46 protein-coding genes, 1 tRNA gene, 1 pseudogene and 1 other annotated feature (2 of these 49 running past the window's edge) are annotated in these 57671 nt (G+C 39.6%); of the genes and pseudogenes, 39 read left to right on the forward strand and 9 right to left on the reverse strand.

All coding sequences use genetic code 11. From position 1 onward, the window contains the following. The 11 genes and pseudogenes from PX700_RS10545 to tldD all read left to right on the forward strand — a co-directional run. On the forward strand, positions 1–207 hold the 3' end of the coding sequence (locus PX700_RS10545) for an agglutinin biogenesis protein MshP (RefSeq protein ID WP_415637834.1). 285 nt of this gene lie to the left of the window's left edge; the window shows 207 of its 492 coding nt (coding positions 286–492); the start codon falls outside the window, past its left edge; its stop codon occupies positions 205–207. Then, on the forward strand, positions 204–3944 hold the full coding sequence (locus PX700_RS10550; RefSeq protein ID WP_415637835.1) for a DUF6701 domain-containing protein: 3741 nt from the start codon (positions 204–206) through the stop codon (positions 3942–3944). Before PX700_RS10545 ends, PX700_RS10550 begins: the two co-directional genes overlap by 4 nt. Before the next feature lie 120 nt (positions 3945–4064). Further along, positions 4065–5216, forward strand: a pseudogene (locus tag PX700_RS10555) (sulfatase modifying factor 1); the annotation flags it as partial. A 190-nt stretch (positions 5217–5406) separates the two neighbouring features. Continuing rightward, positions 5407–6450 (forward strand): rod shape-determining protein, encoded by a 1044-nt coding sequence (locus PX700_RS10560; RefSeq protein ID WP_002958401.1) that lies wholly within the window; start codon positions 5407–5409, stop codon positions 6448–6450. After that, the gene (gene mreC / locus PX700_RS10565; RefSeq protein WP_415637836.1) at positions 6450–7292 is read left to right on the forward strand and encodes a rod shape-determining protein MreC; all 843 of its coding nucleotides are present in this window, start codon (positions 6450–6452) and stop codon (positions 7290–7292) included. The genes PX700_RS10560 and mreC overlap by 1 nt, the downstream gene beginning before the upstream one ends. Beyond that, on the forward strand, positions 7285–7764 hold the full coding sequence (gene mreD / locus PX700_RS10570; protein WP_007586341.1) for a rod shape-determining protein MreD: 480 nt from the start codon (positions 7285–7287) through the stop codon (positions 7762–7764). The genes mreC and mreD overlap by 8 nt, the downstream gene beginning before the upstream one ends. After that, positions 7764–8333: a Maf family protein gene (locus PX700_RS10575; protein WP_165728131.1), complete on the forward strand. Its 570-nt coding sequence runs from the start codon at positions 7764–7766 to the stop codon at positions 8331–8333. Before mreD ends, PX700_RS10575 begins: the two co-directional genes overlap by 1 nt. Before the next feature lies 1 nt (position 8334). Next, entirely contained in the window at positions 8335–9807 is a 1473-nt protein-coding gene (gene rng, locus PX700_RS10580; RefSeq protein WP_197181172.1) for a ribonuclease G, read from the forward strand. Then, a complete protein-coding gene (locus PX700_RS10585) occupies positions 9807–13664 on the forward strand; it encodes a YhdP family protein (protein WP_479520680.1) in 3858 nt (1285 codons plus the stop codon). The genes rng and PX700_RS10585 overlap by 1 nt, the downstream gene beginning before the upstream one ends. After that, positions 13661–14500: a carbon-nitrogen hydrolase family protein gene (locus tag PX700_RS10590; RefSeq protein WP_415637838.1), complete on the forward strand. Its 840-nt coding sequence runs from the start codon at positions 13661–13663 to the stop codon at positions 14498–14500. Before PX700_RS10585 ends, PX700_RS10590 begins: the two co-directional genes overlap by 4 nt. Continuing rightward, positions 14497–15936: a metalloprotease TldD gene (tldD, locus tag PX700_RS10595; protein ID WP_165739311.1), complete on the forward strand. Its 1440-nt coding sequence runs from the start codon at positions 14497–14499 to the stop codon at positions 15934–15936. Before PX700_RS10590 ends, tldD begins: the two co-directional genes overlap by 4 nt. Positions 15937–15989: 53 nt before the next feature. Here the strand turns inward: tldD and PX700_RS10600 are convergent, their stop codons facing one another. From PX700_RS10600 to gorA, 3 genes are all read right to left on the reverse strand, one after another. After that, the gene (locus PX700_RS10600; protein ID WP_415637839.1) at positions 15990–16826 is read right to left on the reverse strand and encodes a mechanosensitive ion channel family protein; all 837 of its coding nucleotides are present in this window, start codon (positions 16824–16826) and stop codon (positions 15990–15992) included. Further along, entirely contained in the window at positions 16819–17565 is a 747-nt protein-coding gene (locus PX700_RS10605; protein ID WP_479520681.1) for a hypothetical protein, read from the reverse strand. The genes PX700_RS10600 and PX700_RS10605 overlap by 8 nt, the downstream gene beginning before the upstream one ends. Positions 17566–17827: 262 nt before the next feature. Next, complete coding sequence (gene gorA / locus PX700_RS10610) at positions 17828–19189, reverse strand: glutathione-disulfide reductase (RefSeq protein WP_415637841.1); 1362 nt, start codon at positions 19187–19189, stop codon at positions 17828–17830. Positions 19190–19267: 78 nt separating this feature from the next. Here gorA and PX700_RS10615 point away from each other — a divergent pair, with 78 nt between their 5' ends. The 4 genes from PX700_RS10615 (at position 19268) to PX700_RS10630 (ending at position 24200) form a co-directional block, all read left to right on the forward strand. Beyond that, on the forward strand, positions 19268–19942 hold the full coding sequence (locus PX700_RS10615) for a DUF2461 domain-containing protein (RefSeq protein WP_415637842.1): 675 nt from the start codon (positions 19268–19270) through the stop codon (positions 19940–19942). An 86-nt stretch (positions 19943–20028) separates the two neighbouring features. Continuing rightward, complete coding sequence (gene prlC / locus PX700_RS10620) at positions 20029–22068, forward strand: oligopeptidase A (protein ID WP_415637843.1); 2040 nt, start codon at positions 20029–20031, stop codon at positions 22066–22068. 140 nt (positions 22069–22208) lie between these two features. Continuing rightward, on the forward strand, positions 22209–23387 hold the full coding sequence (locus PX700_RS10625; protein WP_479520682.1) for a response regulator: 1179 nt from the start codon (positions 22209–22211) through the stop codon (positions 23385–23387). 57 nt (positions 23388–23444) lie between these two features. Continuing rightward, a complete protein-coding gene (locus PX700_RS10630) occupies positions 23445–24200 on the forward strand; it encodes a class I SAM-dependent methyltransferase (RefSeq protein ID WP_415637845.1) in 756 nt (251 codons plus the stop codon). A 178-nt stretch (positions 24201–24378) separates the two neighbouring features. Here the strand turns inward: PX700_RS10630 and gshA are convergent, their stop codons facing one another. The 4 genes from gshA to PX700_RS10650 all read right to left on the reverse strand — a co-directional run bounded on the left by gshA (position 24379) and on the right by PX700_RS10650 (position 29001). After that, positions 24379–25974, reverse strand: coding sequence for a glutamate--cysteine ligase (gene gshA, locus PX700_RS10635; protein WP_415637846.1), 1596 nt, complete (start codon positions 25972–25974; stop codon positions 24379–24381). A gap of 60 nt (positions 25975–26034) precedes the next feature. Beyond that, the gene (fghA, locus tag PX700_RS10640; protein ID WP_415637847.1) at positions 26035–26874 is read right to left on the reverse strand and encodes an S-formylglutathione hydrolase; all 840 of its coding nucleotides are present in this window, start codon (positions 26872–26874) and stop codon (positions 26035–26037) included. Between the two features lie 458 nt (positions 26875–27332). Beyond that, positions 27333–28463 (reverse strand): S-(hydroxymethyl)glutathione dehydrogenase/class III alcohol dehydrogenase, encoded by a 1131-nt coding sequence (locus PX700_RS10645; RefSeq protein ID WP_415637848.1) that lies wholly within the window; start codon positions 28461–28463, stop codon positions 27333–27335. 211 nt (positions 28464–28674) lie between these two features. Further along, the gene (locus PX700_RS10650; RefSeq protein WP_415637895.1) at positions 28675–29001 is read right to left on the reverse strand and encodes a DMT family transporter; all 327 of its coding nucleotides are present in this window, start codon (positions 28999–29001) and stop codon (positions 28675–28677) included. Between the two features lie 853 nt (positions 29002–29854). Here PX700_RS10650 and PX700_RS10655 point away from each other — a divergent pair. Together PX700_RS10655 and PX700_RS10660 are read left to right on the forward strand one after the other, a co-directional pair. Next, on the forward strand, positions 29855–30721 hold the full coding sequence (locus PX700_RS10655; RefSeq protein ID WP_415637849.1) for a LysR substrate-binding domain-containing protein: 867 nt from the start codon (positions 29855–29857) through the stop codon (positions 30719–30721). Positions 30722–31125: 404 nt separating this feature from the next. After that, positions 31126–31509 carry a VOC family protein gene (locus PX700_RS10660; RefSeq protein WP_415637850.1) on the forward strand — a complete coding sequence of 128 codons (384 nt, stop codon included), beginning with the start codon at positions 31126–31128 and terminating at the stop codon, positions 31507–31509. Between the two features lie 218 nt (positions 31510–31727). Further along, positions 31728–31852: a sequence feature (AL1L pseudoknot), on the reverse strand. Between the two features lie 26 nt (positions 31853–31878). Here PX700_RS10660 and PX700_RS10665 read toward each other — a convergent pair. Further along, positions 31879–32013, reverse strand: a complete 135-nt coding sequence (locus tag PX700_RS10665) for a hypothetical protein (RefSeq protein WP_415637896.1) — start codon at positions 32011–32013, stop codon at positions 31879–31881. Between the two features lie 1072 nt (positions 32014–33085). Between PX700_RS10665 and trmJ the strand changes: the two genes are divergently transcribed. From trmJ to PX700_RS10715, 10 genes are all read left to right on the forward strand, one after another. Continuing rightward, entirely contained in the window at positions 33086–33811 is a 726-nt protein-coding gene (gene trmJ, locus PX700_RS10670) for a tRNA (cytosine(32)/uridine(32)-2'-O)-methyltransferase TrmJ (protein ID WP_415637851.1), read from the forward strand. A gap of 236 nt (positions 33812–34047) precedes the next feature. After that, complete coding sequence (iscR, locus tag PX700_RS10675; protein WP_002958424.1) at positions 34048–34539, forward strand: Fe-S cluster assembly transcriptional regulator IscR; 492 nt, start codon at positions 34048–34050, stop codon at positions 34537–34539. Between the two features lie 24 nt (positions 34540–34563). Then, positions 34564–35781, forward strand: coding sequence for an IscS subfamily cysteine desulfurase (locus PX700_RS10680; protein WP_002958425.1), 1218 nt, complete (start codon positions 34564–34566; stop codon positions 35779–35781). Between the two features lie 41 nt (positions 35782–35822). Beyond that, entirely contained in the window at positions 35823–36206 is a 384-nt protein-coding gene (gene iscU, locus PX700_RS10685) for a Fe-S cluster assembly scaffold IscU (protein ID WP_002958426.1), read from the forward strand. A gap of 12 nt (positions 36207–36218) precedes the next feature. Beyond that, the gene (iscA, locus tag PX700_RS10690; protein WP_007377674.1) at positions 36219–36542 is read left to right on the forward strand and encodes an iron-sulfur cluster assembly protein IscA; all 324 of its coding nucleotides are present in this window, start codon (positions 36219–36221) and stop codon (positions 36540–36542) included. Positions 36543–36637: 95 nt separating this feature from the next. Next, entirely contained in the window at positions 36638–37165 is a 528-nt protein-coding gene (gene hscB / locus PX700_RS10695; protein ID WP_415637852.1) for a co-chaperone HscB, read from the forward strand. Between the two features lie 41 nt (positions 37166–37206). Continuing rightward, entirely contained in the window at positions 37207–39069 is a 1863-nt protein-coding gene (hscA, locus tag PX700_RS10700; protein WP_415637853.1) for a Fe-S protein assembly chaperone HscA, read from the forward strand. Between the two features lie 11 nt (positions 39070–39080). Next, complete coding sequence (gene fdx / locus PX700_RS10705) at positions 39081–39419, forward strand: ISC system 2Fe-2S type ferredoxin (protein WP_007586379.1); 339 nt, start codon at positions 39081–39083, stop codon at positions 39417–39419. 248 nt (positions 39420–39667) lie between these two features. Further along, a complete protein-coding gene (locus PX700_RS10710; RefSeq protein WP_415637854.1) occupies positions 39668–41095 on the forward strand; it encodes an NAD-dependent succinate-semialdehyde dehydrogenase in 1428 nt (475 codons plus the stop codon). 578 nt (positions 41096–41673) lie between these two features. Next, entirely contained in the window at positions 41674–42126 is a 453-nt protein-coding gene (locus tag PX700_RS10715) for an REP-associated tyrosine transposase (RefSeq protein WP_415637855.1), read from the forward strand. A gap of 912 nt (positions 42127–43038) precedes the next feature. Here the strand turns inward: PX700_RS10715 and PX700_RS10720 are convergent. After that, positions 43039–43114: transfer RNA gene (locus tag PX700_RS10720), tRNA-His, on the reverse strand. Positions 43115–43399: 285 nt separating this feature from the next. Between PX700_RS10720 and PX700_RS10725 the strand changes: the two genes are divergently transcribed. The 12 genes from PX700_RS10725 to wecB (PX700_RS10780) all read left to right on the forward strand — a co-directional run. Further along, positions 43400–44218 (forward strand): mechanosensitive ion channel family protein, encoded by an 819-nt coding sequence (locus PX700_RS10725; protein WP_479520683.1) that lies wholly within the window; start codon positions 43400–43402, stop codon positions 44216–44218. A gap of 27 nt (positions 44219–44245) precedes the next feature. Next, positions 44246–45031: a DUF481 domain-containing protein gene (locus tag PX700_RS10730; protein WP_479520684.1), complete on the forward strand. Its 786-nt coding sequence runs from the start codon at positions 44246–44248 to the stop codon at positions 45029–45031. A gap of 124 nt (positions 45032–45155) precedes the next feature. Next, positions 45156–47810, forward strand: coding sequence for an SLBB domain-containing protein (locus PX700_RS10735; RefSeq protein ID WP_479520685.1), 2655 nt, complete (start codon positions 45156–45158; stop codon positions 47808–47810). A 255-nt stretch (positions 47811–48065) separates the two neighbouring features. Continuing rightward, positions 48066–48998, forward strand: a complete 933-nt coding sequence (locus tag PX700_RS10740; protein WP_479520686.1) for a Wzz/FepE/Etk N-terminal domain-containing protein — start codon at positions 48066–48068, stop codon at positions 48996–48998. Positions 48999–49042: 44 nt separating this feature from the next. Further along, on the forward strand, positions 49043–50170 hold the full coding sequence (gene wecB / locus PX700_RS10745; protein WP_479520687.1) for a non-hydrolyzing UDP-N-acetylglucosamine 2-epimerase: 1128 nt from the start codon (positions 49043–49045) through the stop codon (positions 50168–50170). 154 nt (positions 50171–50324) lie between these two features. After that, complete coding sequence (wecC, locus tag PX700_RS10750; RefSeq protein ID WP_479520688.1) at positions 50325–51596, forward strand: UDP-N-acetyl-D-mannosamine dehydrogenase; 1272 nt, start codon at positions 50325–50327, stop codon at positions 51594–51596. Next, positions 51593–52867, forward strand: a complete 1275-nt coding sequence (tviB, locus tag PX700_RS10755; RefSeq protein ID WP_479520689.1) for a Vi polysaccharide biosynthesis UDP-N-acetylglucosamine C-6 dehydrogenase TviB — start codon at positions 51593–51595, stop codon at positions 52865–52867. Before wecC ends, tviB begins: the two co-directional genes overlap by 4 nt. 99 nt (positions 52868–52966) lie before the next feature. Beyond that, positions 52967–54010 carry an NAD-dependent epimerase/dehydratase family protein gene (locus PX700_RS10760; protein WP_479520690.1) on the forward strand — a complete coding sequence of 348 codons (1044 nt, stop codon included), beginning with the start codon at positions 52967–52969 and terminating at the stop codon, positions 54008–54010. A gap of 2 nt (positions 54011–54012) precedes the next feature. Further along, positions 54013–55209 carry a glycosyltransferase gene (locus PX700_RS10765; protein ID WP_479520691.1) on the forward strand — a complete coding sequence of 399 codons (1197 nt, stop codon included), beginning with the start codon at positions 54013–54015 and terminating at the stop codon, positions 55207–55209. Positions 55210–55242: 33 nt separating this feature from the next. Further along, complete coding sequence (locus PX700_RS10770) at positions 55243–56280, forward strand: polysaccharide biosynthesis protein (RefSeq protein ID WP_479520692.1); 1038 nt, start codon at positions 55243–55245, stop codon at positions 56278–56280. A gap of 2 nt (positions 56281–56282) precedes the next feature. Continuing rightward, positions 56283–57155: a dTDP-4-dehydrorhamnose reductase family protein gene (locus PX700_RS10775; RefSeq protein ID WP_479520693.1), complete on the forward strand. Its 873-nt coding sequence runs from the start codon at positions 56283–56285 to the stop codon at positions 57153–57155. Then, positions 57152–57671, forward strand: partial view of a non-hydrolyzing UDP-N-acetylglucosamine 2-epimerase gene (wecB, locus tag PX700_RS10780; protein ID WP_479520694.1) — the beginning only. Its footprint extends 611 nt past the window's final position; the window shows 520 of its 1131 coding nt (coding positions 1–520); the start codon lies at positions 57152–57154; its stop codon lies beyond the right edge, outside the window. Before PX700_RS10775 ends, wecB (PX700_RS10780) begins: the two co-directional genes overlap by 4 nt.

Raw genomic sequence — 57671 nt, forward strand, 5'->3', positions numbered from 1 at the left:
TATTTAGCTAACTGTAAGGTCGAAGTGAATTGTAGCGAATATATAGGCTTACCCGACAGCAGTACAGCAAATGGACTTGTGAATATATATTATCTACAAAGCAGTGCAACGTGCGCTGCAATTGATTGCCCTGCAGGGAGTAGCTGCAGAAAAGACTATTGGCAAACACAAAGAACACTAAGCGTAGAGGCTAAAACGTTACCATGATGAAAAATGCATTAGTCACACTATTTTTTAGCTGCGTGTTGCTTTGTAATTACGTAAACGCGGTACCGCCTAAAATTGAAGGGCGCTATATTGAGCTGCAAGACACATACACATCACCTATTTGGACAAAAATAAATTTTCAACAGCAGTACATAACACCTCCTGCTGTTTTTATGCTCTCAACAAACCAAGGCGGAAACCCCGCAATAATAAGAATACGTAATATAACCACAACCAGCTTTGAGGCACTACCTCTTGAGCCTTCGGGTGAGGATGGTGAGCACGTTACGATGGGAGCTCATTATTTGGCTGTTGAGTATGGCGTACATGAGTTTCCTGATGGAACAATCATGGAAGTAGGAAGTACCGATTTACTATTAGAGCTACAATATGGTCCTAAGTCAGGTTTCTCTCCATTTACGCCAAAAGGTTATAAACAGTTAATGTTTGCTGAGCCATTTTCACAAAGGCCGAACTTTTTCCATTCATTACAAACGCTCAACAGCATAGATAGTAACCCACCTACTCAAGCATTAGTGCCTTTTTTGACCGTTGCAGTAGAAAGTAATTCTTTATCTGCTAGCGGCGTTAATATTGCCTTAGAAGCTTCAGAAACAGCGCTCGGCGTTATAAAAAGTGAGACGGTTGCTTATATGGCTGTTGAGCCTGGAAGTAACCGCGTATTTACAGACGATAATGGGCTTGAAGTGTCCTGGGAAACATTTTTTACCGGTTTTGAAGTTGACGGTTGGAGCAATGGCTGTAATTACTTTAGTTTTACTAATAATTTTAGTGTGGCTCCATTAGTTGTAGCAAGTAAAAACTCACGCCAAGAAGATGATGGAGGGTGGCTACGCAGCTGTAACTTAAGAACAAATAGGTTGGGCTTGGTTGTTGATGAAGACCGTGATGGCGATAACGAGCGAAATCACGTAAAAGAAGAAGCTTCAATACTCGCTATGACCAGTACCTTCGTATTTAATGGTGATATTTTAGATTGTGATACGTTATTCCCGGGCGCTATTTCTACTTATAATAACGGTGAGGTACAGTTGGTTCAGGGGGTAGAAATAACAGACGGTAATGCACAGTTCGTCACAACCACGAATTTAATCTCTACAGCGCTGACGAGTCCTCCTTTATGTAATGGTCAAGCATGTGTTGCTGGTGGCTATAACTCTTTAGAGCCTAATCAAGCGGCGCAAGTACCAACGGTTACAAACGATGGTAGCTCAACAGGGCCAGTACCTACTTCCTTAGCTGGCGATTATTACTATGATGAGTTGCAGTTAAGTATGCTGGAAACAGAGTACCGAGTAACAGCGCCTACACGTATTTTTTTAAAAGACACCACATCACTTTTATCGACTTCATTTTTGAATATAGGTAAAACAAATATAGTGGTAGAAACTGGTGCATATTTAGCTATTTATGTTGATGGTGCAATTGCCATTGCAGCAGATGCCAATATTGCGGCCTATATTGTTGCCACTGGTGAGGTAAGAATCGCACAAAATGTAACGTATCAGGGGTCAATTACATCGGCTACTCAAATTATTACCGAAGGGAGCTCAACGTTTGACGCTCTACCAGTACCAGAGAGTATCCCTGGTTTTTGTGGTATTTATACACCAGAAACCCTAGATCATTATCGTTTAACAATCAGCGATAACAAAGGTCTAACGTGTGAAGCTAAAGAGATGACACTCACAGCGTGCGCAAATGACGCCTGCGACTTATTATTTGCTGAGCCGTCTAGTTTAAACCTTTCTCCAGATAATAGTGGGCAACAAAGCTGGGTTACGGGAGAGAATATTAATTTTACAGGCTCAACAACTGTTGAGTTTGCCAAACGTACAACTGGTAGCGTTACATTTGGGTATAACACTGCAGATCCTTCGGCGCCTCTTCGTTGTTACATCGGTGGTAATAATGTTGGTTTGAGCGGCTGTAAAGTCACATTTTCTGATGCAGGGTTTATTTTTAATAACGAAACCGATGGTAATACTACAATTCCTACTCAGTTATCAGCTAAGCCTTCAAATACTGGATTTAATGCAAAAGCGCTATCTATTCAGGCGGTAAAAACAAATACCACAACAGGAGTATGTGAAGCCGCATTTCCCGCCGGTGGTGATGTAAACTTAGACTTATCGTATACATGCAGTGCTGGTGCAAGTTGCTCTGATACAGTATCACTTAGTAATAACAATAATACCTTTGCGGTTGAGCAAGCCGCTAAATCATTCACGCTAAACTTTGATAACGACTCTAAAGCACCCATTGTAATTAGCTACCCCGATGCAGGAAAGTTGAGTTTAAATGTAAAAACCAACTTAATTTTAGACCCGATTACTAACCTGTCAGTAAATCTAACCGGTAGCTCAAATGAATACGTTGTAAAGCCATTCGGATTAGCGATGGAAGTTGCAAGTGATGGTTATGCAGCAAACGCTAATGGGAGCTTATTTAGATTAACTGGCGAAGCATTTGATTTAAAAATGAATGCGGTGCAGTGGCAAACAGGGCAAGACACTAATAACGATGGCTTCCCAGACAACTACAGCAATATTACAAATAACATCATTGCCAAGCATTTTATTACAGAGCAACCATTGGTTGAGGCGTCGCTTAACGCGCCTACACCAGGTGTGCAAGGCACGCTTGAAGCGATGAGCACATCGCCCTTTAGCGATACAGGTAGTTTGAGTGAATCTATATCGCAATATAATTACGATCAAGTTGGCATTATTGATTTAATAGCAGGCCTTCAAGGTGCCGATTACTTTGGTGCGGGAGACGTAAAAGGTGAACTATACAACGTTGGCCGCTTTGCACCTTCACAGTTTCAAATATTAGGTGTGCAAGCCGCAGCGCAATGTACACGTTATGGCAGTAATTTAACTTACCACGATCAACCTTTTGAACTTGGCTTTACAGTACAGGCACAAAATCAAAATGGTGAGCTAATGGCCAATTATAAAGAGGGCTTTGATAAGTCCAGTGTAGCTATCAATGCCGAAAATAATGAAATAGCTAACTATGTACCCGCAACTAATTTTGCTAGCCGCTTAGTAAACCTAGGAAATAATAACTGGGGAGATATAAGTGACGGCCAATGGCAAATGAGCCAAATAAATACCACACTTAAAAGATTAGGTGTAGGGCAACCAGATGGGCCATTTGCCATGGTCAGTTTGATGGCAACGCTTTCTAACATAGAAGGGGCAACACTAATTGATGCAAACGATAAACCAAACACACAAGCAGCATGCTCGGGTGGTTGTAATAGCGTACGGCTAAATGCATTACCAATAGAGTTTAGGTTTGGACGTTTAGTGCTTGGCAATAACGCAGGCTCCGATCTCGACCCTTTACTTATTCCTATGCAGGCTCAGTATTACAACGGTAGTGGATTTGTGAATAACGCTGAAGATAACTGTAGTGTGTTTGATCATACCCAAATTACTCAAATATCACCTAGGAGCCCGCTATTGGGCTATGAATATGGAGGTGGAGCATCAGGTCAGTTAGAAGCTGGAGTGTACCCTGCAAGCAATGGTATTTATGCAAAACCAAATGGTTTGGGCGAGTTTACCTTAGAATATAATACTTATGATTGGTTAAAGTGGGATTGGCAAGGCGATGGAACACAGCTTGATCCTCGTACTATATTACGATTTGGCCGCTTTCGAGGAAATGATCGGGTTATTTACTGGCGTGAAACACGCGAATAGTTGTAAACTAATATAATAATTGAACAAAGCTTGTGTTTTGTGCTGCAAGTACATAGCATAAGGCTTTAATTATAAAAAATAATAACAACCAAATAATTGCCGCTTTTGGGACTGGAATATATGCGAATTACTCCTTTATCTCTGTTAATTTCAGCTAGTTTGTTAGCTAGTAGTGCATTTGCTCAAAACACAGTGACAGTAACTGGCATTGACTCAGAGATTAGTGTTAAACAGATAGAGTACGATAACTCGACAAAGATATTTGAAAAACACCTTAAAGAAGAAAGTCAGTTACAAAATCAACTAGAGCTACTTCGTTCTCGTTCTATCGAGCTGGATAAAGAAAAAAACCAAGCGCTCGATGCGATGAACGAAATGTACCGTCGTTTAATTGATGATCCCACTATTGTTATTAATACTGCACAATCGCGCTATCAAAAAGCGGTGATTGATCACAAGCAAAATAAAGATGATATTTCTATGCAGTTGGCGGCAATTGCATCCCACCGTAAAGATATAGAACAAATTCGTGTTGCTAAGCATACGCTTTTAAATACATTAGAAAGTTTAAAAGAGCAGTTAACAACAGCCCGCGTAGAGCGTTTACGTAACGAGTTTACACGTGAAGGCACGCTTGAGGTTAACCATACTATTAACTGTAAGCGTACAGAAACGCTAGCAGCGTGTGAGCAACGCGGTCAACAAATGGGTCTACAAAAAGCGACTAAACGCTTTGTTGATCAAATATTTGCAAACTTAACAGAAGAACGCATTGTTGAGCCAAAACGTAATTTGGCGGGCGCTCAAGTACAAATATTAAGTAGCCATGTAGTTAACAGTGCATTTAGCGGCCAAGGTAATTACAACGTTAACTTAAGTGTAACTATGCGCGGTGAAGTCAATAACAGTCGTTTATGTAGCTTATTAAGTATAGATAATCGTTATTGTTCTGAGTATGGCACGCCTCTTACTGCTACCTATCAATTTAGGTACAATAATGCATTTACTGCTACCTATCAATCTAGGTACAATAATATACTTACGGATAGTCAGTTAATATTCAGTAATACCAAGGATAATACTAGCGCTGTATCGGCTTCGCGTTTAAACAGGCAATCAGCTAGGTATTCGATTAATACAGCACCGATAAAAAAAGATTATTCAAATACTGACACCACAAAAAATCAAACGATAGAGTTAGCATTACGCTCTAATATTTACGATGATGAGGTATTTATTGATGATGTTAGCTTTGTTACTACATGTTTAGTTTTAGCATCTGATTTTAGATCTAACTACATTGATTTTCGCTTAGCTCGCGAACGATATAATTCAATTAAGGAAGCTTAGCTTCCTTTTTCATAAATTCACAAAGGCGCTGCGCTTTATATTGCTCATATAGATAAGCATGTTAAAGTGAGGCAGCTAATATAAGAACGTATTTCAAAGGTCAACCAGCCCCATGTTTAAAAAACTCCGTGGTATTTTTTCTAACGATCTATCGATCGACTTGGGTACAGCCAATACCCTAATTTATGTAAAAGAAGAAGGTATTGTATTAAACGAACCTTCAGTTGTTGCTATTCGCCAAGAACGCGCTGGTGGACCTAAAAGTGTTGCATCTGTAGGTACAGAAGCAAAACAAATGCTAGGTCGTACACCAGGTAATATAAAAGCAATTCGTCCAATGAAAGACGGTGTAATTGCTGATTTTTATGTAACCGAAAAAATGTTACAACACTTCATTAAGCAAGTGCACAACAATAACTTTATGCGCCCAAGTCCGCGCGTACTAATTTGTGTACCGTGTGGTGCAACTCAAGTAGAAAAACGTGCAATACGTGAATCTGCAATGGGTGCGGGTGCTCGTGAAGTTTACTTAATTGAAGAACCAATGGCAGCCGCTATTGGTGCAGGCTTACCCGTATCAGAAGCAACCGGTTCTATGGTTGTTGATATTGGTGGTGGTACAACTGAAGTTGCTATTATTTCACTTAACGGCGTTGTTTACTCATCATCAGTTCGTATTGGTGGTGATAAGTTTGACGAAGCTATCATTAATTATGTACGCCGTAACTTTGGTAGCTTAATTGGTGAAGCAACAGCCGAAAACATCAAGCATCAAATTGGCTCGGCGTTTAAAACTGATGAGCCAATCGAAATTGAAGTACGCGGTCGTAACCTTGCAGAAGGTGTTCCGCGTTCATTCACACTTAACTCACATGAAATCCTAGAAGCTCTACAAGAGCCGTTAATGGGTATTGTGAGTGCAGTAATGGTTGCACTTGAGCAATCACCACCAGAGCTGGCATCAGATATTTCTGCGCACGGTATGGTACTTACTGGCGGTGGCGCGTTACTAAAAGATTTAGACCGTTTATTAATGGAAGAAACGGGTATTCCGGTTGTTGTTGCTGATGATCCACTTACGTGTGTTGCACGTGGCGGCGGTAAAGCACTGGAAATGATCGATGTTCATGGTGGTGACGTTTTTAGTTACGATTAATGAAATTAATGTTTGGACGCACAGTCTCTTTGCAACTGCGACTTTTTGTCGCAGTGCTTTTGAGTATCGTACTCATAGCTGCAGATAGGTATACACAAGGCGGCACGGTTGCTCGTACCAGCCTTAATACTTTAGTTAGCCCACTAATTTATGTTGCTAATTTACCCTACGAATTATTTAGCTTAAGTGCTAAAAGCCTGCATACGCGAGAACAGCTTCTTACTGAAAATGAGGCTCTGAAAAAAAAGCAAATGCTACAAAGCGAGCAATTGCAGCAGTATCAATTTTTAGCTAGAGAAAACCAAAAACTACGCGCCTTATTAGGTTCATCTGCAAAGCAATCAAATCGTAAAATTATTGCTCAGGTACTTTCTGTGCACTCAAACCCGTATAGCCATCAAGTTGTTATAAACCGAGGGACCACTGACGGGCTTAGTGAAAGCCAAGCCGTAATAGATGAAATGGGTGTAGTAGGGCAGCTTACAAAGGTTGGCTCAACAACGTCACGCGTATTACTAATGACCGACACCACGCATGCTACACCTGTGCGTATACTGCGTAACGATGTACGAACGGTTGTTGAAGGCATAGGTAAAATTAACGTAGTTAAGCTCTCGCATGTACCTCACAGCTTAGATGTTCGAATTGGTGATGTACTTGTTACATCAGGTTTAGGTGGCACATTCCCCGAGGGGTATCCGGTAGCTGTAGTAACCGAAATAAACCGTGATGAAGGCCGTCCGTTTGCACAAGTTTTTGCCGAGCCCATTGCACAGTTAGACCGCATTCGTTTACTTGTTATTTTATGGCGTAATCAACAGGAGCAAATCAGCGATGATTAACCGCTATTCATTGTTAATTGCGCTAAGCATCTTTTTTGCGTTAATAATGGCATTAATGCCACTGCCATTTTCGTTTGAACCATTTAGACCTGACTGGGTTTTACTTGTACTTATGTATTGGTCACTTGCAGTACCTCATCGATTAAATATTGGTACAGCTTGGGTTGTTGGCTTATTAATAGATTTAGCATCTGGCTCACCGCTAGGTGTGAATTCGCTTACATTTTCAATATGTATATTTGTAACTGCGAGTAATTTTCAAAAAATTCGTAACTTTTCGCTTTGGCAGCAAAGCTTATTAATTGGTTTATTTTTAACGCTTTATCATTTAATGCAGTTTTGGCTAAATCACTTTTTGCTAGGTGTTTACTTTAATCCACAGTACTTATGGCCAGTAGCAACCGGAATGGTTAGCTGGTTTTGGGTGTTTTTACTACTTCGTAAATATCGCAGACATTTTAGGATCAGGTAATGACTACCGCAGTATATTTGGCATCAGCCTCTCCCCGTCGTAAAGAGTTATTAAGTCAATTAGGTGTCGAATTTACACAATTTAGTGTTGATGCAGATGAAAGTGTACTTCCAAACGAACAACCTAGAGCACTTGTTGAGCGTTTAGCGCGCTTAAAAGCTCAAAGTGGTGTAGAGCTTGGGTATACAGATCGCCCCGTACTTGGTAGTGATACAGTGGTTGTTATCGATAACGAATCACTGGGTAAACCACGCGATAAAAACGATTTTACAAATACATTAAAACGCCTGTCAGGTAACACACATCAAGTACTTACCGCTGTAGCATTTGCGACGCAAAATGATGTAATTAGCTGCGTTGTAAGCACTGATGTTACTTTTAAAACCTTAACAGATGAAGAAATTAATGCCTACTGGGAGACGGGTGAGCCACAAGATAAAGCCGGCGGATATGGTATCCAAGGTTTAGGTGGTCGCTTTGTAACTCATATTGCGGGTAGCTATTTCTCCGTTGTAGGCTTACCTTTATATGAAACCGAACAATTATTAAAAACATTCTTAAGAAGGTAACATGAGTACAGAATTACTGATCAATGTCACACCGAGCGAAAGCCGTGTTGCCCTAATAGAAAACGGTGTACTGCAAGAAATACAGCTAGAGCGAATTGGTAATCTAGGTATTGTAGGCAATATTTACCTAGGAAAAATAAGCCGTGTACTTCCGGGTATGCAGGCTGCGTTTGTAGATATCGGCCTTGAAAAGGCCGCATTTTTGCATGCATCCGATATTGTAAATAGTGCCTCTATTGTTGAAGGTGTAGACGACGTACCAATAAAAAAAGTACAAGACATTAGAGAGTTAGTTCGTCAAGGCCAATATATTATGGTGCAAGTGGTAAAAGATCCGCTAGGCACTAAAGGCGCAAGACTCACCACTGATATAACCATACCTTCTCGCTATTTAGTATTTATGCCAGATGCGACCCATGTCGGGGTTAGTCAGCGTATTGAAACTGAAGAAGAGCGCTCACGCCTTAAAAAAATAGTTGCAGAATATGGCGATGAAAATGGTAGCTTTATTGTACGTACTGCTGCAGAAGGCGCTAGCGAAGCTGAATTACGACACGATGCCGGTTTTTTAAGAAAACTATGGGAAAAAATAACATCACGTCGCAGAAAAACCAGTAAAGCCAGTATCCTACACGAAGATTTAACGCTTGCCTTTAGAACCCTACGTGACTACGTAGGTGAAGACATGGAGCGCATTCGCGTTGACTCTAAACTTACTCATGAAGAACTAAAGTTATTTACAGAAGAGTTTGTCCCACAGCTTTCTCAAGTACTTGAGTATTATCCTGGTGAGCGACCTATATTTGATTTGTTTGACGTTGAAAACGAAATTCAAAAAGCACTACATCGCAAAGTTACCTTAAAATCGGGCGGTTATATAATTATTGACCAAACTGAAGCAATGACGACTGTTGATGTTAATACCGGGGCATTTGTAGGGCATCGTAACTTAGAAGAAACCATTTTTAATACCAACGTAGAAGCAACCTCCGCAATTGCTCGCCAGCTTAGGCTGCGCAACTTAGGCGGTATTATCATTATCGACTTTATCGATATGGTAAGTGAGGATCATAAGCGCCGCGTATTGCATTCTCTTGAATCAGCACTCGCTAAAGATCGTACTAAAACGAATATTAACGGGCTTTCAGCACTTGGACTTGTTGAAATGACGCGTAAACGTACCCGCGAAAGTTTAGAGCATATTTTATGTGATGTATGCCCGGCGTGTTCTGGTCGTGGATCGCAAAAAACAGTTGAAACAGTATGCTACGAAATACTGCGTGAAATAGTACGCGTTAATCGAGCATATGCTGCCGATAAGTTTATGGTATATGCAGCGCCAGCTGTAAGTGAAGCCTTACTAAATGACGAGTATCATAACCTTGCAGAGCTTGAGCTATTTATTGGTAAGCAAGTCAATATTCAAACAGAGAGCTTATACAGCCAAGAACAGTTTGATGTGGTAATGATGTAATGAAAGCAAAAGCGGTCTGTTTTTTTTGTTTTAGAAAATTATGGCAAACCTGCGCCATAATTTTGGTATTACTGGCCGTTATTGTTTCAATTTTAAAATATACCCTTCCTTATGCAAACGAATACAAAGGGGATATAGAAAGCTATTTACACGAAAAGTTTGAAATAAGCTTATCTATCGGTGAAATATCAGCAAGCTGGCAAGGAAGTGGCCCTGCATTAGTACTAGAGAATTTATCGTTTAAAGATAACGAAACCGCGCCAATATCACTCACCATTGCCAAAACCAGCTTAGAGCTAAACTTATGGGAAAGCTTAAAAGCATTACAATTTAAATCCAATTATTTTGTTATTAATGGTTTTCATACCAGTGTAAAGACTTCCAACTTATTTAAAACCGGTGATAACGACGAAGTCTCTTTTGAACAAAAAGAGTTAATAGAAGAGTTGTTTTTAGGTAAAACAGGTCACTTTGCAATAGAAAACTCTAGTATTAACTTTATTTTAGAAGACGGCAAAGAACGTAAGTTACTCCTTAAAAATATTGTCTGGCAAAATGAAAATGAGCAGCATCTTGGCAGTGGTAGCTTAGCATTGCCGGGTATTTCGGTCGGTGATTTTGACGCGCGCATAGCACTTACTGGCGATACCTTAGAGCAAGTCGCGGGCGATATTTATGTGCAAGCAAATAAGGTCGATGTATCTAACTGGTTTGCACAATATATTAATACCGAAAAACAACAACTGCACAGTGATATTAATTTACAAGCGTGGCTAAAATTAGAAAAAGGTTTTATCAGTGATATAAAAATGCAGTGGTTACCAAGCTTTGTGCGTTGGCAGCGCGAAGAACAAAGCCAACAAGTAAGCTTAAGCGAAGGAGGGTTTCATTTATATCCCGAGCAAAATAGCTGGCACTTAAAAAGCACGGGCTTGACGTTTAATCGCAATAATAAAGCGTGGCCAAGCTTAGAATTTGAAGCCCAGTTAGGCACACAAAATAAAGTGTGGCTGCACCAAGTTGATTTGGAACTACTGAGTAGTTTAACCGGACTGAGTAACTTTAATGCACTAGACCCTTTTTTAGAGCGCCAACCTAGTGGGCAAATAGATCACGCTTATTTAAATTTCTCTAATGCACAGCAATGGCAATTATGGTTTGAGGCTGACAATATTGGCTGGCAAGAATTAAGTTCGATACCCGCAGCACAAGCACTTAGAGTAGGTGGTTTACTTACTCAAAGTAATGGGCGAATAAATTTATTTGGTGAAAATGGTACATTGATCACAGGCGAAAGCTTTAGTACCGACATAAATTATAATCAGTTAAATGTAGAGCTAGATTTAGCTAAGCGAGACGACGGCTGGCATATAAGTAGTGATAATATTTGGTTTGATAATAACGAAATTACTGTTGCTGCAGAATTACAAATTAGCCTCACTGACGATCCCCGTTTAGATCTTTATGCTGAAGCATTCGCTGCAGATGCCAGCATTGCAGGCCATTACTTTCCACTAAAAGCAATGAGTCCAGATTTAGTGAATTACCTAAATGGTGCTATTAAAGGGGGCGAAGTATCTAAAGCACAAGTGCTATTTGCAGGGCCGCTTTCAGGCTTTCCATTCACCGATGGCAGTGGACAGTTTGATGTGCTGGCACAAGTCGATAACGCAACGTATCAGTTTGATCCTGAGTGGCCAGTGGTAACTAATGCTAATGTCCAACTACATTTTGCTAATGAGCGTATGGATATTTATAGCCAACAAGGTAAGTTGGTTAATTTAGATTTAGGTAGTAGCGTACAGGTAAGTATTGCAGATTTAATGCATGCTGATGAACTGGTTGTACAAATTGATAAAAAAGCGCCAATGGAAAAGTTGCATGAGTTTTTTGTAGCGACACCTATTGCCAGCCCTTTGGCAGATATTTTTGAAATAATACAAGGTAAAGGCGAAGCCGATGCGAGTATTGAATTACTCGTAGGTGACAAGTTTAAAGGTGGGGCGAGTGTAAGCGGCAATGTTAAGTTAACTGATTTGCCATTATTTATTGCTACACCTGGCATTGAGCTTAAAAACTTAACTGGTGAGCTTAATTTTAAAAACGATAATATCACGCTTAAAAATGCGACTGCGAAGTGGTTAGGTATGCCGCTAACTATTAATTACAGCAGTAAAAGTGATGCAAAAAATTACCAAGCAAACATAGATATAAACGCCAAAATTGACGCCGATACACTAATAGATAGTGGGCAAGGTATATTAAAAAATTATTTAAGTGGCCAGAGTGATGTTGATATTGGCTTGGTACTTAATTTTGAAGAACAAGGTTTTAATTACCGCGCCCAAGTTACCTCTGAGTTACTTGGCTTAACGAGTAACTTACCCGCACCTTATAATAAAAATAGCGAACAAGTGTGGGCACTTGATGCAGTAGTACAAGGTGATAAAATATCTAATTTAATTACCGCAAACGCCAACCAGCAATTTTATTTTAATGCTATTTTAGAAAATGGAAAATCACAGTTTAGTAATGTTCACTTTGTACTCGGAAAGCAAGATTTAGGATTGAATCAAAAAGACTTAAGCGTAAATATAAATCTTGAACAAAGTGAATTAGTGCCTTGGTTTGATCTGATTGATCAAATAATTAAAGCTGGTAAAGCAAATCCAGATAAAGAATCAAAAGGGATTATGCCACCGCTTAATGAGGTGGTTGCAAGTATAGGTATGCTTGATGCGAGTAACATCATTTTTAATGATTTTGAAATGCGTTTAGCGCCATCAAAAGACGATCTATATCTAAAGTTAAATGCTAAAGAGCTTAGAGCTGGCGTTTTTATTCCTACATCACAGCCGAGCCAGCCCATCCGAATAAATGCCGATTACTTAAGACTCAACTTTGCAAAAAAAGTCGAGCAAGCACTTGAAATAACAGACGAACTTCCTGAAGAAGACTTGAGCTGGCTTACTAAATTACCTGCTATTGAGTTTGAATGTAGTGATTGCAAAATAGATCGCTACCAACTTGATAAAGTGAGTGCGTCGCTATTGGGTGATGGCGAGCGCTTATCAATATCAGAACTTGTGGTCGATAAAGGTAATCATGTACTGCGCACTAAAGGGCAGTGGAAAAATGGCTTAACAACGCTAAGTGGCGAGCTTAAAAGTGATGATATAGGCGCACTATTTGGCGAGTTTGATATAACCTCTGCGATTAAAGATTCAAAAGCCGATCTAAATTATGATCTTACTTGGCAAGCAGCCCCTTATAATTTTGATGTGAAAACTTTAAGCGGTGAGGTTGATTGGGATTTAGGTGAAGGTCACTTAACTGAAGTTAGCGATGGCGGTGCACGCGTATTTTCGTTACTGAGCCTTGATTCATTAGTACGCAAACTGAAACTTGATTTTAGAGACGTATTTTCAAAAGGCTTTTTTTATAACAGCATGCAAGGCTCTATGCAGTTAGAAAATGGTATTGCTTACACTAAAGATACCAAAATGGACGGCGTACCTGCCGACTTAACCATTAAAGGTTATGCAAATTTAAACACGCTTGATATAGATTATGACCTTGCTGTTGCGCCACAAGTAACCTCGAGCATTCCGGTTATAGTTGCATGGATGGTAAACCCAGTAACAGGGCTTGCTGCCTTAGCAATTGATAAAGTTATTCATTCTGCGCGCGTCATCTCAGAGATCAATTTTAAAGTGACGGGTAAAATGAACGATCCTATTGTTCAAGAACTCGATAGAAAAAGTCGTGAAGTTACGCTACCTCAAGCTGCGCAAAATCAGCCACAAGCATCAGTCGATTTAAAACTTAAAGACGCACAAGTAACAGTAACGCAATGAACAAAACTGAAATACTAAGCACACCCACAATAGTTGCCCTGCAAATGTGTTCAGGAGTAAACCCTGATGACAACATAGCAAGCTTAAAGCGCGCACTTAAAACACTTCCAGCAACTAGGCCATTACTTGTTTGTTTGCCTGAGGCTTTTTTAGTTTTCAGTAAAAGTGGTAACGATACGTTACGTGTTGCTAAGCAAGTTGAGCAATACAAATTACAACTTAGTGAATTGTGCCAACACCATAATATTTGGCTAAATGCAGGCACAATGCCTGAACCATTTAACGAACATAAATACTACGCAGCGTCGCACTTATATAATAATCAAGGCGAGCTGGTTGCAACGTATAACAAAATACATTTATTTGATGTAAACGTAGATGACAAAACCGGTAGCTACCGAGAGTCAGATTTTACCCAGGCAGGTAGTGATGTGGTTGTTGTTGATTCTCCCTTTGGTAAAATAGGCTTAACAGTATGTTATGATCTGCGCTTTAGTGGCTTATTTAACGAACTAGTACGCCAAGGCGCCGATATTATTTTAGTACCAAGTGCATTTACAGTCGTCACAGGGCAAGCGCATTGGCAGCCATTATTAGCAGCTCGCGCAATAGAAACACAATGTTATGTGGTTGCAGCAGCTCAGTACGGTACACATGAAAATGGCCGACAAACATATGGCCACAGTATTATTATTTCACCTTGGGGAGATACCCTGAGTGAATTGCCAACAGGCACCGGTTTTATAAGCTGCAACGCAGATTTAGACCAGTTACAAAAAATTAGACGAGATATGCCCGTGCAGTCTCATCAACGATTTAGAGAGCATTTATTATGAATTCGGTTGAACAGCATTTACTACACGACAGCCAGCTAAATAGAGAAGAGCTCGAAAAAACGCTCGCTTACATACATCAGCATAAAGTGGATTACGCCGATTTATATTTTCAATCAAGCCACCACGAATCGTGGGTGCTTGAAGACGGCTTAGTTAAAGAAGGTTCTTATAACGTTGAACGTGGCGTTGGTGTACGTGCTGTAAGCGGCGAAAAAACAGGTTTCTCTTACTCTGATGCAATAAACCTCGAAGCACTTAATAAAGCGGCTACAGCGGCTCGTAGCATTGCAGATGCTGGCGAAGATAGAGCAATTAAAGTATTTAGTGATGTTAAAGCTAAAGAGCAGTTTGCACCGCATCAGCCAATTTCGAGTATGAGCGATACCGACAAGGTTAGCTTATTACGCGAACTCGAAAACTATATTCGTGAATTAGCACCCGATGCAGAGCAAGTAATTAGCTCAATGTCGGCGGTATACGAAGAAGTATTAATAGCGGCAAGTGATGGCACATTTGCCACCGATATTCGTCCGCTTATTCGTTTAAACTGCTCAGTGCTACTTGAAAAGAATGGTCGCCGTGAACGCGGTGGCGCAGGTGGTGGTGCACGTTTAGATTATGGTTACTTTAAAGAACTTGTTGACGGTAAACCACGTTGGATGGAATTTGCTGAAGAAGCGGTACGCCAAGCTAAAGTAAATCTTGAGGCTATTGATGCACCAGCGGGTACTATGGAAGTTGTACTTGGTAATGGTTGGCCTGGTGTGCTTTTACACGAAGCCGTAGGGCATGGGCTTGAAGGCGACTTTAATCGTAAAGGCGCATCTGCGTTTAGTGGTAAAGTGGGCCAAAAAGTAGCATCTGAGCTGTGTACAGTTGTTGATGATGGCACAATGGCCGATCGCCGTGGTTCACTAAATGTAGATGACGAAGGCACGCCAGCCGCTTACAACGTACTTATCGAAAACGGTATTTTAAAAGGTTATATGCAAGACAAGCTAAACGCGCGTTTAATGGGAGTAAGTCCTACCGGTAACGCACGTCGTGAGTCGTATGCACATTTACCAATGCCTCGCATGACTAATACTTACATGTTAGGTGGTGAGCACAGCCAAGCCGATATTATAAGTTCAGTTAAAAAAGGGGTATTCGCACCTAACTTTGGCGGCGGACAAGTTGATATTACCTCAGGTAAGTTTGTATTTAGCGCATCAGAAGCGTACTTAATTGAAAATGGTAAAATTACACAACCAATTAAAGGCGCAACGCTTATTGGTAACGGCCCAGAAGTAATGCAGCAAATATCTATGGTTGGTAACGACCTTGCCCTTGATAAAGGTGTGGGTGTTTGTGGTAAAGATGGTCAAAGTGTACCGGTAGGCGTAGGCCAACCAAGCCTTAAAATTGATAAATTAACCGTTGGCGGTACAGCTTAAATATTGCCAAGCGCGAAGTAAGTTCGCGCTCTTTGTTTTAATGAAGGTGGGGTTTATGCCTCGCCTTCATCCTCTTTATTTTTTTCAGCCTCTTTGTACCATAACGCAAAAAAGCATTCTGTTAATTTGTGTTCTATTTCAAGCGCCTTTTCTGTCGGACAAAACAAGGTAAAGCTTGCTTTAAACTCACCTAAATCAGTTGTACCAAAGTGAATTACCGGCTCTGGACCTGATATTTTTGCATCAAGTTTACGTTCAATCATCGAATTATAACGGCTTGCTACTTCTTGAAACTCTTCGCAGTACAGTTTAGCTTGCTCAGTTAATGTGTCGTGAATAGGATACGGGTTAAAGCTCTCTCGACGGACAATAATAAAATGATGCGTAACAAAGCGTTTTACAAAGTTTAAGTTTTTAATAGAGCTGGTAATCAGTTTATTATTAGGTATATATATGGTTTTTCTCGAAAATTGATAAGTATGTATATCAATTTCATGCATGGTTGTTTTTATCCAATCGGTTTCAGCTACTTCACCAAAGTAATCACCAACTTGTATCCAGTCACCTACTCTAAAGGGGCGAGTTGTTACTAGGTAAAAAAAGCCTATAACACACTGAATAAACTCGCGCGTTGCAAGCACAATAGCTACTGCAAAAGCAGCAATTGAAAGTGCAAAGTTTTGAATTTCGGTAGACCACACAAACAGCAGCGATATTATCATTACAAAATTAATAAAATGCTTAATATTGTGTGCGATGTAACGAATATCTTTTTCTTTTTTTTCTGCGCGATTTTTAGCGAGCTTATCAACAAGCACTTTTAGTACAAATGCAATTGTGATCATTACAATTGAAAGAAGAAACGGATGCAGTAATATATCTTTAGTCATAATATCCAATTAAACGCGAGTTGATAAAAGCAGACTCAGTATATTGATTTATTAAACCAATTAGCAAACTTAGCGCAAAAAAAGTAACCAATAAAAGTAGAGCTATGTTATTGAGTTGCTTCATCAGTACAATGTTTGTGATTTTTAGCCATTTTTTTGGGCATATGAGTACAAGCTCAATGGCTGAAATAAAAATTAGAGTATAGCCAAGTGTTTCTACTCCTTCTTCAACAATGTTTTTCACTACGCGTACATAGTCATCGCCCATTACTGAATGCCAAAATGCACCTTTGCCCATAATTCGTGAAAACGCGAGTAAAGTAACCATGCCTGATAAGTAAACCCCATAACTAGGGGTGAGGCTATAGGCTTTTAAAGAGTTAAAAATACTCCCTCTCTTTGCTATTAAATAAACAAGTACGCCAGCCAAAATTGAATAGACAATACTTTGCCAAGCTCCATCAAATAAATATAAGTCGAGGTAGGTATCAAACTCTCTTACAAACATCATTGCCGACAACGCAGCAAGTAATATCGCAGATATTCTAAGTTGAAAGTTAATTCGCGAAGCATAGAAAAACAAAATACAGCTTAAAAAAGTTAAAACATCTTGCATATGTTCAGTGAGCGTTTCTTCACTGTAAAGTGCGTTTTGTTGTAACTCAAATCCTTCAAGTTGAATCAAAGAGGCAACAGCCGCTAGACACAGTAAGTAAATAAATGACCGTAGTAAAAACATAAAAAACCAGAGAACACTATAAATGCGCGAGATTCTAATTGTAAAAATGCCTTAAAGCCAAAACAAAATTTAAACTTTTAGTGTTTTTATTAGTCTAAGAATTTTTATGTTAAAATAATGGCTTAGATATTTATTTAATGTTTAATGGATGTTTTTAATGTGGTGGTTAGAGTGGTTTATTGCGATAAATATAATAAGCATTAAAAAGCCCTTACTAAAAATAGCAAAGGCTTTATATAAGTCAGGTTTTAGAGTTTAAAGTCTAGCGCATCGTTACAAATTCTTCCGAGCCAGTCGGGTGAATAGCAACAACGGCATCAAAATCAGCTTTAGTTGCGCCCATTTTCATGGCAACTGCAAAACCTTGAATCATTTCATCAACTGCAAAACCAATACCGTGTAGGCCAACTACTTTTTCGTCTGGGCCAGCACATACAAGTTTCATTTTACAAGGCTGGCGATGTTTAGTTACCGCTGTGTACATAGCGGTAAAACCAGATTGGTAAATCTTAACGTTTTCTTCGCCATACTGAGAAATAGCTTCTTGCTCAGTAAGGCCAATAGTCCCAATTGGTGGGTGACTAAATACAACAGTAGGAACTAGGCTGTAATCCATTTTTAAATCATCTGGTAGTTCTTTATTAAATAAACGCTCTGATAAAGTACGGCCTGCTTTAACTGCTACAGGCGTAAGCTCAATACCGTTTTCGATAATATCACCAACCGCATAAACGTTTTTAGCTGTGGTATTTTGAAACTCATCAACTTTAACAAAACCATCGCTGTTAACTTCTACGCCGGCAGCAGCGACATTAATTGCATCTGTTGTTGGCTGGCGGCCAATGGCCCAAATTACTTGGTCAACGTTATGAGTTTTACCATTATCTAAATGTAGCGTTACAGAGCCGTCATCTTCTTTAACTAATTTATGAGGTACAGATTCTGTATGAAGAGTTGGGCCTTCAGCAGCCATTACTTCAACAAGCGTTTCAACTATGTACGGGTCGAAGTTACGAAGCGGAGAATGCTTACGAACAAATAAATGTGTTTCAGTACCTAAACCATGTAATACACCAGCAAGCTCAACAGCTATGTAGCCTGCGCCGATTACTGCAACGCGCTTAGGTTGCTCTTTTAGCTCAAAAAAGTCATTAGAATCAATACCGTGTTCAGCCCCTTCAATATGCGGAATGCTTGGGCGCCCACCTACTGCAATTAATATATGGTCGGCTGTGTAATGCTCGCCGTTTACTTCAACTGTTTTATTATCTACAAATTTAGCAAAGCCTTTAATTACAGTAACGCCATTGCTAGCAAGGCCATTATCGTAACCTTTATGAATTCGGCCTATGTAGGCTTCACGGCTTTCTACTAATTTGCTCCAGTCAAAGCCTTTAAATTCAATATTAAAGCCGTAATCAGGGGCGTATAAATTAATAGCTTCAGCAACCTGAGCACCGTGCCACATTACTTTTTTAGGTACGCAGCCTACGTTTACACACGTGCCACCCATGTGTTTTGCTTCTATAATTGCTACTTTAGCGCCACGCATTGCCGCTCTATTTGCAGAGGCAATACCACCACTGCCACCACCGATTGCAATATAATCAAAGTGTTGTGTCATTTCATGTCCTTAGGCGTTGAGTTTTATGCGTATTAGCATAACATTAAGTTTTAAAAATAAAGAGTGTTTAGGTGACCTATGTTTAGTAAAAAAACATTCGAATTTCTTGCTCAGCTTGATAAAAACAATAATAGAGACTGGTTTAACGACCATAAATCACAGTATGAGGAATACGTAAGAGAGCCCGCTTTAGATTTCATTAGGCAAATGCAAGCACCACTTGCTGAGGTTTCTAGCCATTTTGTCGCATCAGATAAAAAAGTGGGCGGTAGTTTAATGAGAGTCCATAAAGACGCGCGTTTTAGCAAAGATAAAACCCCATATAAAATTAATGTAGGGATTCAATTTCGCCATTTTATGGGAAAAGACGTACACGCCCCGGGTTTTTACTTTCATTTAGCAAATGACGAGTGCTTTGTAGGCGCGGGTATTTGGCGACCAGAATCAAAGGCACTTAACGCAATTAGAACCTGCATAGATGAAAACCCAAATAGCTATAAAAAAGCAATTTATGATCAGCAATTTAAATCTATATTCGAAATGTCAGGAGAGTCGCTAAAACGCCCACCAAGAGGTTTTGAAAAAGAGCACCCTTTAATAAATGAGCTCAAGCGAAAAGACTTTATAGCCATTAGCCCGCTTACTCAAAAACAAGTATGCAGCAATAACTTAGTTGATATAGTGCTAGAGCGTTATAAAGTAGCTGATTCATTAATGGGTTATTTGTGTTTTGCTCTGGAGCAACCCTATTAAAATCACATAACTTAAAAGCAGTTGAGTTGTTTTTTTACTTTTAGACCCAATTTAAAACGTAATGCATTAACGCAAAGAGAGTATTTATGAGCAACCCACTAATTGGCCTTGAAGGCTTACCACCATTTTCAAAAATAAAGCCTGAGTACGTAGTACCAGCACTAAAAGACGGTATTGAGCTTTGTCGTAAAGCCATTGATGACGTGCTAGCGAAAGGCTCGTACACGTGGGATGACTTAGTATTACCCCTTGAAGAAGCTGACGATAAATTATCGCGCATGTTCTCCCCTGTATCGCATTTAAATTCAGTAATGAATAACGACGAATTACGCGAGGCTTATGAGCAGTGCTTACCGTTAATATCTGAATATTCGACATTTGTAGGGCAGCATCAAGGTTTATACAACGCGTACAATACGCTTTATAACAGCGACGAATTTAAAACGCTGACTACAGCACAGCAAAAAACAATTACTAATGCACTGCGTGATTTTAAATTATCGGGCATTGCACTAGCGCCGGATCAGCAAACACGCTACGGTGAAATTAGTGCACGTTTATCAGAACTTGCCTCAAAGTTTGGCAACAATGTAATGGATGCGACTTTAGCGTGGCACAAACACATTACTGACGAAAGTGATTTAGCAGGCTTGCCAGAATCAGCTCTTGCACTTGCAGCCGATACAGCAAAAAGTAAAGAATTAGATGGTTGGTTATTTACACTCGATTTTCCATCATATTTACCAATAATGGCTTACGCAGATAACCGCGAACTACGCAGAGAAACCTATACTGCGTTTTCTACGCGCGCATCAGATCAAGGCCCTAATGCCGGTGAGTTTGATAACTCAGGCATCATGAGAGAGGAGCTTGCGCTTCGTCATGAACTTGCACAGTTACTAGGATTTAACAGCTACGCTGAAAAGTCACTAGCGACTAAAATGGCCGAAACACCAGAGCAAGTATTCTCATTTTTAGAAGACCTAGCAGCTAAATCAAAACCACAAGCTGAGCAAGAAGTGGCAGAGCTAAAAGCCTATGCTGAGCAAAAACACGGTATCTCTGAATTAGAAGCGTGGGATTTTGGTTACTACAGCGAAAAGCTTAAGCAAGAAAAGTATGCCATTTCAGACGAAGTACTACGTCCTTACTTCCCAGCAAATAAAGTACTAAGTGGCTTATTCGAAACCGTTAACCGCTTATTTGGTATTAGCGTAAAAGAAGTTACCGATTTTGATACTTATCACAAAGATGTACGATTTTTTGAAATTGTAGATAGCAGTGGCGCGTTACGTGGTCGCTTTTATCTTGATTTATATGCACGCGACCACAAACGCGGTGGTGCGTGGATGGACGACTGTATGGGCCGTAAAGTACGTGCCAACGGCGAACTACAAACTCCAGTGGCTTATCTAGTGTGTAACTTTAATAAAGCGGTTGGCGACAAACCTGCGCTGTTTACTCATGATGAAGTAACTACGTTATTTCATGAGTTTGGTCATGGTATTCACCACATGCTTACACAAGTGGATGCCGCGCCAGTGGCTGGCATTAATGGCGTAGCGTGGGATGCGGTAGAGCTTCCTAGCCAGTTTTTAGAAAACTGGTGTTACGACGAAGAAGCCCTGAGCTTTATTTCGGGCCATTATGAAACGGGTGAGCCATTACCTAAAGAGTTACTTGATAAGTTACTTGCCGCTAAAAATTACAATTCAGGCGTACAAATGCTGCGTCAAATTGAGTTCTCGCTATTCGACTTTAAAATACATAATGATTATGTAGCAAATGAATCGTGTCAAATTCAAGCGATATTAAACGACGTACGTAGCCGTACATCAATCGTTAAACCGCCAGAGTTTAACCGTTTTCAAAATGGTTTTAGCCACATTTTTGCGGGCGGTTATAGCGCAGGTTACTACTCGTATAAATGGGCTGAAGTACTCTCTGCTGATGCATTTTCTAAATTTGAAGAAGAAGGTATTTTTAACGCCGAAACAGGGCAAGCCTTTATGCAAAACATTTTAGAAAAAGGCGGTAGCGAAGAGCCAATGGAGTTATTTAAAAAGTTCCGTGGCCGTGAACCGAATGTTGACGCTTTACTACGTCACAGCGGTATTTCCGTTTAAAAAGTAGACATTTAGCACATACCAAATTAAAGCGCCTTAATGGCGCTTTTTTATTGTTTGTAAATTATTAGCTAATAATTTTTAGTAATTTTATCCTGTCGTACTATGCTTTCAACACACCTATTAAAATGGACTAAGGCATGGCAAAGTTGGTATTGGCAATTGATGACGACAAATATGTTCATCATATAATTGAAGAGTCTTTAGCAGGGTTTTATAAAATAGTTCATGCAAAAAATGGCGACGAAGGATTAAGGCTAGCCAATAAATATAATCCAGATATTATTTTACTCGATATTGAAATGCCAGGTATGTCGGGCTATGACGTATGTAAAACAATAAAACAGAATGAAAACACTCAAGATATTCCCGTTATGTTTCTTTCTTCAAAAGTTGAGCTAAGCGATCGGGTAAAAGGTTACAGCGTCGGCGCATCAGATTACATCACTAAACCCTTTAATACAGAAGAGCTAATAGCGCGTATAAAAGTGCTGTGTGAGTACAGACAAAAATGTGCAAAGCTAAAGCTAGATATAGTAAAAGCGAATAAAACTGCAGAAATGGCAATAACAGAGTCAGGCGATATGGGGCGTATAATGCGCTACGTTGGACAAAGTTATCACGCTAATAACTTTCAATCGTTGAGTGAGTTTTTTTTAGCATTTTTTGCTCCATTAAATTTAGATGTTGTGGTTGTGTTTTGGTATCAAAGCAAAGGTATGTTTTATAGCCAACAAAGTGGTGTTTGCCCGTTAGAGCAAGAGTTGCTTGAGCAACATAGACATGCCAAACGATTTGTTGATATTGGTAGCAGCACTATTATTAATTATCCCAAAGTGTCCCTTTTGATAAAAAATATGCCCGTTGATAACGATGTTTTATATGGGCGCTACAAAGATCTGTTTCCGTATATATTAGAAGCGACCAACGAAAAGGTTGTGACTATGGAAAGAAGCGAGAGCAGTTATGAGCAAGCAGCTCAAATAAGTACAGCCCTTCAAGATATTGTTAAGCAGTTAACCACTCAAAATGTGGAGCAAAACAAAAGTACTAAAGTGTTTATAGAGCAGCTACATGAACTTGACTGCGCTATTAAGCTACAACAAACACAAGCAAATTCTGCGGATCTCACTTTATACATATCTCAATTGGATCAAACAATGCAGTTGTTTGTATCGGCTAATAGTGATTTGGCGTTTATCAAGTATCAGCTTAAACAAGTTGCCGAAAGCCGCAATGAGCTTATATCTAATTTACGTAGTAAAGCAGAAGCAACTAAGGTTAATACTAATCATCATAGTGATATAGAGCTATTTTAGTGCTTTAAAGTAAAGCGGTTGATATACTACAGGCGTATTTTATCGTCGGAGTTTATTGTGGTTATTCAGTGTGCTTTTAAAGAGTGTCGTCCTTATTTAAATGAATTAGAAACACGCTTTGGTTTAGCCCAATGGGCACAAAATTGCAGTGGCTTTAGCTTACATTACGATGATAAAGGATTAAGCTTGTTTAAAACCGACGAGCCTAAGCTAGGTGCTATTAACGTTGATTTTGTAACAGGTGCTGCCGCCCATAGGCGCAAGTTTGGCGGTGGTAAAGGGCAAGCTATTGCCAAAGCGGTGGGCTTAAATAAAGGTGCAACGCCTGTTGTACTAGATGCAACCGCTGGTTTAGGGCGAGACGGCTTTGTACTTGCATCTCTTGGATGCAAAGTTATATTACATGAACGCCACCCCGTAGTTGCAGCCCTTTTATACGATGGTTTAAAGCGAGCCTATAGCGATATTGAGATAGGCCTGTGGATGCAAGAAAACATGAGCCTCATATTTGGCTCAAGCCATACTCTACTCGAACAATGCGAAAGCATGCCTGATGTTGTGTATTTGGATCCCATGTTTCCGCACCGCGAAAAGTCAGCATTAGTTAAAAAAGAAATGCGCGTATTTCAAGAGCTAGTTGGTGCAGACAACGACGCTGACGACTTACTTGATTTTGCCTACCCACTTGCTAGTAAACGTGTCGTTGTAAAACGCCCGGATTATGCTCCATTCTTAAACGATAAAACCCCAAGTATGCAAATTAAAACCAAAAAGAACCGTTTTGATGTTTATGTAAAAGCGGCAATGGTTTAAGCATAAAAACAAATTGGTTTATCCCCAGGGCAAGTGTCGCTGCAACCATACTTTGACATAATACAATCATGACTGCCTCCGGTTTAACATTAGATTTAGCTTTATTAGGGAGAGATCAAGCGTCTGTGCGCTTACTAAGCGAACACGGCATACCAATTTTAGTTATCAGTTTAAGCATTTATCGAGCATTTTGCTGAGCAAGAAATTGCTCGAATGTAATAACATCATTCGCTTCAAGTAATTTCTGCTGTTGTATGGACTTAATCGTCTCTCGCTGCAACTGTGCTTCTATTGCGCTAGATAAGCCACGTTCACTGAAATAAGTTTGATGTAGCTTAGCTTGTGCTAGCATTAAGTCGATAAATTCATCACCATTTTTACCCGCGGCCATCATCATAGCTGACGGTGTTAATTCGCTATTTCCGACCTTAGCTATTTGCTCAATTAGGGCTTGGCTGTGCGTTTGGCTTTTATCGTTTATCGCATCAGTAGATTGCCCCACATGGGCTTTATCGAGTAAATCTGCTATTGGCTGCAACTGTGTCAATAACCCGTTCGCGGCCTTTTTAAATGCAACAGGTTGGCCGTTTTGCGTCAGCATTAATTTAGGATTTCGTCCTTCACGAACAACACGCTGCTGGTTCGCTTTAATTTCATCCGATTCCGTAACGCTCAATGCTGCACTTTCAGACAAAAGGCAATACAACAAAAACACATCGAGAAAGCGGATCTGTTGCGCATCAATACCCACTGGCAAAAATGGATTAGTATCAAGAATACGGACTTCAATGTATTCAACGCCCCGTTCTTTAAGTGCCACTATCGGTTGTTCGCCTGACTGTGTTACGCGCTTAGGGCGAATTTCGCTGTAATATTCATTTTCAATTTGCAGCACATTGCTATTAAGTTGACGATAGCTGCCGTCAACGTTAATGCCAATTTTTTCATAAGCAGGGTAAACCTTAGCAATTGCTTTGGTAATATCGTCGACATAATTATCTAAATTGTTATAGCTAACATTTAAATTTGCTTGCGCTTCGCTTTGGTAGCCTAAGTCACTCATTCGAAGCGAAGTGGCAAACGGTAAGCCAAGAGTGTTTTTGCTGAATGTGTCTAACTTATCGGTCTTTTTATCCCCCATAAAGCTATTGTCCAAAGTCGGCGAGGCGCCAAATAAATAGACTAATAACCACGAATGACGACGAAAATTACGGATCAAGTCAAAATAGCGCTGCGATTTAAACGCTTGCACATCACCTTGTTCCCCCCAAACTTGCTGGCAATAAGGCCAAAAGCTATCAGGCATTGAAAAGTTATAATGTATGCCCGCTATCGCTTGCATTGTCCGGCCATAACGATACGATAAGCCTTGGCGGTAAACATGTTTCATTTGACCGATATTAGCGCTGCCATATTGGGCAATAGGTATGCTCGCTTCTCCCTCTAGGCGACAGGGCATACTGGCAGGCCAAAGGTATTCATCCGGCATGTGGCGCAAGGTAAAATGATGCAAATCACTCAAGTAGTCGATAGTGTCATCAACTTGCTGACACACAGGAGTGATAAATTCCAGCAACGCTTCCGAGTAATCTGTCGTAATACTATTGTGCGTTAATGTGGATCCAAGAGCCTCCGGGTGGCCGGTTTGTGCTATCAAAGCTTTTGGTGTAACTCTTAGGCCTTCTTTTTCAATTCCCCGTTGAACCTGGCTTAAAAGTGCTAAGCCATTAGGTGATTTGAGGTGTTGCAAACGAGTTTGTAATAAATCGGACAAGAAGGCTTTCCTTTAAAATATCAATCTAGACAGTTGGTTCTAATACAGTTGGATCTAGCGCTATTTACTTAAGTGCTGCGCATGAAACCGTAAATGTTCTTCAATAAATGATGAGATAAAATAGTAACTGTGATCATAACCTTCATGAATAGCCAACGCTAACGGGTAACCATTAACTTTTGCTGCGGCTTCTAATGCTTCAGGCTTTAGCTGCTCGGTAAGGAAGTCATCCGCGCCACCTAGGTCAACTTTAGCGGGAATAAACTGCGTTGCTTTGCGCATCAACTCACTTGCATCATGGTTGTGCCACGCTGTTTTGTCTTTGCCCAAATAAGCAGTAAAAGCTTTTTTGCCCCAAGGCGCTTTTACAGGGTTACAAATCGGGCTAAACGCCGACATTGAGCTATAACGTTCTGGGTTTAACATCGCAACAGTTAATGCACCGTGTCCACCCATTGAATGGCCACTAATAGCACGTTTATTTGATACCGGAAATGAGGCTTCAATAATGGCCGGTAATTCATTCACTACGTAGTCGTACATCTGGTAATGACGATTCCAAGGTGCTTGAGTGGCATTAACATAAAAGCCCGCGCCTATGCCCAAATCATAACCTTCATCATTAGCAACCCCTTCACCACGAGGGCTAGTATCGGGTGCTACAATAGCAATACCTAATTTGGCAGCCATACGCTGTGCACCGGCTTTTTGCATAAAGTTTTCATCGGTACATGTTAAGCCCGAAAGCCAATACAACACCGGTACTTTTTCACCATTTGAGGCTTGTGGTGGCAAGTAAATAGCAAAGCGCATCGCGCAATTTAATGTTTTCGATTGATGGCTATATTGCTTGTGCCAACCACCAAAGCTTTTGTTTACACTGATATTCTCTATTGTCATGCTAAAGTCTCAAAAGGATAGAAAAAGCTCTCTTAAGAGAGCTTTTGATTAGGGTCTGTTGATCTTTGTGGATTAAAATTTGTTCAAACTAGGGGCTGTTTAATCGCGGCGCGAGATTTGTAACCTCGTGGGCTCGGTAACTGCTCCTGCGTTACCCTACTGGCTTACATCCCTGTAAGAATAAGTAAAAACCGAGCAAAACTTCCGCGTCCTGCTCACGCCCCTTACCTACATCCATGTAGGCAACAAAGAGTAAATAACCACTAGGAAGAACCCTTTGGGCAGCGCCTGTTTGTCATTAATGCTACGTTATCGCCCATTTATGGGGAATAACCACACTGCATAGGCTCTGCCTTGCCTAAATACCAAACAAACTGCTGCAAATTTAACCTTGAAAGATCAACAAACCCTAGTTAATGATTACTTAAATAAATGTATTTTACTGAGCAAAAATACGCTTATTTGTCAAAATGAATAACAGTTCGGATGCTTTCGCCTCTGTGCATCAAATCAAACGACTCATTGATGTCTTCTAGCGCCATAGTATGCGTAATAAAGTCACTCAATTTAAATTCACCTGCTAAGTAACGCTCTACGTAATCAGGTAATTCAGTACGACCTTTAACACCACCAAATGCTGAGCCTCTCCATACACGACCAGTCACTAATTGGAACGGACGGGTTGATATCTCTTGTCCTGCACCAGCCACGCCAATAACTACTGATTCGCCCCAACCTTTATGACAACACTCTAAAGCTGAGCGCATTAGGTTTACGTTACCAATACATTCAAATGAGTAATCAACGCCACCATCAGTCATTTCAACAATCACGTCTTGAATCGGCTTGTCGTAATTTTTTGGGTTAATAAAATCAGTAGCACCTAACTTTTTCGCTAATTCGAATTTACTTTCGTTGATATCAATAGCAATAATACGACTCGCTTTCGCCATAGTTGCGCCAATAACTGCTGATAAACCAATACCGCCAAGTCCAAAGATAGCTACCGTTGCGCCTTCTTCAACTTTCGCGGTATTCATTACCGCGCCCATGCCAGTAGTAACACCACAACCAAGTAGACAAACTTCTTCTAATGGCGCTTCTTTATTAACTTTAGCTAACGAAATTTCAGGTAATACCGTGTATTCAGAGAATGTTGAACAACCCATGTAATGGAAGATTGGCTGGCCGTCTTTATAAAAACGTGTAGTGCCATCAGGCATTAAGCCTTTACCTTGTGTTTCACGAATTTTTTGACATAGGTTGGTTTTACCCGATAAACAAAATTTACATTCGCCACACTCTGGTGTGTATAAAGGAATAACATGATCGCCTACCTGAACACTGGTAACACCTTCACCAATTTGCTCAACAATACCGCCACCTTCGTGACCTAAAATAACCGGGAAAATGCCTTCTGGATCATCACCTGATAGCGTAAATGCATCGGTATGACATACGCCAGAGGCAATCACCTTCACTAACACTTCACCTTTGCGAGGTAGCATTACATCGACTTCTTCGATTGATAATGGCTGATTAGGACCCCAAGCAATCGCGGCTTTTGATTTAATAAACTTATCTGACATATTCAATCTCACTTTTTAATTGTTGATATATTAATCGTTTCTTACAAAGGCTAACTTATACTATGAAGCTAGTTTACTCTTCTGACTTAATGATGATAATACACCTAATAGGTAATTAACTTTTACCATTAGGTAACAATAAGGCAGCATTATTACCTATAACGCCTCTTTACATACTTATAGATTAGCGAGAGACACACGTTTGTTTTGCTTAATGACTGTGTCCTTGAGAAATATTAATCATGGCAATGCCAATAGCGACTAATGCCATTCCAAGGCATGTTGTTAAGTCTAGATGCTGACGGTAAATAACGGTAGACAATAACGTCACGGTTATAATGGCTAGCCCTGCCCATAACGCATGCACAATACCAATCGGCATACCTTTCATCGCTTGCCCTAAAAACATAAATGCCGCTAAGTGTCCTAATAAGACTAGCGCACTAGCAACTGGTTTGGCAAAGCCATCGGTTACTTTTAATGCCACATGAGACATTGCTTCAGCAATAACCCCTAACAAAAGAAATATCCAACTAATCGCTTCGTCCTCTTATATTTTATGTACTGTAATAACTGCGCTAGCAATACGGCAAATTATTTAACTTTGCTTATACTTACTTATACACGTTCCACTTCAAGATGCAGTTTCGGAGCATATTGAGATGGAGCCGGTATATGCTTTATTTATGTATTAAGTAGGTTTAACCTTTACTTAAGCAAGTCATGGCAAACTTGTTTTGATGCAGCTATTATATTTGGCTCCTAAAAGATGATAATACCAATCTGCTTATATATGGGGTCTATTTAACGTTAAGAAAATTACGCTAGAACTAGGCAATAATTTTTGTATCTAGGGCGTGTTGACCTTTCGTGATTAATTCTGCAGCAGACTGTTTGGTTTTTAGGCAAGGCGGAGCCTATGTAGTGTGGTATCCCCCATAAATAGGCGATAACGCAGCATAAAGACCAAACATGCGCTGCCCTTTAGGTTCTTTCTAGGGACGATTAACTCTTTGTTGCCTACATGGATGTCATAGGTAAGGGGCGTGAGCAGGACGCGGAAGCTTTGCTCGGTTTTTACTTATTCTTACAGGGATGTAAGCCAGTAGGGTAACGCAGGAGCAGTTACCGAGCCCACTAGGTTACAAACCTCGCGCCGCGATTAAATCGCCCCTAGATTGAACAAATTTCAATCCACAAAGATCAACACGCCCTAGTTGTTCTCGGCAATTGCTCCCTGCATTGCTCTACCTCCTGCATCCATGCAGTCGTAAATAAAAAATTTTTAACGACGTTATAGTGCAATTTAATTCGTTAAATTGATCAAAGATTTATGCAGGTTGGTATAATATGTTAATTTGTAAAATCACTTGTACATATAGGTAATAACCATGCAATGGGAAGGTATTAGCGAATTTGTTTATGTCGCCGAAAATGAAAGTTTTACTTTGGCTGCAAAGAAAATGGAGATATCGACCGCGCAAGTTAGCCGTCAAATCAGTGCTTTAGAAAAACGCCTTAATATAAAGTTATTTTACCGTACCACGCGCAAAGTATCGTTAACGGAAGAAGGACGAGTTTTTTATCAACATTGTCGCAGCGTGCTCGATGGCTTAGATGCTGCAGAGCGTGCAATAACTAATTTACAGTCAAAGCCGCAAGGTAAAATTAAATTAACCGCTCCGGTAACCTATGGCGAGCAACGCATATTGCCACTGGTGAATAACTTTATAAAGCGCCATAGCGATATTGAAGTGTCGGCTTATTTAAGCAACCGACAAATCGATTTATCAGAAGACGGCTATGATTTAGCTATTCGCTTAGGCAAGTTAAGTGATTCGTCAATGATGGCAAAAAAATTAGGCACACGTAGCAACTATGTTTGTGCATCTCCTCAATATCTAGACACCCATGGCATCCCCCATTCTATATCTGAGCTTAGTAAACATAGCTGTTTATTAGGCACAGCTGATTATTGGCACTTTAGCGAATTAGGCAAAGAAAAAAGTGTCCGTGTAAAAGGACGGCTACGCTATAATAATGGCCATTGTTTAACCGATGCGGCTTTGAAAGGCTTAGGAATAGTACAATTACCCGATTATTATATTGAGGAGCATCTACAAAGCGGTAAACTAGTGTCTTTATTAGACAATTACCGAGCTCCTGATGAAGGTATATGGGCGGTCTATCCACAAAATCGTCATTTATCACCGAGAATAAGGTTATTGGTAGATTACTTGGCTGAGCAGCTGCTTTGATGTTATTTATATCGTGCCAGCACAATCAGCTTAGTAAGCTAGTTTCAAAGCGGATTATCTCCTATAAAATCAAAGGCATGTTTACGTTGGCGGCAGTTTAACATTTGGCTACTGCCAAATATACTAACCAGTAAATCAATCCTCCCCATAAATTTCAATTAGTTGCTTATCCGTCTTTGTGTATTAGTTATGGTTAATCTTAGTCTACCTGCAGATGACTCAACTGCTATACCTAAATAAATAACTATTACAACACAGTAAAAGTGATTTTACATTTTGCGGCATTATAACTTAAAAGAAAAGGTATATGATACCTCCATCGAAACGAACCGTAGCCATTTAAACAAAATTTATTAGCTATATTCGATATGAAAATCATTAACTTTTATATACGGAGCAACAAAATGAGCATATATACACATACAACACTTGGCACTAACGACCTAAACAAAGCTCGCGCCTTCTACGACAACGTTTTAAGTATCATTGGTCTTAAACGAATTGCCGACTTAGGCGAAAATGGTTCAATTTGGGGCGTAGACGCACCTTCTTTCTTCGTCCTAAAACCTGTCAACGGCCAACCTGCAACTGTGGGTAACGGCACTATGGTTAGCTTTGAAGCACCAAACCGAGCAGCTATCGATGCCTTTCACGCAGCAGCTTTAGCGGCGGGTTGTCCTGATGAAGGCGCACCGGGTACTCGCGATTGGGCACCTCATGCCTATGCAGCTTACACACGTGACTTAGACGGTAACAAACTTGCTGTTTATTGTTTTAAAGCAGCGTAACGACGCGGTAAGACACCTAGCAAAACTAAAAAACACCTATTAATAGGTGTTTTTTAGTTTTATAGACCATAAAGGTAGAGAATATATGTCAGCTTTTAGCTGATCAGTTGACCTTAAGAAAAAGCCAGCTGCCGTAAGCACTGTAGTTATAACAATACAATTATGTGAACGACTGCAATATCGGGAATAGCTGCACTTTTTATTTGACGCCTCTACGACTGCGCAAGTGGCTTAGTTGTCTGTCAGATCAGATAGATTGAACGCTGTAATGCTCACGACACCCATCTATAAAAGTCACGCTTATTTCTATTTGCGGTCGAGCTCCGCTTGGGCGAAAAAAGCGGCAGCTTACCTCAAAATATCATTCGTTCATTTTAATTCTTTATTCTCACGCTCTAAAGCAGCAAGTCGCTCTTCAGCTGAGTGAGTTTTAGAAAGTGGTTTAGGCGGTTGAGCTTGAGATTTCTTAACCCATGCTCTAAGTGTTTCTGGAGTACACCCCAGTTTAAATCGATACTAGCGCAGCCCAAAGAGAGAGATATTCATGCTGTTGTATAGTAACAAGCCTAATTGCACGTTCACGAAATTCTGATGTATAGCGATTTGATTTTATCATCGTTCCAGTTTCTCAAGTTATTGAGTCTCTGGCAAACACGGGGCGATTCAACATCGCAGCATTTAAAATTATCCTCCGGACACATGAGTCGTGATAAAAACAGAATTGTTGTGTCTGAAATTTATGCAGATTCATCAAGTCCTCCAAAGCCTTACTCTGGAAGACTGTTTGATATAATGCAGAGTGTGGAAATTAGGTTGGTGGCTTCGGTTGGTAATAAAAGTTCGTTTATAACTATTGCTGGTAATGTCGATTGTCATGTGAGCCGTAGCTATGCTGAGAAACCTAATAACTCTTGGTTGTTACTCACTCAAGGAGGGATGGGCAGCAATTTTTAAGCCGCCCAGCTAGCAATCTGTCAAATTTTGCAGCGGAAAATAATAATTGTGTCAACGTAATGGAAACTGGTTTAATTGAGCTGAACTATGCTATCTACTATGTCACAGTATTGTTGTATTTTATGTCAGTAAGATCTGCGCGAGGTAAACTCTCAAGAGCTGCGCGAGGTAAACTCCCGCCTACGGATTATGTGTTATTTGTAGGCGGGGCTTTATGTCGCGCTTTTTTTATGCTCTCAAGAGCTGCGCGAGGTAAACTCCCGCCTACGGGCTATGTGATATTTGTAGGCGGGGCTTTATGCCGCGCTTTTTTATGCTCTCAAGATCTGCGCGAGGTAAACTCCCGCCTACGGGTTATGTGGTATTTGTAGGCGGGGCTTTATGCCGCGCTTTTTTATGCTCCCGCCTACGGGTTATGTGATATTTGTAGGCGGGGCTTTATGCCGCGCTTGTTTATGTGTGAGGTAAACTCGTAAGATCTGCGCGAGGTAAACTCCCGCCTACGGGTTATGTGGTATTTGTAGGCGGGGCTTTATGCCGCGCTTTTATTAGGATCTAGGATCTTATTACATTTTCATGTTAGAATTTGCGCAATTTTTTGGCATAGCAAAGTAGCACAGTAATGATCTTAGACGATATTCGCATTGTTTTAGTTAACACATCACATTCCGGCAATATTGGTTCGGCGGCTCGCGCCATGAAAACCATGGGTTTATCAAAACTTTATTTAGTTGATCCTGCCTGCGAAATCGATAGCCAAGCCAGTGCACTTGCTGCAGGCGCAACTGATGTTTTAGGTAACGCAGTTATTGTAGGTACCGTTGAAGAAGCTATTGCTGACTGTACGTTAACGATTGGTACAAGCGCGCGCTCTCGCACACTTTCGTGGCCAATGGTTGAACCACGTGAATGTGGTGAAAAACTCGTTGCTGAAGCCGTAAATGGACCTGTAGCGCTAGTATTTGGTCGTGAAAACAGCGGATTAACTAATGAAGAATTACAGCTTTGTAATTACCATGTATGTATTCCTGCTAATCCAGATTATAGCTCGCTTAATTTAGCAATGGCCGTACAAACGCTTAGCTACGAAACGCGCATGGCATTTTTGAATAAACAACCTAAAAAGGTTGAAGAAGACGACGCAGTTTACCCAAGCTCAAAGCAAACAGAGCTGTTTTATGATCACCTTGAAGACACGCTTTTCAAAACCGGTTTTATCATCAAACAACACCCTGGTTTAGTTATGACTAAATTACGTCGTTTGTTCAACCGCGCCCACCCTGAAGATGCCGAAATGAATATTTTACGCGGTATTCTTACTTCAATTAATAAAGCTATCCCTAAGTAACTTAGGTATAGCTATTAGTTATAAAAACCAAAGGGTAAATAACTAGCTAATACTTGACTAAAATACTCAGGTAATTACAATGGCTGTAATACTTGACCAAAGAGGTCAAGTATTAAAAATTTGTTAACTCTACAATTTAAAAGTAAGAGTTTCTAAATCAAATTTTTATCAAGTGATAATACTTGACTAATTTACTCTGGTAATTAAAATTTGCACTCTTTTGTGCAGGGGGCGTTATGAAGTTAACATCAAAAGGCAGATATGCCGTTACAGCTATGCTGGATGTTGCACTACACACAGGTGTAGGTCCTGTAGCCCTTGCTGATATTTCACAAAGACAAGAAATTTCTTTGTCTTACCTTGAACAATTATTTGCTCGTTTACGTAAAAATGGCCTAGTAAGTTCTGTTCGTGGACCTGGTGGTGGTTATTTACTCGGACGTGAAGCGGGCGTTATCTCTGTTGGCGATATTATTAGCGCCGTAGACGAATCGGTCGATGCAACACGTTGCCAAGGTGCCGATACCGGCTGTCAGAGTGGTATGCGTTGTTTAACACATAACTTGTGGTCAGACTTAAGCGCACGCATAGAAGAATTTTTGAATAATATTACCCTTGCTGAATTGGTGGAAAAATCAGATGTGAAAGAAATAGCATCGCGCCAAGATAACAGTATCAATAATGCAATTAAGCAGTTGGAAAACATTCAAGTAAGCTGTCAACTTTAAGGTTGACCTGCAGCGGAGAGAGAAATGAAGTTACCGATTTATTTAGATTACGCAGCGACCACGCCTGTTGACGAACGTGTTGCTAAAGAAATGATGCAATGCCTAACAATGGACGGTAAGTTTGGTAATCCTGCGTCACGCTCACACCGTTTTGGTTGGCAAGCAGAAGAAGCTGTTGACCAAGCGCGTACAGATATTGCTGATTTAATTAATGCAGACCCACGTGAAATTGTTTTCACTTCGGGTGCAACTGAATCAAACAACCTTGCTATTAAAGGTGCAGCACAGTTTTACAAGAAAAAAGGTAAGCACGTAATTACCGCTAAAACTGAGCATAAAGCTGTAATCGACACATGTCGTGAGCTTGAGCGCCAAGGTTTTGAAGTAACTTATATGGACGTTGAAGAAAACGGCCTACTTGATCTGCAAAAACTTGCCGACACAATGCGTGACGACACAGTACTTGTAAGCATCATGCACGTTAATAACGAGCTAGGTGTAATTCAAGATATCGCGACTATTGGCGAAATGTGTCGCGAACGTAAAATTATGTTCCACGTAGATGCAGCGCAAAGCGCGGGTAAAGTACTAATCGACGTGCAACAGCTTAAAGTTGATTTTATGTCGTTCTCTGCACATAAAGTGTATGGCCCTAAAGGTGTTGGAGCACTTTACGTTCGTCGTAAACCACGTGCTCGCCTTGAAGCGCAAATGCACGGTGGCGGACATGAACGTGGTATGCGTTCAGGTACTCTAGCTACTCACCAATTAGTGGGTATGGGTACTGCGTTTAAAATTGCTAAGCAAGATTTCGAAAAAGATCATGCACACATCAGCGCATTACGTAACCGTTTAATCGACGGCATTATGGCTGATATGGACGAAGTATACTTTAACGGCACACAAGACCAGTCAGTACCTGGCATTGTAAACATCAGCTTTAACTTTGTTGAAGGTGAGTCGTTACTTATGGCAGTAAAAGACATTGCAGTATCGTCAGGTTCAGCCTGTACATCTGCAAGCTTAGAGCCTTCTTATGTATTACGTGCACTTGGCCGTAACGACGAATTAGCACACAGCTCAATTCGTTTTAGTATTGGTCGCTTTACTACCGAAGAAGAGATTGATTACACCGTCGAATTAATGAAAAACTCTATCGGTCGCCTACGTGAGATGTCTCCACTTTGGGAGATGCATCAAGAAGGTATTGATTTAGATTCAGTTGAATGGGCTCACCACTAATAGTGTGAGCACATACCCTAGCAGGTAATGAGGATAGAATAATGGCTTATAGTGATAAAGTAATCGACCACGTAGAAAACCCACGTAACGTAGGTACTCTAGATAAGAACGATCCGTCAGTGGCAACGGGTATGGTAGGCGCACCAGCATGTGGTGACGTAATGAAATTGCAAATTAAAGTATCTGCCACTGGCGTTATTGAAGATGCAAAATTCAAAACCTACGGTTGTGGTAGCGCAATTGCTTCGTCTTCACTTGTAACAGAGTGGGTTAAAGGCAAAACGCTAGACGAAGCAGCAACAATTAAAAACACTGATATCAGTGCAGAGCTAGAATTACCACCAGTGAAAATTCACTGTTCAATTTTAGCCGAAGATGCAATTCAAGCAGCAATTGCAGACTACAAAAGCAAACAAGCGAAGTAAGAAGAGAAACTCATGGCAGTGACATTGACAGATGCGGCAGCAAACCGCGTACAATCATTTTTAGCAAACCGCGGTAAAGGTTTAGGCCTGCGCGTTGGCATTAAAACGACGGGCTGTTCAGGTCTTGCTTATGTACTTGAGTTTGTTGACGATTTAAACGAAGACGATGAAACTTTTGCGGCTAAAGGTGTCACATTAATTGTTGACGCTAAAAGCTTAGTTTACATCGACGGCACAGAGCTCGACTACACTAAAGAAGGCTTAAATGAAGGGTTTAAATTTAGAAACCCTAATCAAGCAGACGAGTGTGGTTGTGGCGAAAGCTTTACCGTTTAAGCTTAAAATATCTTTGTAGTATAAATAAGCCCTGCCAGTTAATGTAGGGCTTTGTTATTTTTGAAATTAATTTCTGAATTTTATCGGTTGAAGTTATGCGCTATTTTGAGTTATTTGCAATACCCGTTGACTACAATATTGATTTGGTAACAGTTAACAAGCACTACTTGGAGCTACAACGTACAGTGCATCCCGATCGCCACGCAAATGCGAGCAGCCGCGATAAGTTAATGGCAGTGCAAAGCGCCGCCGAAATTAACGATGCGCTACAAACATTAAAGCACCCAGTAAAACGTGCTGAATATATGTTGAGCGAGCTAGGCGTTGATATTCGTGCAGAGCAGCAAACCTTGCAAGATCCAATGTTTTTAATGCAACAAATGGAGCTTCGCGAAGAGCTTGAAGAGTTAGCATCATCAAGCGATCCTGATACTGCGATTGCAAATTTTGAAAAACAAATTAAGCAACTAAACGCGCAGTACAGTGCACAACTTGCAGAGCAACTAGCAAGTAACGATGAGCAGCAATATCAACTTGCCGCAGACAATATTCGTAAACTGAAATTTGTTTATAAATTACGTGACGAACTAGAGCGCATTGAAGACAGTTTATTTGACGATTAATTACTTGCTGCAAAGCGAGCAACACGAGTTTAAAGAGCATTATGGCATTATTGCAAATTGCTGAGCCGGGGCAGAGCGCGGCACCACACGAACATAAACTAGCTATTGGTATTGACCTTGGTACAACTAATTCATTAGTTGCAACAGTACAAAGTGGCGAAGCCCGCACGTTAACTGATGATCTTGGCGCGGCTATGTTACCGTCGGTTGTTCGTTATCAAGCAGGCGGTATTACTGTTGGCGCAGAGGCTGCACAAGCAGCAACACAAGACCCAGCTAATACACTTATTTCGGTTAAGCGTTTTTTAGGTAAAACTCAGGCTGAAATAGAGCAAAGTTATGGCCAACTACCTTATGAGTTCTGTGAGCACAATGGTGCGCTAGCAATAGAAACTGCGGCAGGTAAAATCAGTCCAATTAAAGCATCAAGCCATATTTTAGCTGCATTAAAAGCACGAGCTGAGCAAAGTTTTGGCAACCAAGAAATTTTAGGGGCTGTAATTACAGTACCAGCGTATTTTGATGACGCACAGCGCCAAAGTACTAAAGATGCCGCAGAGCTTGCTGGTATTAACGTACTACGTTTATTAAATGAGCCAACAGCTGCAGCGGTTGCTTATGGTTTAGATTCTGGTCAAGAAGGTATTATTGCCGTTTACGATTTAGGCGGCGGTACGTTTGATATCTCAGTACTTAGACTGCACCAAGGTGTGTTTGAAGTCATGGCAACGGGCGGCGATTCAAGCCTTGGTGGTGATGACTTTGACTCACTACTAGTTGATTACTTTAAGCAGCAAACTGGAGTGTCAGCGTTGTCACCTTCAGTTTTACGTTTATTCATCAATAAAGCAAAAGCGTGTAAAGAAGCATTAAGCCAATACGCAAAAGTAAACGTGGGTCTTGAGTTTGACGATCAAAAATATACAGTAGAAGTAACACGCGAAATGTTTGACGAAATGGCTATGCCTCTCGTTAAAAAAACGCTGCGCTCGTGTCGTCGTGCTGTAAAAGATGCTGGCATAGAAAACGACGAAGTACTGCAAGTTATTATGGTAGGCGGTTCAACCCGTATGCCACTGGTACGTAGCCAAGTACAAAGCTTTTTTGATAAAGAACCACTTACTTCAATCGACCCCGATCGTGTTGTTGCTCTAGGTGCCGCGCTTCAAGCCGACGTGTTAATTGGCAATAAGCCAGATTCTGACATGTTATTACTTGATGTATTACCGCTATCGTTAGGTCTTGAAACGATGGGTGGTTTGGTTGAAAAAATCATTCCGCGCAATACAACGATTCCGGTAGCACGCGCACAAGAATTTACGACGTTTAAAGACGGCCAAACAGCTATGTCATTACATGTGCTGCAAGGTGAACGTGAGCTTGTTGATGATTGTCGATCGCTTGCTAAATTTAGCTTAAAAGGTATTCCACCAATGGCGGCAGGCGCTGCGCATATTCGTGTAACCTTTAAAGTTGACGCTGATGGCTTATTAAGTGTTTCAGCTATGGAAAAATCAACAGGTGTACAAGCTGAGATTCAAGTGAAGCCTTCGTTTGGCTTATCTGATGACCAAGTAGCTAATATGCTAAAAGAGTCAATGAGCAACGCAAAAGGCGACATGCAAGCACGTATGCTCAAAGAGCAACAAGTAGAAGCACTGCGTGTAATAGAAGCGCTTAATGCATCACTTGCAGCCGATGGTGCATTGCTTGATGATATGCAACTGGCTAACTTACGCGCTGAAATTGCAGAACTGGTAAAAGTGCGCGAAAATGCACAAGAGCCTGGCGAAATTAAAGCAGCTATCGAAAAAGTCGATAATGCGAGTAGCGACTTTGCATCGCGTAGAATGGATGCATCAATTAAAAAGGCCCTTACAGGCCAGTCAGTAGACAACATTTAAGAGAGATTAGAATGCCACAAATTGTTTTTCTTCCACATCCTGAATTATGTCCTGACGGCGCTGCAATTGAAGCTCCTACAGGTCAAACGGTACTCGACGCTGCGCTTAAAAATGGTATTAGCATTGCGCATGCTTGTGAAAAGTCGTGTGCATGTACTACGTGTCACTTGGTGATTCGTGAAGGATTTGATTCACTACAAGAGAGTGATGAGCTAGAAGATGACATGCTAGATAAAGCATGGGGCTTAGAGCCTGAGTCACGCCTTGGTTGCCAAGCAATTATAAGAGATGAAGACCTAGTGGTTGAAATACCTAAGTACAATCTCAATATCGTTAATGAAGAGCACTAGTTTTTAACGATGTATATATTAAAAGCCGCTGTTTGATACAGCGGCTTTTTTTTTTCAAAAAAGCATTCATAAACATGTAGCAGCGACTTTATGTCGCGTTTTTAAATCTCAAACGTTTTAAGTTAAATTTTACTAATCTCAAACTTGAATATCAAAAATGATCACGTATTTTCAGATTATATAAACGCGGGGTAAACCCGCTGCTACAGGTTAAACCCAACCCCTAAAATTTATTTCGGAGGTCTATTTTGAATAATCTAATTTTTTCTGACTCATTTATTAACGGCGAATTTTATAAAACGGATACGCGCTTTAGCGTTAACGATCCCGCGACCGAAAAAAGTATTGTTGAAGTAAGCGATATTGACGAGCAGGGTGTAAATAGCGCAATAGCTGCAGCTCAAGGGGCTTTTGTTAAGTTAAAAGCGACTAATGCCACCGAGCGAAGCGAAACGTTGATGCGCTGGTATGAGCTAGTTATTAAGCACAAGCAAACACTTGCAGAGCTAATGACCAAAGAGCAAGGTAAGCCACTCAAAGAATCTCTTGGCGAAATTGATTACGGTGCAGGTTTTATCAAATGGTTTGCTGAAGAAGCCAAACGTAGTTACGGTGACGTGATCCCGCCAACTGATAACTCACATCGTTTAACTAGCTTTAAGCAGCCTGTAGGCGTTGTGGCTGGTATAACGCCTTGGAACTTCCCTGTTGCTATGGTTACTCGCAAGGTAGCTCCAGCTTATGCTGCGGGTTGTAGCTTTATATTAAAACCTTCTGAACATACGCCACTTTGTGCTATCGCACTTGCTTATCTGGCCGATCAAGCTGGTTTTGTTAAAGGTGCATTTAATGTACTGGTTTCACAAGATGCCAAAACAGTAGGTAAAATGCTGACTGAATCAGAAGTTGTTCGTAAGTTTACATTTACAGGCTCTACTGGTGTGGGTAAGCAGTTACTTTCGCAATGTGCAGACACAATTAAACGCACCTCAATGGAACTTGGTGGTAATGCGCCTTTTATCATTTTTGATAATGCAGATTTAGATGAAGCTGTTGAAGGGTTAATGGCGGCTAAATTTAGAAACAGTGGTCAAGCATGTGTAGCGGCAAACCGTATTTTTATTCAGCGTAATGTTCTTGATAAAGTGCTTTCAAAAATAACACCCAAAGTTACAGCATTAAAAGTGGCGAATGGCTTTGAGGACGATGTTGATATTGGCCCGCTTATTTATCCTAATGCGAAAGATAAAGTACAACAGTTAGTACAAGACGCACTCGATAAAGGCGCTACGCTGATTGGCGATAATAGTGACCTAGGTGGCAGCTTTCAAAATCCATTAATAGTAAACAACGTAACTACAGAGATGGATATTTACCACGAAGAGGTATTCGGCCCTGTATTAACGGTTATTCCTTTTGATGAAGAAAGCGAAGTACTTGCACTTGCTAACGATGTACCTTTTGGTTTGGCAGCTTATTTTTACAGCCAAAATATTAAGCAAATTTACCGAATTAGTGAAGGGCTTGAATTTGGTATGGTCGGTGTAAACGAAGGTGTTATATCGAACCCAGTTGCACCATTTGGTGGTGTTAAGCAATCAGGCTTAGGGCGCGAAGGCGGGCATCAAGGGCTTGATGAGTACCTAGAAGAAAAATACGTATGTATTAAAATATAACGGCAGTTAAGTATATGAGCGCGAATTTACTTCGCGCTTTTTTATGACATTAATATGGCAGATATATGAACTTTACCTTTTACTGTTGCTACCCAAAGCGCTAAATGCTACCTTTGGGTACATATTTATTTGTTAATAAAACAACATAAAAAAACAAATAAAAAGTAAAAGGATTTCTATAAGTAGAAATAACCCCGTGTGTAAATGCCACCTTATTTAAGGTGGCATTTTTTATAATCTATTATAAATTACATGCAAGAGTTTACATCGCACAGATAAAATATAAGTTCAAACATAAAAGCGCGGCATAAAGCCCCGCCTACAAATAAAGCCAACCCCGTAACCCGTAGGCGGGAGTTTACCTCGCGCAGCTCTTAACGCATTGCCTCGCGCAAATTTAACCCAAAATAAAAGCGCGGCATAAAGCCCCGCCCACAAATACAACACAACCCCGTAACCCGTAGGCGGGAGTTTACGTCGCGCAGCTCTTGAGAGTTTACCTCGCGCAGCCCTTAACTTTTTTGTGCAAATGATTATTTAGCAGCTATGTTTATTTATAAACTAACAATATAGACATAATGAAAAAATCACATCTTTTAAGAAAAGGGCGTATTTCAATTGCTAATCACTATTACAGCATTACTTTAGTAGCTAATTCGAGGCGAAGCCTTTTTAACAACTTAAATTTAAATAGGCTGTTAATCAACGAACTGAGAAGGCTAGAAGAAGAGGGGGCATGTAAAAGTATCGCATTTGTTTTAATGCCAGATCATATTCATTGGCTTTTTCAATTAAAAAAAAGTATTGAACTAAGAAATTTAATAAGAACTTTTAAAGGGCGGTGTACCAAATTAGCCAGAGATCAATCTCAAATCAGTAAACTTTGGCAACCTGATTATTACGATCATATGATACGAGATGAAAGTGACCTTGTGAATTGTGCCCGTTATATAGTTGCCAATCCCCTAAGAGCTGGGTTAGTTAAAAATATAGGCTTATATCCACATTGGGATTGTATTTATATTAAATGACAAAAGCGCGGCATAAAGCCCCGCCTACAAATAAAGCCAACCCCGTAACCCGTAGGCGGGAGTTTACCTCGCGCAGCTCTTAACGCATTACCTCGCGCAAATTTAACCCAAAATAAAAGCGCGGCATAAAGCCCCGCCCACAAATATAACACAACCCCGTAACCCGTAGGCGGGAGTTTACCTCGCGCAGCTCTTATCGCGGAGTTTACCTCGAGCAAATAAAACATAAGCTCAAACACAAAAGCGCGGCATAAACTCCCGCCCACAACTATAACTCCGCCCCTGTAGGCGGGAGTTTACCTCGCGCAGGTCTTTTCGTATTACCTCGCGCAAGTAAAGCTAAAGCGCGGCATAAAGCCCCGCCCACAAATAAAACGCAACCCGTAACCCGTAGGCGGGAGTTTACCTCGCGCAGCTCTTAACGCATTGCCTCGCGCAAATTTAACCCAAAATAAAAGCGCGGCATAAAGCCCCGCCCACAAATAAAACGCAACCCTTATCTTGTGGGCACTCATGATTGTAGCTTTGTTCATAGGGCTAATTAAGAAAAAGTAAAAAAGTTGAAGGTAGTCTCTATAGATCTTAATATAGCGACTTTCATCTTGGGGTCATCAAGTTAGGGGCTTATTTAGAATGGGTTTGAACTACGCAATTTTTATTTTAGAAGGCTTTGGCTTATGCGCTAACATAGCAATGTAATTGATATAAAATGAAGTATAGGGGGGGGTTATTAATTTTTAATGGATATAGAGTATACGGTAACCAAATAATTCATTTCGAATAAAGGGTATAAAAGTATTGAAAGGAAGCTTAAATCACTAAGGTGTTACAGGAGAGGAATAAAATACTAAGATAAGAGATTTGCTAAGTATGTTTTTAAAATATATTGAAAATAATATTTTTGAAAAAAAGTGGGGCGATTGACGGGGCTTGAACCCGCGACAACCGGAATCACAATCCGGGGCTCTACCAACTGAGCTACAACCGCCACTACACACACCATGTTTGGTGTGGCGCGCATAATACATAAAATATTAAATGTTGTGAAGCCAAAAAGTGAAATAAATTAAAATAATTTAAACTATGCAAATGTAATCAGCGTTGGGCAATTAATATTTATCTATACCAAGCTGTATATTTGGCACAGAATCACCTCTGAAAAATCGAATTAAGCTGCGTTTAATAGTATTAATTCATTATTCCATGAGAATAAATTGTAAAATAATGTATAATAATATTCGCAAAACGCTTAATTAAAACATTTGGAGTAAATATGGATTCAGTACTTAATTGGCTTAACGAAAACTCAGGCCTAATCTTACATTATGGTATTCAAGCTGTTGTTGCGCTTGTTATCTTTTTAATTGGTAGTCGTGTTGCTAAGTTTTGTTCTAACTTAACCGAAAAAGGTTTTGCTAAGAAGAAAGTAGATAAGGCAGTTGGATCTTTTGTTGCTAGCATCGTGTTTACTCTTGTGTTCGCAGTAACCATTTTAATGGCGCTTTCGCAAATTGGCATTGAAACAACGTCATTCATTGCTATTTTAGGTGCTGCAGGCTTAGCTGTTGGTTTAGCATTGCAGGGGTCGTTATCTAACTTTGCATCAGGCGTACTTATTATTTTACTTCGCCCATTCAAGTCTGGTGACTTTGTTGAAGCAGGTAACAAAATGGGTACTGTTAAGAAAATCGAAATATTCTCAACAGAACTGCGCACTCCAGACAACAAAGTAATTATCGTGCCAAACTCTCAAATAATGTCAGGTGCTATTACTAATTTCTCGCGAGAGTCTACTCGTCGTATCGACTTAGTTATCGGCGTTGGTTACGATGCTGATTTACGTCAAGCAAAAGAAGTATTAAAATCGGTGTTAGATGCAGAAACACGCATACTTAAAGATCCAGCTTACAATGTATCTGTAAATGAGCTAGGTGATTCTAGCGTAAACTTTATTGTTCGACCTTGGGTTAACTCTGCTGATTACTGGCCTACATACTGGTCATTAATGGAAAATATTAAAATTGCATTGGATGATGCAAATATCTCAATCCCATTTCCACAAATGGATGTTCACTTTCACAAGCAAGACTAATTATTAGCATTTAGATAGGTTATTTTAATGAAATTAAAGCTTTTATCAATTTTAGTTGCAGCATCTGCTGCAACTAACGCATTCGCCGAAGAAGATGCAGAGCAAAAAACATGGGAAGTTACCAGCGAGCTAGGTGCAATTGTAACGAGTGGTAATACCGAAACAACTACTTTAAAAGGTGGTCTTAAGGTATTGCACAACCTAGATAGCTGGAATAACGAATATAAAATAGATGGTATCTACAAAGAAGATGAAATTGAAGATGATAGCGGAGATAAAAATAAGCAACGTACCAACGAAAAGTACTCTGCCTCTGCGCAAGGTAATTACAAATTAAACGAAAAGCATTCTCATTTATTCATTTATGGTTCACACGTATCAGACTATTTTGGTGCATACCGAACTGAGTCTGTAATTTCTGCTGGTTATGGCTTGCGTTTACTGAACGAAAAAACTATGTGGCTAAATGCTGAAATTGGTCCTGGTTACAAGTTTTTTGAATACTCAGACAGCAGTACCCAAGAAGACGATAATGGCAATTTACTTGCCGGCGAAAGTGATAGTGAAGTAATTGCTTTAGGTAAGCTCGACTACAATTGGCAAATTTCTGAAAATGCACGTTTTACTCAATTGGTCTCAGTTGAATACGGTGATTCAAACACTAAAACGCGCTCAGAAACTGCCTTGCTCACCAAAATAAATGGTTCGTTACAAATGAAAGTTGCTTTTAATATTATTAACAACTCAGATGTTGCAGATGATGAAGAAAGTACAGATACAGAAACGTCATTAACACTCGTTTATAGTTTTTAACTAGACTATCGAATTTAAATGACATTAAAATGAAAAAAAGGGACGAAAGTTCCTTTTTTATTTGCGTGAAATTAATGTATTATGGCGACCGATTTTGGTTGTAGAACTAGGGATGTACCTACTTGTGAAAGTTTTAACATATTTTTTTAGTGCTTTTTTACTACTTTGTAGTTTAAGTACTTTGGCTTTTACGCCAACCGCCTCTCAAATTGAGCAATTTAAAAAATTACCAAAAGCACAGCAAGAAGCCCTGGCTAAGCAATATGGTGTAGATATATCTACAATTACCGGTACAAACCAATCTAATACTCAAGATGGTGCCCAGCAGCAATCAACTATTGGTGAACGCCCTGAAACAGAAGAAAAAAAGCTAACCGACGAAGAGCGATTTAAACCTAAAACAGACGAACTAAAGCCATATGGTTACGAGCTTTTTGCAGGTGAGCCAACGTCATTTATACCGAGCGAAAATGCCGCAGTGCCTGACACGTATACAGTTGGTCCAGGGGATCAATTAAAAATTAATCTCTACGGAAAAGAAAGCGACAGTTTTGACGTAATAGTTGACCGTGAAGGCCGTTTGAGTATTCCTGACTTAAGCCCGGTAGAAGTTGCTGGCTTAACTTTTGCCGAAATTAAAGAATTAGTAAAAGCAAAAGTAGAACAAGAAGTGATAGGGGTAAAAGCCTTTGTGTCGCTTGGGCAACTTAGAAGTATGCGCATTTTAGTGCTGGGTGAAGCTTACAAACCAGGCAGTTATAGTGTGTCTTCTTTAACAACAGTATCGCACGCACTATTTGTAAGCGGCGGAGTGTCGGATATTGCTTCTCTTCGTAATATACAGGTTAAACGAGCTGGCAAAGTCGTTGTGAATTTTGACCTTTACGACTTACTTATTAAAGGTGACAGCAGTAACGACATAGTACTAAAACCGGGTGATGCTGTATTTATACCATCGGTTGGTGCTCAAGTAACCGTTGAAGGTGCGGTTAAACGCCCAGCAGTATTCGAGCTTAAAAAAGGTGAGTCTGCTGAGCAATTATTAATGATGGCAGGTGGCCTAAAACCAGATGCTTATGCTAAAAATGCAGTTGTTGAGCGCTATAACTTCGATCGTAGGGAAGTACTCTCGGTAGATTTTTCAAAACCGCAAATTAATTATATTCCGCAAGATGGCGACCGCATTCGCTTTAATTCAGTTAGTTCTCAGTATCAAAATTCAATTAGCTTAATAGGTGCAGTAGCACGCCCTGGTAATTATCAATGGCACCAAGGTAAGCGTATTTCAGATGTGCTTAAATCAGTGCGTGGCGATTTACTCCCACAAGCAGATTTAAGCTACGGACTCTTAATCCGCGAAACCAATATAAATGGTGACATACAAACGCATCAGTTTGATGTAGCCCAAGCAATTATCAAAAACCCAGAGAATAACCTACTGCTTCAAAGCAATGACAAAATTGTTGTATTTAGCCGTTTTGAACAAAAAGAAGCTGAACAATCGGCTCTCGCAAATATGGCGCTTAGTCAAAAGCAGCAAAAGCAGCAACAAAAAGTAGAGCAGTGGCATAAATTTGAGCAAAAAGAATTCGAAAAATATGTTGGTGTAGTGAATAACTCTAAGCTCGAAAGCGACCAAGAAAACTCTATTAAAGAGATAACTAAAGGTAGAGTTAATAAGCTTGATCTTGAAAATTATGCATTTTTTAGTCGTCACAATTTACTAATGCCAATAATAGATAAAATTAGACGCCAAGCATCTAACGAGCAGGCTATTCAGCTAGTAGAAATTAACGGCAGTGTTACCTATCCAGGTGTTTATCCGCTAACAGTGGGTGGCGAAGTTGCAAGTTTAATTACCGCTGCAGGTGGCTTGCAAGAATCGGCTTATACTAAGCAGGCTGAAATTACTCGTATGATTGACGGTGATTCTTCAAGAGTTGAACATTTAAAAATAGATTTTGCTCAAGCAATCAACGGTAATACGCAAAGCCGTATTAAATTACAAAGTAAAGACAGTCTTAATGTATTTGCTATTCCAAACTGGCAAGAAAACGTAAAAGTAACTTTAAAGGGAGAGCTAAAATTTCCTGGTACTTATACTATACGCCGTGGCGAAACACTTACTGAGCTGCTAGAACGAGCAGGTGGTTTTTCAACGTTTGCAGAGCAAAAAGCAGCCGTGTTTACTCGTACATCTGTTAAGCAGCAAGAGGAAGAGCAACTTGCACGTTTATCTACAGAGCTACGCCGCGATATAGCTTCAAAAAGCTTTGAAAGTTCAACGAGTAGTAATTCACTCTCGTATGAAGAAATGGACAAACTACTTAATGACTTAGCTAGTGTAGAGGCATTAGGGCGCTTAGTTATCGACCTTCCACTAATAGTTAATAATCAACAAAATTTAGTACTGCAAGATGGCGACACACTTTATGTGCCAAGTAAACGTGATTCAATTAGTGTAATAGGCGAGGTTAACTACTCTACCTCGCATTTATACAAACAAGGCATAAGTGTTGATGAGTACATTAATCTAAGCGGTGGCTTAAAAGAACGTGCTGATGAAGACCGTATTTATATTATAAAAGCAAATGGCTCGGTTAAAATACCAAACACCGGTGGCTGGTTTGCGGCTAATAATTCTGAGCAGTTAGAACCAGGCGATACAATAGTTATACCAATGGACGCAGGCCATATGGACAAGTTAACGCTTTGGAGCACAGCTACACAAATACTCTATCAACTAGGTGTGGCAGTAGCAGCAATAGGCAGTATTTAATAGCAATGCGCGGCTTTACGCCGCGCATTTATTTGTAGGCGGGATTTTACATCGCGCTTATTTGTAGGCGGGATTTTACATCACGCATTATTTGTAGGCGGGATTTTACATCGCGCATTATTTGTAGGCGGGATTTTACATCGCGCATTATTTGTAGGCAGGGCTTTACGCCGCGCTTGTTTGTAGGTGTGATTTTACATCGCGCATTTATTTGTAGGCACGGCTTTACGCCGCGCAGAGTGAGCTGAGATTTACATGGAAAATAGTATAAATAACCCAAAACAAACAAGTGAACAAATCATCACTGATGACGAAATTGATCTTCGTGAACTATTTACCGCTATTTGGCAAGGTAAATGGATTATTATCGCGATCACTTCATTATTTGCCGTAGCCTCTGTTTTTTACGCCATTAATCAGCCTAATATATATAAATCTGAAGTGCTATTAGCACCTGCTGAGCAAGATAAGGCTGGTGGAGTTTCTAACCAACTTGGAGGTTTAGCCAGTTTGGCTGGTATAAACCTTGGAGGAAGTGTGGGAGTAGATAAAACTCAAATGGCACTAGAGATACTTAAGTCCCGTAAGTTTATCACTGAATTTATTGACAATCGTAATATATTAGCAGATTTAATGGCTTCAAAATCGTGGGATAAAAGTGACAACGAAATACGTTATAACCCCAACATGTATGATTCATCTACATCTATGTGGTTAGAAGGGAGTAATTTTCAGAAGCCTTCTGCTCAAGAGTCTTATAGGGTCTTCAGGAGTTTATTATCATATAATTTAGATAAAGAAACAGCGATGGTGACAATATCAATCCAACATTTATCGCCATCTATAGCTAAAAATTGGGTTGACTGGCTTGTACAGGATATAAATTTAGTAATGAAAGAACGGGATGTCGGAGAGGCAAACAAGAGCATTAATTTTTTATCGAGCCAAATAGAAAAAACTAAGGTCGCTGATATAAGGACCGTTTTGTATAGATTGATTGAAGAGCAGGTTAAAATAATTATGTTCGCAAAAGTGCGGGATGAGTACGTTTTTAAAACAATTGATCCTGCTATTGCTCCAGAACAAAGATCTAAACCTTCAAGGGCTGTTATCAGTATCCTAGGGACGTTTTTTGGTATAATTTCAGGTGTTTTTAGTGTTTTCTTGATAAATTTCTTTAGAAAATAGTTCGCATTACATTATTTAAGTAAGCTATATAGAGCAGTATTTACATGTCAAATAAAAAGATATTGGTTGTTTTTGGTACCCGCCCTGAAGCCATTAAAATGGCGCCACTTGTACATGCACTTGCTAGCGATAGTCGTTTTGAAGCTAAAGTATGTGTAACTGCCCAGCACCGAGAAATGCTAGATCAAGTACTTGAATTGTTTAAAATAATTCCGGATTATGATTTGAATTTAATGAAAGTAGGGCAAACTCTGCCTGAAGTCACGAGTCGAATTTTATTGGAGTTAACGCCTGTACTTAAAGAGTTTCAGCCAAATATTGTATTAGTACACGGTGACACTGCAACTACATTTGCTGCTAGTTTAGCTGCATATTACGAGCAGATAGCAGTAGGCCATGTAGAGGCTGGTTTACGCACTGGTAATATTTATTCGCCATGGCCTGAGGAAGGAAACCGAAAATTAACAGGGTCGCTTACAAAGTATCATTTAGCGCCAACAGAAAACTCTAAAGCTAACTTACTTAAAGAAAACTACGCTGCAGAAAGTATATCGGTAACAGGTAATACGGTTATTGATGCACTGTTAATGGTTAAACAACAAATAGAAAATGACGTAGAACTAAGTAAGTCATTAGCAGCACAATTTCCAATGCTTGGTGAAAGCAAAAAGCTTATTTTAGTTACCGGCCATCGACGTGAAAGTTTTGGTGATGGTTTTGAGCGTATATGCGAAGCTTTAGCACAAACTGCAAAAGCACACCCAGAATGCCAAATAGTTTACCCTGTTCATTTGAATCCGAATGTGCAAGAGCCAGTAAAGCGTATTTTAAAAGGTGTAAATAACGTTCATTTAATTGAGCCACAACAATATCTTCCATTTGTGTACTTAATGAACCGCTCCCATATTATTTTAACTGACTCTGGTGGTATACAAGAAGAAGCTCCAAGTTTGGGTAAACCCGTCTTAGTGATGCGAGATACAACAGAGCGGCCGGAAGCTATTGAAGCCGGGACAGTAAAGTTAGTTGGCACAGATGTTATCAAAATTACCTCTGCACTAAATGAGTTACTAGAAGATGAAGTGGCGTATAAAGAAATGAGCCGTGCTCATAATCCATACGGTGATGGACAGGCATGCCAACGTATATGCGAGATTTTAGCAAAAAATTAATAGGTAGCAGCGATTTTATATCGCGTAACTATTTCATAAAGAATAGATTCACAAGCTTTACACAAACCAATAATGCTTGTATCAAAAAATTTAAAATTAGAGTTTTGTAGAACTTAGAACCTAGAACCTAGAACCTACATACACAAGGATAATAATGTCATTTAATACAATTTCAGTTATTGGTTTAGGGTATATAGGCTTGCCAACTGCTGCAATGTTTGCATCGTGCAAAAAAAAAGTCATTGGGGTTGATGTAAACCAATATGCCATTGATACAATAAACCGTGGCGAAATACATATCGTAGAACCTGATTTAGACATGATCGTGCATACTGCTGTGACTAAAGGTTATTTAAAAGCGGTAATAAAACCAGAGCCAGCAGATGCATTTTTAATTGCAGTACCAACTCCTTTTAAAAATAATGACTCCAAAATACCAGAACCAGATTTAAGTTATATTAAAAAAGCCAGTGAAGCTATTGCCCCGGTACTAAAAAAAGGTGATTTAGTAATACTAGAGTCTACCTCGCCAGTTGGAGCTACTGAGCAAATGGCAGAGTGGTTAGCTACAGCTAGGCCTGACTTATCTTTCCCGCAAGAAAAAAATGCAGAAGCCGATATTAATGTAGCACATTGCCCTGAGCGTGTTTTACCTGGGCATGTAGTAAGAGAATTGGTTGAGAATGACCGAGTAATAGGTGGAATGAGTGTTAGGTGCTCAGAGCGAGCAGTAGAACTGTATAAAACCTTTGTAGAAGGTGAGTGTGTAATTACTAATGCACGCACTGCAGAAATGGCAAAATTGACAGAAAACTCATGTAGAGACGTTCAAATAGCGTTTGCGAATGAATTATCTATAATCTGTGATAAATTAGATATCGATGTGTGGGAGTTAATATCACTTGCAAATCGCCATCCTCGTATAAATATTTTGCAACCAGGCCCAGGCGTGGGTGGGCACTGTATTGCTGTTGATCCATGGTTCATTGTTAGTAAAACACCAGAACAGGCACAGATTATCCATGTAGCTCGTAAAGTGAATGATGCAAAACCTCTTTGGGTAATTGATAAAGTTAAGTTAGCAATTATAGACTTTTTAAAGTCTAACCCCAGTAAAGTACTTGCTGATGTTAGAATAACCTGTTTTGGGCTTGCTTTTAAAGCTAATATAGATGACTTAAGAGAGAGTCCTGCTTTAGCTATTGCGAAGCAAATATCCGATTATCATCCCTCTATAGTTAATTTTGTCGAACCAAATATTAAATCTCTACCTAAGGAAATCAAAAATGCTAGGTTGGAACAATTAGAAGGTGTTTTTGAAAAAACAGATATCGCGGTTTTACTTGTAGAACATCACGCTTTTAAGTTAATTAGCCCTCTCCCTGATAATATAATCTGTATAGATACAAAAGGTATTTGGAAATGAATTTAGATAACAAAAAAATTGCAATTATTGGTTTAGGGTATGTTGGATTACCTTTAGCTGTCGAGTTTGGTAAAAAATACCCCGTACTAGGATTTGATATTAACCAAGGTCGAATCGCACAATTGCAAGCCGGTCACGATTCTACGCTTGAAGTAAGCGATGAAGAGCTTAAGCAATCTCCGCAGCTGAATTTCTCTTATACAGTGTCAGATCTCGAAAGCTGTAATGTGTATATAGTAACAGTTCCAACCCCTATAGACGCCCATAAACAGCCTGACTTAACACCACTTATTAAAGCGAGTGAAATGTTGGGTAAAGTAGTTAAAAAAGACGATATAATAATTTATGAGTCAACTGTTTATCCAGGAGCTACTGAGGAAGAGTGTATACCGGTAGTTGAGCATGTATCAGGCCTTGTATTTAATAAAGACTTTTTTGCCGGCTATTCACCAGAGAGAATTAATCCAGGTGATAAAGAGCATCGAGTTACAAATATACTGAAGGTAACATCAGGCTCAACACCTGAAATTGCAGAAATGGTAGATCAACTTTATAAGTCAATTATTACCGCAGGTACTCATAAGGCAAGCTCGATTAGAGTGGCAGAAGCAGCAAAAGTAATTGAGAATACACAGCGCGATGTAAATATAGCTTTAATTAATGAGTTGTCGATTATTTTTAACAAGTTAGGTATAGACACGCTCGAAGTATTAGAAGCTGCTGGTACTAAATGGAACTTCCTACCATTTCGACCAGGCTTAGTTGGCGGACATTGTATTGGTGTTGATCCATATTACTTAACACATAAAGCCCAAAGCGTAGGTTACCACCCCGAAATGATTTTAGCAGGTCGCCGTTTAAACGATGGGATGGGTAAACATGTAGTCTCTGAGCTTGTGAAAAAAATGCTTAAAAAGCGCATTCATGTAGACGAGGCGAATGTGCTCATAATGGGTTTAACCTTTAAAGAAAATTGCCCTGATCTGCGTAATACAAAAGTAGTTGATATAATAAGTGAACTTAAAGAATACAATATTAATGTAGACATTGTAGATCCGTGGTGCTCAAACATTGAGGCACAACATGAATACGATTTAAGCTTAACCACAGAGTATAAAAAAAATAACTACGATGCAATAATACTTGCAGTTGGCCATAACGAATTTAAAGAAATGGGTGCAGATAAAATCCGTGCACTAGGTAAAGTTGAGCATGTACTTTACGACTTAAAATACGTACTACCAAAAGAAAGTGTAGATATGCGTTTGTAATTATACAATGCGTTAGTTTACCCCGCTCTTTGATATTAGATAATTAAATTTATGAAAACTGATTAGGTTTTCTGAGCTAGAGCTCGACTAAGGATTAACATGACTCGTTACGAACAAATTAAAGCTGAACTACTGGCCTCACCTAAAACTTGGTTAATAACGGGTGTTGCAGGTTTTATTGGCTCAAATATTTTAGAGCAATTACTGAAATTAAATCAAATAGTTGTGGGCCTCGATAACTTTGCAACAGGCCATCAGCATAATCTTGACGAAGTAAAGGGTTTAGTTACTTCCGAGCAATGGCAAGGCTTTAACTTTATTGAAGGTGATATTCGTAATTATCAGGATTGTGAAACAGCGTTAGCTAATAACGGTGAAGGCATTGATTATGTATTACACCAAGCCGCACTCGGTTCAGTGCCACGTTCTATTGCAGATCCTGTAACAACGAATGCTGCGAACATCACTGGTTTTTTAAATATGTTACAAGCTGCAAAAGAGGCTAAAGTAAAAAGCTTTACCTATGCTGCTAGTAGTTCGACTTATGGTGACCATCCTGCACTACCAAAGATAGAAGAGAATATTGGTAATCCGCTGTCTCCTTATGCAGTTACTAAATACGTTAATGAATTATATGCTGGTGTTTATGCTAAAACGTATAACTTTAAGACGATAGGTTTGCGTTACTTTAATGTATTTGGCCAACGTCAAGATCCTAACGGAGCTTATGCTGCAGTTATTCCTAAGTGGACTGCCGCTATGATTCAAGGTGATGAAGTCTTTATAAATGGTGATGGTGAAACAAGTCGAGATTTTTGCTTTATAGAGAATACGGTTCAAATGAATATTTTAGCTGCAACAGGATCTGATGACGCGAAAGATAACGTGTATAACGTAGCTGTCGGCGATCGAACTACACTCAATGATTTATACAAAGCAATACAAACGGCGCTAATTGAATGTGATATTAAATCTGTTCAAAAACCTACATACCAAGATTTTAGAGCTGGTGATGTTCGGCACTCCCAAGCAGATGTAAGTAAGGCTAAATCTAATTTGGGATATGCTCCTGAATATAGAATATTACAAGGTATAAGTAAGGCTATGCCTTGGTATGTTAAGTTTTTGAATGGTAATAAATAGAATTGAAAAGATTATATTTTTTTAGGCCTAATTTAAAAAACCACTTTTATCTTTATTATAGCTGGGTGTCTGCAGCTAAAGAAAAAGGGGTTGATGTAACTATGTTTACTGTTATGTCACGGCAACAAATAAAAAAACAGATAAATGAATATAATGAAGTAAGTAAGCTTAATGGAGTAAAAGTAATTGAAACTCCACATGCTGCATTAAATATACTTTATACAGTCATATATCTTTTCTTTAATGTATTAAAGTTTAGGAAAGTTGCGCTCATAGCTAAAAAGGTAGATTTAAGGCCATTGAGACTAACAAAGTTTATTTTTGGTAAAAATTTCAAATATTATATTGAGGTCGAAGGTGACGGCCTATCTGAATATAATTATTTACAAAGGAATCCTTATAAAGATGGGTTCTATGATGACTATTTAAACTCGGCTAAGGCTAGTATTGATAACTTTCCTGAAAAAATAAAAGGCGCGGATGGATTGCTTGTTTTGTCAAAAGCATTTAAAGAAGTTTTATTAAAAAGACATAGCTTTCTCAAAACCGAAAAAGTACAAGTAACGTCTACTGGCTTTGTCAAGGGACGTTTAACTTTTAGTGCAAAGAATCGTCAAGCACTTAGAAATAAACTTTGTATTAAAAATGAACATGTATTTGTTTATGCAGGAAACGTATATTATTCATGGCAAAATATAAAAAATACACTTTGTTTTTTTAAGTATTACTTAGAGAATGTAACTCCTAATGCCAAATTTATCATTCTTACACATAAAAGTGATCAGTTCATAGCAAAGGGTTTTATGTCTAAGTTAAGCCTTCCTGATGAAAAGATAGTTCTTAAAGAAGTGCCAAATTCAGAAGTTGTAAATTACTATAATGCAGCAGATATATGCGTTTTATTAAGAGATAATGATTTAATGAACGAGGTAGCATCGCCTGGTAAAATTGGCGAGTATGCTGCTTCAGGCACACCAATACTTACTTCCTCATATATAGGGGATTATGCACAATTATTTCAATCACAAGATTTAGTCGCCCAAGTTGATGATGTTAGAGATTTTGCATTAATGGCAAGGAAGGTTCAGGTTTTACTGGAAGCTACAGATGATGACAAAACTGCATTTAGTAATTGGAGTAATGATAGATTATCATCTCAAAATAATGTGAATAGCTTCATTAAAGCTTTTGAAATGTAATGTTTATTAAGTCTAAAATTTTTAGGAGTATTTGTGTTTAAAAATAAAAAACTATTGATTACCGGCGGTACCGGGTCATTTGGTAATGCTGTGTTACGTCGATTTTTAGATACAGATATCAAAGAAATCCGTATATTTTCTCGAGATGAAAAAAAACAAGATGATATGCGAAAACTTTTTAATAATTCAAAGTTGAAATTTTATATTGGCGATGTCAGAGATGCCCAAAGTGTAGCAACTGCAATGAGGGGGGTTGATTATGTTTACCATGCTGCCGCATTAAAGCAAGTTCCGTCATGTGAGTTTTACCCGTTAGAAGCAGTTAAAACTAACGTGTTAGGCACAGAAAACGTGCTAGAAGCGGCTATCGCTAATAATGTTGAGCGCGTAGTGTGTTTGAGCACCGATAAAGCGGTTTACCCTATTAACGCTATGGGTATTTCAAAAGCAATGATGGAAAAAGTTATTGTAGCGAAAAGTCGTAATTTAGAAGATACCAACACAACCATTTGCTGTACCCGTTATGGTAATGTAATGGCGTCGCGTGGGTCAGTTATTCCTTTGTTTATTAGACAGGTAGTTAATAATGAGCCAATTACTATTACTGATCCAACAATGACACGTTTCATGATGACACTAGACGATGCTGTTGATTTAGTACTACATGCGTTTGAAAACGGTAAAAATGGCGATATTTTTGTACAAAAAGCACCGGCTGCAACTATTGAAGTGCTAGTAAAAGCTTTACTTGAAATGCTAAAAAAGCCCGAGCATGTTGTAAACGTAATTGGTACCCGCCACGGCGAGAAGCTATTCGAAGCTTTATGTAGCCGTGAAGAAATGTTTGTTGCACAAGAGCAAGGTGAATACTTTAGAGTACCAGCTGATAATAGAGATTTAAACTATTCAAAGTTTTTTGAAGAGGGTGAGTCTGACCTTTCAAAAGTAGAGGATTATAACTCTCATAATACTGAGCAATTAGATATTGAAGGTATGAAGCAACTACTACGCAAGCTTGATTTTATGCGTGAAATTGAGTCTGGAAACATCATCGTTCCTGAAGGTGTTTAAGTATGAAAGTATTAATTTTAGGTGCTACTGGGATGCTTGGCTATAGCCTGTTAAGCAACTTAAATGAACACGCTAACTTATCCGTATTTGGAACAGTACGCAGTATTGCTGGTAAAGAGTTATTTTTTAGCAATTTAGAGCAGCAATTAATTACTGGTGTTGACGCCTATGACATTAGCTCACTGGAGTTCGCGATCGAAACAGTAACGCCCGATGTAGTAATTAACTGTGTAGGTTTAATTAAGCAGCATGGTATTTCAAAGCAACACATTGATGCCGTTAAAATTAATGCATTACTTCCTCATGAGCTGGCCAATATTTGTGATCAATTTAATGCAAAATTGATTCATTTTTCAACCGACTGTGTGTTTACCGGTGACGTAGGTTTATACAACGAAAGTTCATTACCCGATGCGTGCGATTTATATGGTAAATCTAAGTGCCTTGGTGAAGTGAGCTATGGTAAGCACTTGACCTTAAGAACCTCAATTATAGGGCACGAACTTACTTCAGCAGTTAGTTTAGTTGATTGGTTTTTATCACAAGGCGAAAGCACTAAAGGTTTTTCTAAAGCGGTGTTTTCTGGTTTGCCCACTTGTTATATAGCTAAGCTGTTGGTTGAATATATTTTACCATACCCAGAAATCTCGGGGTTATTGCACTTGTCGGTGGATCCCATTGATAAATACACGCTATTAAAGTTGATAGCAGAGCAATACCAAAAAGAAATAACTATTTCTGAATCGCAAGAACTGGTTATAGATCGCTCGCTAAATTCAGATAAATTTAGGCAGTTAACTCAGTTTAGCCCACCAGCGTGGAGCAAACTTGTTGAGTATATGCATACAGATTACGTAAAAAGGTATAAAGCATGAAAAAGTTAAAAGTTGTTACTGTTGTAGGCACCCGACCTGAGATCATACGATTGTCGTGCACCATAGCAAAGCTTGATGAATTCTGTGAGCATATACTAGTTCATACTGGGCAAAACTATGATTATGAGCTGAATCAGATATTTTTTGAAGACTTAGAAATTCGAGCGCCAGACATATTTTTAGAGTGTGCTGGAGCTACAGCTGCTGAAACAATGGCACAAGTTATAAGCAAAGCTGATGCAATGTTTGCTGACGTTAATCCGGATGCTGTCTTGATATTAGGCGATACAAATAGTGCTATGGCTGCAATTCCAGCCAAACGTAAAAAAATTCCAATATTTCATATGGAAGCCGGTAATCGATGTTTCGATATGCGAGTACCTGAAGAAATCAATCGAAAAATCGTTGATCATATTTCCGACGTTAATATGCCTTATACAGATATAGCGCGAGAATACTTATTAGCTGAGGGCTTAAAGCCAGACCTGATAGTTAAAACAGGCAGCCCAATGGACG

This window comes from Pseudoalteromonas sp. TP27, from assembly GCF_056470645.1.

What these genes read in the sequence shown, in the direction of transcription:
- PX700_RS10550 (WP_415637835.1), top strand. Translation starts at nt 204, where the DNA reads ATGATGAAAAATGCATTAGTCACACTATTTTTTAGCTGCGTGTTGCTT.
- PX700_RS10560 (WP_002958401.1), top strand. Translation starts at nt 5,407, where the DNA reads ATGTTTAAAAAACTCCGTGGTATTTTTTCTAACGATCTATCGATCGAC.
- mreC (WP_415637836.1), top strand. Translation starts at nt 6,450, where the DNA reads ATGAAATTAATGTTTGGACGCACAGTCTCTTTGCAACTGCGACTTTTT.
- mreD (WP_007586341.1), top strand. Translation starts at nt 7,285, where the DNA reads ATGATTAACCGCTATTCATTGTTAATTGCGCTAAGCATCTTTTTTGCG.
- PX700_RS10575 (WP_165728131.1), top strand. Translation starts at nt 7,764, where the DNA reads ATGACTACCGCAGTATATTTGGCATCAGCCTCTCCCCGTCGTAAAGAG.
- rng (WP_197181172.1), top strand. Translation starts at nt 8,335, where the DNA reads ATGAGTACAGAATTACTGATCAATGTCACACCGAGCGAAAGCCGTGTT.
- PX700_RS10585 (WP_479520680.1), top strand. Translation starts at nt 9,807, where the DNA reads ATGAAAGCAAAAGCGGTCTGTTTTTTTTGTTTTAGAAAATTATGGCAA.
- PX700_RS10590 (WP_415637838.1), top strand. Translation starts at nt 13,661, where the DNA reads ATGAACAAAACTGAAATACTAAGCACACCCACAATAGTTGCCCTGCAA.
- tldD (WP_165739311.1), top strand. Translation starts at nt 14,497, where the DNA reads ATGAATTCGGTTGAACAGCATTTACTACACGACAGCCAGCTAAATAGA.
- PX700_RS10600 (WP_415637839.1), bottom strand. Translation starts at nt 16,826, where the DNA reads ATGACTAAAGATATATTACTGCATCCGTTTCTTCTTTCAATTGTAATG.
- PX700_RS10605 (WP_479520681.1), bottom strand. Translation starts at nt 17,565, where the DNA reads ATGTTTTTACTACGGTCATTTATTTACTTACTGTGTCTAGCGGCTGTT.
- gorA (WP_415637841.1), bottom strand. Translation starts at nt 19,189, where the DNA reads ATGACACAACACTTTGATTATATTGCAATCGGTGGTGGCAGTGGTGGT.
- PX700_RS10615 (WP_415637842.1), top strand. Translation starts at nt 19,268, where the DNA reads ATGTTTAGTAAAAAAACATTCGAATTTCTTGCTCAGCTTGATAAAAAC.
- prlC (WP_415637843.1), top strand. Translation starts at nt 20,029, where the DNA reads ATGAGCAACCCACTAATTGGCCTTGAAGGCTTACCACCATTTTCAAAA.
- PX700_RS10625 (WP_479520682.1), top strand. Translation starts at nt 22,209, where the DNA reads ATGGCAAAGTTGGTATTGGCAATTGATGACGACAAATATGTTCATCAT.
- fghA (WP_415637847.1), bottom strand. Translation starts at nt 26,874, where the DNA reads ATGACAATAGAGAATATCAGTGTAAACAAAAGCTTTGGTGGTTGGCAC.
- PX700_RS10645 (WP_415637848.1), bottom strand. Translation starts at nt 28,463, where the DNA reads ATGTCAGATAAGTTTATTAAATCAAAAGCCGCGATTGCTTGGGGTCCT.
- PX700_RS10655 (WP_415637849.1), top strand. Translation starts at nt 29,855, where the DNA reads ATGCAATGGGAAGGTATTAGCGAATTTGTTTATGTCGCCGAAAATGAA.
- PX700_RS10660 (WP_415637850.1), top strand. Translation starts at nt 31,126, where the DNA reads ATGAGCATATATACACATACAACACTTGGCACTAACGACCTAAACAAA.
- trmJ (WP_415637851.1), top strand. Translation starts at nt 33,086, where the DNA reads ATGATCTTAGACGATATTCGCATTGTTTTAGTTAACACATCACATTCC.
- iscR (WP_002958424.1), top strand. Translation starts at nt 34,048, where the DNA reads ATGAAGTTAACATCAAAAGGCAGATATGCCGTTACAGCTATGCTGGAT.
- PX700_RS10680 (WP_002958425.1), top strand. Translation starts at nt 34,564, where the DNA reads ATGAAGTTACCGATTTATTTAGATTACGCAGCGACCACGCCTGTTGAC.
- iscU (WP_002958426.1), top strand. Translation starts at nt 35,823, where the DNA reads ATGGCTTATAGTGATAAAGTAATCGACCACGTAGAAAACCCACGTAAC.
- iscA (WP_007377674.1), top strand. Translation starts at nt 36,219, where the DNA reads ATGGCAGTGACATTGACAGATGCGGCAGCAAACCGCGTACAATCATTT.
- hscB (WP_415637852.1), top strand. Translation starts at nt 36,638, where the DNA reads ATGCGCTATTTTGAGTTATTTGCAATACCCGTTGACTACAATATTGAT.
- hscA (WP_415637853.1), top strand. Translation starts at nt 37,207, where the DNA reads ATGGCATTATTGCAAATTGCTGAGCCGGGGCAGAGCGCGGCACCACAC.
- fdx (WP_007586379.1), top strand. Translation starts at nt 39,081, where the DNA reads ATGCCACAAATTGTTTTTCTTCCACATCCTGAATTATGTCCTGACGGC.
- PX700_RS10715 (WP_415637855.1), top strand. Translation starts at nt 41,674, where the DNA reads ATGAAAAAATCACATCTTTTAAGAAAAGGGCGTATTTCAATTGCTAAT.
- PX700_RS10725 (WP_479520683.1), top strand. Translation starts at nt 43,400, where the DNA reads ATGGATTCAGTACTTAATTGGCTTAACGAAAACTCAGGCCTAATCTTA.
- PX700_RS10730 (WP_479520684.1), top strand. Translation starts at nt 44,246, where the DNA reads ATGAAATTAAAGCTTTTATCAATTTTAGTTGCAGCATCTGCTGCAACT.
- PX700_RS10740 (WP_479520686.1), top strand. Translation starts at nt 48,066, where the DNA reads ATGGAAAATAGTATAAATAACCCAAAACAAACAAGTGAACAAATCATC.
- wecB (WP_479520687.1), top strand. Translation starts at nt 49,043, where the DNA reads ATGTCAAATAAAAAGATATTGGTTGTTTTTGGTACCCGCCCTGAAGCC.
- wecC (WP_479520688.1), top strand. Translation starts at nt 50,325, where the DNA reads ATGTCATTTAATACAATTTCAGTTATTGGTTTAGGGTATATAGGCTTG.
- tviB (WP_479520689.1), top strand. Translation starts at nt 51,593, where the DNA reads ATGAATTTAGATAACAAAAAAATTGCAATTATTGGTTTAGGGTATGTT.
- PX700_RS10760 (WP_479520690.1), top strand. Translation starts at nt 52,967, where the DNA reads ATGACTCGTTACGAACAAATTAAAGCTGAACTACTGGCCTCACCTAAA.
- PX700_RS10775 (WP_479520693.1), top strand. Translation starts at nt 56,283, where the DNA reads ATGAAAGTATTAATTTTAGGTGCTACTGGGATGCTTGGCTATAGCCTG.